Origin of the sequence: Micromonospora sp. NPDC050495 (assembly GCF_040655175.1) — a bacterium.
GTDB lineage: Bacteria > Actinomycetota > Actinomycetes > Mycobacteriales > Micromonosporaceae > Micromonospora.
Map to the genome: position 1 here is coordinate 57,672 of NZ_JBFAJK010000023.1, position 41,331 is coordinate 99,002.

General features: G+C 74.2%; 39 protein-coding genes (1 of these 39 cut by a window edge). 23 read left to right on the forward strand and 16 right to left on the reverse strand.

Annotation, left to right across the window (positions count from 1 at the left end; translation table 11 throughout):
• On the forward strand, positions 1-530 hold the final stretch of the coding sequence (locus AB0I11_RS21735; RefSeq protein WP_357323325.1) for an ABC transporter ATP-binding protein. Its footprint begins 1,456 nt before the window's first position; the window shows 530 of its 1,986 coding nt (coding positions 1,457-1,986); its start codon lies off the left edge, out of view; its stop codon occupies positions 528-530.
• A gap of 182 nt (positions 531-712) precedes the next feature.
• Here AB0I11_RS21735 and mug read toward each other — a convergent pair whose 3' ends face one another.
• From mug to AB0I11_RS21765, 6 genes are all read right to left on the reverse strand, one after another.
• The gene (gene mug / locus AB0I11_RS21740; RefSeq protein ID WP_357323212.1) at positions 713-1,309 is read right to left on the reverse strand and encodes a G/U mismatch-specific DNA glycosylase; all 597 of its coding nucleotides are present in this window, start codon (positions 1,307-1,309) and stop codon (positions 713-715) included.
• Between the two features lie 29 nt (positions 1,310-1,338).
• Positions 1,339-2,100 carry an SDR family oxidoreductase gene (locus AB0I11_RS21745; RefSeq protein ID WP_357323215.1) on the reverse strand — a complete coding sequence of 254 codons (762 nt, stop codon included), beginning with the start codon at positions 2,098-2,100 and terminating at the stop codon, positions 1,339-1,341.
• A gap of 42 nt (positions 2,101-2,142) precedes the next feature.
• On the reverse strand, positions 2,143-2,601 hold the full coding sequence (locus AB0I11_RS21750) for a hypothetical protein (protein ID WP_357323218.1): 459 nt from the start codon (positions 2,599-2,601) through the stop codon (positions 2,143-2,145).
• Positions 2,598-3,452 (reverse strand): DUF692 domain-containing protein, encoded by an 855-nt coding sequence (locus tag AB0I11_RS21755; protein ID WP_357323221.1) that lies wholly within the window; start codon positions 3,450-3,452, stop codon positions 2,598-2,600. Before AB0I11_RS21755 ends, AB0I11_RS21750 begins: the two co-directional genes overlap by 4 nt.
• On the reverse strand, positions 3,449-4,369 hold the full coding sequence (locus AB0I11_RS21760; protein WP_357323223.1) for a TIGR04222 domain-containing membrane protein: 921 nt from the start codon (positions 4,367-4,369) through the stop codon (positions 3,449-3,451). The genes AB0I11_RS21755 and AB0I11_RS21760 overlap by 4 nt, the downstream gene beginning before the upstream one ends.
• A 102-nt stretch (positions 4,370-4,471) precedes the next feature.
• On the reverse strand, positions 4,472-5,044 hold the full coding sequence (locus tag AB0I11_RS21765; protein WP_357323226.1) for a helix-turn-helix domain-containing protein: 573 nt from the start codon (positions 5,042-5,044) through the stop codon (positions 4,472-4,474).
• 106 nt (positions 5,045-5,150) lie between these two features.
• On the opposite strand from AB0I11_RS21765, the gene AB0I11_RS21770 reads away from it, so the two are divergent.
• The 3 genes from AB0I11_RS21770 (at position 5,151) to AB0I11_RS21780 (ending at position 7,960) form a co-directional block, all read left to right on the forward strand.
• A complete protein-coding gene (locus AB0I11_RS21770; RefSeq protein WP_357323229.1) occupies positions 5,151-6,005 on the forward strand; it encodes a carbon-nitrogen hydrolase family protein in 855 nt (284 codons plus the stop codon).
• A gap of 61 nt (positions 6,006-6,066) precedes the next feature.
• The gene (locus AB0I11_RS21775; protein WP_357323232.1) at positions 6,067-6,711 is read left to right on the forward strand and encodes an HAD-IA family hydrolase; all 645 of its coding nucleotides are present in this window, start codon (positions 6,067-6,069) and stop codon (positions 6,709-6,711) included.
• Between the two features lie 319 nt (positions 6,712-7,030).
• Complete coding sequence (locus AB0I11_RS21780) at positions 7,031-7,960, forward strand: RIO1 family regulatory kinase/ATPase (RefSeq protein WP_357323234.1); 930 nt, start codon at positions 7,031-7,033, stop codon at positions 7,958-7,960.
• A gap of 135 nt (positions 7,961-8,095) precedes the next feature.
• Here AB0I11_RS21780 and AB0I11_RS21785 read toward each other — a convergent pair whose 3' ends face one another.
• Entirely contained in the window at positions 8,096-8,344 is a 249-nt protein-coding gene (locus AB0I11_RS21785) for a DUF2630 family protein (protein ID WP_357323237.1), read from the reverse strand.
• Between the two features lie 521 nt (positions 8,345-8,865).
• Between AB0I11_RS21785 and AB0I11_RS21790 the strand changes: the two genes are divergently transcribed.
• From AB0I11_RS21790 to AB0I11_RS21825, 8 genes are all read left to right on the forward strand, one after another.
• Positions 8,866-10,254 carry a cytochrome P450 gene (locus tag AB0I11_RS21790; RefSeq protein ID WP_357323240.1) on the forward strand — a complete coding sequence of 463 codons (1,389 nt, stop codon included), beginning with the start codon at positions 8,866-8,868 and terminating at the stop codon, positions 10,252-10,254.
• Entirely contained in the window at positions 10,251-11,141 is an 891-nt protein-coding gene (locus AB0I11_RS21795) for a terpene synthase family protein (RefSeq protein WP_357323243.1), read from the forward strand. The genes AB0I11_RS21790 and AB0I11_RS21795 overlap by 4 nt, the downstream gene beginning before the upstream one ends.
• Positions 11,138-12,742 carry a prenyltransferase/squalene oxidase repeat-containing protein gene (locus AB0I11_RS21800; protein WP_357323246.1) on the forward strand — a complete coding sequence of 535 codons (1,605 nt, stop codon included), beginning with the start codon at positions 11,138-11,140 and terminating at the stop codon, positions 12,740-12,742. Before AB0I11_RS21795 ends, AB0I11_RS21800 begins: the two co-directional genes overlap by 4 nt.
• Positions 12,743-12,871: 129 nt before the next feature.
• Positions 12,872-15,361 carry a nitrate- and nitrite sensing domain-containing protein gene (locus AB0I11_RS21805; protein ID WP_357323249.1) on the forward strand — a complete coding sequence of 830 codons (2,490 nt, stop codon included), beginning with the start codon at positions 12,872-12,874 and terminating at the stop codon, positions 15,359-15,361.
• A gap of 67 nt (positions 15,362-15,428) precedes the next feature.
• Positions 15,429-15,854, forward strand: coding sequence for a roadblock/LC7 domain-containing protein (locus AB0I11_RS21810; protein ID WP_046563370.1), 426 nt, complete (start codon positions 15,429-15,431; stop codon positions 15,852-15,854).
• Positions 15,851-16,240, forward strand: a complete 390-nt coding sequence (locus AB0I11_RS21815; RefSeq protein WP_357323253.1) for a DUF742 domain-containing protein — start codon at positions 15,851-15,853, stop codon at positions 16,238-16,240. The genes AB0I11_RS21810 and AB0I11_RS21815 overlap by 4 nt, the downstream gene beginning before the upstream one ends.
• Positions 16,221-16,829, forward strand: coding sequence for an ATP/GTP-binding protein (locus tag AB0I11_RS21820; RefSeq protein WP_046563368.1), 609 nt, complete (start codon positions 16,221-16,223; stop codon positions 16,827-16,829). The genes AB0I11_RS21815 and AB0I11_RS21820 overlap by 20 nt, the downstream gene beginning before the upstream one ends.
• 57 nt (positions 16,830-16,886) lie before the next feature.
• Positions 16,887-17,369 carry a GNAT family N-acetyltransferase gene (locus tag AB0I11_RS21825; RefSeq protein WP_357323256.1) on the forward strand — a complete coding sequence of 161 codons (483 nt, stop codon included), beginning with the start codon at positions 16,887-16,889 and terminating at the stop codon, positions 17,367-17,369.
• Between the two features lie 9 nt (positions 17,370-17,378).
• Here AB0I11_RS21825 and AB0I11_RS21830 read toward each other — a convergent pair whose 3' ends face one another.
• On the reverse strand, positions 17,379-18,227 hold the full coding sequence (locus AB0I11_RS21830; RefSeq protein WP_357323259.1) for a LysR family transcriptional regulator: 849 nt from the start codon (positions 18,225-18,227) through the stop codon (positions 17,379-17,381).
• 93 nt (positions 18,228-18,320) lie between these two features.
• Between AB0I11_RS21830 and AB0I11_RS21835 the strand changes: the two genes are divergently transcribed.
• Positions 18,321-19,052, forward strand: coding sequence for an SDR family oxidoreductase (locus tag AB0I11_RS21835; protein ID WP_357323262.1), 732 nt, complete (start codon positions 18,321-18,323; stop codon positions 19,050-19,052).
• Positions 19,053-19,062: 10 nt separating this feature from the next.
• On the opposite strand, the gene AB0I11_RS21840 is transcribed toward AB0I11_RS21835, so the two are convergent.
• Complete coding sequence (locus AB0I11_RS21840; RefSeq protein WP_357323265.1) at positions 19,063-19,839, reverse strand: hypothetical protein; 777 nt, start codon at positions 19,837-19,839, stop codon at positions 19,063-19,065.
• A 97-nt stretch (positions 19,840-19,936) separates the two neighbouring features.
• Here AB0I11_RS21840 and AB0I11_RS21845 point away from each other — a divergent pair, with 97 nt between their 5' ends.
• Positions 19,937-20,341: an SRPBCC family protein gene (locus tag AB0I11_RS21845; protein WP_357323267.1), complete on the forward strand. Its 405-nt coding sequence runs from the start codon at positions 19,937-19,939 to the stop codon at positions 20,339-20,341.
• Between the two features lie 115 nt (positions 20,342-20,456).
• On the opposite strand, the gene AB0I11_RS21850 is transcribed toward AB0I11_RS21845, so the two are convergent.
• A complete protein-coding gene (locus AB0I11_RS21850; protein WP_357323270.1) occupies positions 20,457-20,642 on the reverse strand; it encodes a DUF397 domain-containing protein in 186 nt (61 codons plus the stop codon).
• On the reverse strand, positions 20,633-21,400 hold the full coding sequence (locus AB0I11_RS21855) for a DUF5753 domain-containing protein (RefSeq protein ID WP_357323273.1): 768 nt from the start codon (positions 21,398-21,400) through the stop codon (positions 20,633-20,635). The genes AB0I11_RS21850 and AB0I11_RS21855 overlap by 10 nt, the downstream gene beginning before the upstream one ends.
• A gap of 88 nt (positions 21,401-21,488) precedes the next feature.
• Between AB0I11_RS21855 and AB0I11_RS21860 the strand changes: the two genes are divergently transcribed.
• Positions 21,489-21,803, forward strand: coding sequence for a hypothetical protein (locus tag AB0I11_RS21860; RefSeq protein WP_357323276.1), 315 nt, complete (start codon positions 21,489-21,491; stop codon positions 21,801-21,803).
• 65 nt (positions 21,804-21,868) lie between these two features.
• Here the strand turns inward: AB0I11_RS21860 and AB0I11_RS21865 are convergent, their stop codons facing one another.
• Positions 21,869-24,724, reverse strand: coding sequence for an aconitate hydratase (locus AB0I11_RS21865; RefSeq protein ID WP_357323278.1), 2,856 nt, complete (start codon positions 24,722-24,724; stop codon positions 21,869-21,871).
• Between the two features lie 157 nt (positions 24,725-24,881).
• On the opposite strand from AB0I11_RS21865, the gene AB0I11_RS21870 reads away from it, so the two are divergent.
• Together AB0I11_RS21870 and AB0I11_RS21875 are read left to right on the forward strand one after the other, a co-directional pair.
• On the forward strand, positions 24,882-25,244 hold the full coding sequence (locus tag AB0I11_RS21870) for a VOC family protein (RefSeq protein ID WP_357323281.1): 363 nt from the start codon (positions 24,882-24,884) through the stop codon (positions 25,242-25,244).
• Between the two features lie 63 nt (positions 25,245-25,307).
• Positions 25,308-25,958: a DedA family protein gene (locus AB0I11_RS21875; RefSeq protein WP_357323284.1), complete on the forward strand. Its 651-nt coding sequence runs from the start codon at positions 25,308-25,310 to the stop codon at positions 25,956-25,958.
• Positions 25,959-26,076: 118 nt separating this feature from the next.
• Here the strand turns inward: AB0I11_RS21875 and AB0I11_RS21880 are convergent, their stop codons facing one another.
• Positions 26,077-26,727 carry a C39 family peptidase gene (locus tag AB0I11_RS21880; protein WP_357323287.1) on the reverse strand — a complete coding sequence of 217 codons (651 nt, stop codon included), beginning with the start codon at positions 26,725-26,727 and terminating at the stop codon, positions 26,077-26,079.
• Between the two features lie 1,255 nt (positions 26,728-27,982).
• Between AB0I11_RS21880 and AB0I11_RS21885 the strand changes: the two genes are divergently transcribed.
• On the forward strand, positions 27,983-28,351 hold the full coding sequence (locus AB0I11_RS21885) for an ArsC/Spx/MgsR family protein (RefSeq protein ID WP_357323291.1): 369 nt from the start codon (positions 27,983-27,985) through the stop codon (positions 28,349-28,351).
• Positions 28,352-28,390: 39 nt separating this feature from the next.
• Here AB0I11_RS21885 and AB0I11_RS21890 read toward each other — a convergent pair whose 3' ends face one another.
• Positions 28,391-28,570 carry a hypothetical protein gene (locus AB0I11_RS21890; protein ID WP_357323328.1) on the reverse strand — a complete coding sequence of 60 codons (180 nt, stop codon included), beginning with the start codon at positions 28,568-28,570 and terminating at the stop codon, positions 28,391-28,393.
• Between the two features lie 31 nt (positions 28,571-28,601).
• On the opposite strand from AB0I11_RS21890, the gene AB0I11_RS21895 reads away from it, so the two are divergent.
• Positions 28,602-29,300 carry a hypothetical protein gene (locus tag AB0I11_RS21895; protein ID WP_357323294.1) on the forward strand — a complete coding sequence of 233 codons (699 nt, stop codon included), beginning with the start codon at positions 28,602-28,604 and terminating at the stop codon, positions 29,298-29,300.
• A 40-nt stretch (positions 29,301-29,340) separates the two neighbouring features.
• Entirely contained in the window at positions 29,341-29,730 is a 390-nt protein-coding gene (locus tag AB0I11_RS21900; protein WP_357323297.1) for a hypothetical protein, read from the forward strand.
• A 6-nt stretch (positions 29,731-29,736) separates the two neighbouring features.
• Here AB0I11_RS21900 and AB0I11_RS21905 read toward each other — a convergent pair whose 3' ends face one another.
• Positions 29,737-30,966, reverse strand: a complete 1,230-nt coding sequence (locus tag AB0I11_RS21905) for a histidine decarboxylase (protein WP_357323300.1) — start codon at positions 30,964-30,966, stop codon at positions 29,737-29,739.
• 270 nt (positions 30,967-31,236) lie between these two features.
• Here AB0I11_RS21905 and AB0I11_RS21910 point away from each other — a divergent pair, with 270 nt between their 5' ends.
• On the forward strand, positions 31,237-32,805 hold the full coding sequence (locus AB0I11_RS21910; protein WP_357323303.1) for a hypothetical protein: 1,569 nt from the start codon (positions 31,237-31,239) through the stop codon (positions 32,803-32,805).
• Positions 32,806-32,860: 55 nt separating this feature from the next.
• On the opposite strand, the gene AB0I11_RS21915 is transcribed toward AB0I11_RS21910, so the two are convergent.
• Positions 32,861-34,321, reverse strand: coding sequence for an APC family permease (locus AB0I11_RS21915; protein ID WP_357323306.1), 1,461 nt, complete (start codon positions 34,319-34,321; stop codon positions 32,861-32,863).
• Positions 34,322-34,800: 479 nt separating this feature from the next.
• Here AB0I11_RS21915 and AB0I11_RS21920 point away from each other — a divergent pair, with 479 nt between their 5' ends.
• Entirely contained in the window at positions 34,801-35,499 is a 699-nt protein-coding gene (locus AB0I11_RS21920) for a cellulose binding domain-containing protein (RefSeq protein ID WP_357323309.1), read from the forward strand.
• Between the two features lie 161 nt (positions 35,500-35,660).
• Entirely contained in the window at positions 35,661-41,156 is a 5,496-nt protein-coding gene (gene pulA / locus AB0I11_RS21925) for a pullulanase-type alpha-1,6-glucosidase (protein WP_357323312.1), read from the forward strand.
• The last annotated feature ends 175 nt before the right edge of the window (positions 41,157-41,331 follow it).

Below are 41,331 nucleotides of genomic sequence, written 5' to 3' on the forward strand. Positions count from 1 at the left end.
CCACCGACGACGAGATCTGGGCCGCGCTGGCCGGCGCCCAGGTCGCCGACCTGGTCCGGGCCCTGCCCGACGGGCTGGACACCACGGTCGGCGAGCGGGGCTACCGCTTCTCCGGCGGCGAGAAGCAGCGCATCGCCATCGCCCGGCTGCTGCTCAAGGCCCCGTCGATCGTGATCCTCGACGAGGCGACCGCGCACCTGGACTCGGAGAGCGAGGCGGCGGTGCAGCGGGCGCTCGCCGTGGCGCTGACCGGGCGCACCGCCCTGGTGATCGCGCACCGGCTCTCCACGGTCCGGGACGCCGATCAGATCCTCGTGCTCGACGAGGGGCGGATCGTCGAGCGCGGCCGGCACGACGAACTGGTCGCCGTCGGCGGCCTGTACGCCGAGCTGTACCGCACCCAGTTCGCGGTCGCCGACTCGCCCGCCCCGTACGTCGAGCCCGACCAGCAGCCCGAGCCGGTGGTCACCACGGTGCCGCTCGGCACGTACGTGGCGCAGGAGGCGCTGCCGCCCGCGGCGGCCAACTGAGCGCGCCAGCCCGATCGCCGCCAGCGGACCGGCCAGCCCGTTGACGAGCCAGGCGGCGGGCCCGACCTCGGGCGGCGCCGCATCGGCGGCGGGGTCGGCGGGTGGGGGCAGGAGCGGGTGGAACGTCAACCAGATCGACACCGCCGTCATGAGGACGGCCAGCGCGGCCGAGGACTATTCCCTCAACCCGGGGCGGGGCCAGGCACCCAGCCGGCGGACGCCGCGCGTAGCTCGGCGAAGGCGGCGCCGAGCGTCTCCGGGGTGAAGTGCGCGTTCAACCCGCTGGGGTTGGGCAGCACCCAGAGCCGGGCCGGCCCGAGCGGCTCCGGCTGCGGGCCGAAGCCGGCCTTCGGCCGGGCGAAACCGATCCGGTACGCGGTCACCCCGACCACCGCCACCCAGCGCGGCCGGTACCGCTCGACCTTGCCGGCCAGCAGCGCGGCGCCGGCGACCAGCTCCTCGGCGGTCAGCTCGTCGGCCCGAGCGCTGGCCCGGGCCACCATGTTGGTGATCCCCAGCCCGAGGCGGGGCAGCTCGTCCTGCTCGCTGGGGTGCAGCCGGCGCGGGGTGAAGCGGCCCCGGTGCAGGGCGGGCCAGAACCGGTTGCCCGGTCGGGCGAAGTGCCAGCCGGTCGCCGCCGACCACAGCCCGGGGTTGATTCCGACGAAGAGCACGTCCAGCCCGGGCGCGATGACGTCGGGCAGCAGCTTGTCGGCCGCCGCCGCCAACTGCTCCTTCGTCGGTCGGGGATACCGCCGCGCGGCCGGTTCGGAGGGCACGTCCCCGCTCCGGCGGCGCCCGGCCGCCGTCACAGGCCGCGCAACGCGCCGCCGTCGACCGGCACGGTCACCCCGGTGACGTAGCCGGCGGCGGGGGAGAGCAGGAAGGCGGCCACCCGGCCGAACTCGGCCGGGTCGCCGATGCGGCGCAGCGGGATGGCCGCCTCCGCCTCCGCGCGGCCGCGTTCCGGGTCGCCGCCGGCGGCCAGGAGCTCCCGGTTCCGGTCGGTCATGATCCGGCCGGGCAGCAGGCTGACCACTCGTACCCCGCGCGGGCCGTACTCGTCGGCGACGTCCTTGGCCACGCCGGCCAGACCGGGCCGCAGCCCGTTGGAGATGCCGAGGCCGGGCAGCGGGCTGCGGGCCGAGGTGGAGAGGACCAGCGCGATCGCGCCGCCGTCGGTGAGCGCGGCGGCGACCGTCCGGACGGTACGGACGGTGCCCAGGAAGACCGTCTCGAAGGACTCCCGCCACTGCTCGTCGCTGACCTGGGCGGCGGTGCCCCGGGGCGGGCCGCCGACCGAGATGAGCGCCCCGTCGAGCCGGCCGAACCGGTCCCGGGCCGCCGCCACCAGCCGGTCCGGGGTGCCCGGGTCGGTCAGGTCGGCGGTCAGCCCGACCGCCCGCTCCGGCCCGCCGAGCGCCTCGACCGCCGCGGCGACGCGCTCCGGAGCGCGGGCCGAGAGCACCACCCGGGCGCCGTCGGCGACGAGCTGTTCGGCGGTGGCGAAGCCGAGGCCGCCGGAGGCGCCGGTCAGCACGTACACCCGGTCGGCGAGTCCGAGATCCATGACCCGATCCTGCCGTACCCGCCGCGGCCGTGCCAGCGATGTTCAGTGCTGCGCCGGGCGCAGCAGGCGTACCCGACCGGCGACCTGGACCGCGACGGCGCCGCCGGCCCGGGCGACGGCGGGCAGCCGGCGGGGCCGGGGCGCGCGCCGGCCGTCGTAGCGGGCGCCGGCCTCGCGCCCGGCCAGCTCCTCCGCGCCCAGCGGCGGCAGGGTGCCCGCCGCCCGCAGCTCCCGGGCCAGGTCCCAGCCGTCGCGCAGCGAGCCGTTGGTGGGCCGCCCGGCGGCCCACTCGACGAACCGGCCCGACCAGCCGGCGCCCAACCCGGCGGCGAGCAGCGGCCAGTGCCGCGCCACGTCGCCGGCGCGCTTGCGCAGCAGCGCCCGGCGGGCCGCCTCCACCGGCGCCGGGTCGAACCCGGGCGGTAGCGGGCCGCCGGCCACCAGCGCCGCGACGAGCTGCGCCTGCCGGGCGGCGAGGCCGGACGGGTCGCCGCCGCTCACGTGACCACCGGGTAACCGGACGCGGCCGCGAGCGCGTCCAGTTCGCCGCGCAGCTCGGCGGCGGGCGGGTACCGGCCGTCGCGTTCCAGCAGCAGCGCCGGGGGCCGGTGCCGGGCGCAGAGCGCACCGACCAGGTCGAGCACCTCGGCGGGGACCGGGTCGGTGTGCGTGTCGTGGTAGAACCCGCCCCGCTCGGCCCCGCCGGCCACGTGCACGTAGGCCACCCGCTCCAGCGGCAGCCGGTCCAGCAGCGCGAGCGGGTCGCCGTCCCGGTTGCGGGCGTTGGCGTGCACGTTGGCGACGTCGAGCAGCAGCAGGGCGCCGGTGGCGTCGAGGATCTCGGTGAGGAAGTCGGCCTCGTCCAGCTCGTCGTCCGGCCAGTCGAAGAGCGCGGCGATCGGTTCCAGCGCGAGCGGCACCGGCAGCTCGGCCTGGGTGCGCCGCACGTTGGCCACCACCGCGGCGACCGCCTCCCGGCTGCGCGGCAGCGGCAGCAGGTGGCCGGCCTCGACGCCGCCGGCCCGGACGAACGCGATGTGCTCGCTGACCAGCGAGGCGTCCAGCGCGGTGGCCACCCCGGCCAGGTGCGCCACCCGGGCCGGGTCGACCGGTTCGGCGCCACCGAGGGAGAGCTTCACCCCGTGCGGTACGACGGTGACGCCGCGACCGCGCAGCTCGGCGAGGCCGTCGGGCAGCGCCCCGGTCGGGGCGACCGTCTCGGCCACCACCTCGACGAAGCGCAGCCCGGGCAGGCCGGCCACGAACCCGGCGATCTCCGGCCGCCAGCCGATCCCGACGCCGTACGGCCCGGTGCCGGGCTGGTCCGCCGGAGCGGTCGGCCCGCCGGTCATCCGCCGCACCCGCCGCCGCCCCCGCACCCGCCGCCGCCCCCGCAGGAGCTGCCGCCGCCGCACGAGCTGCCGCCCCCGCACGAGCTGCTGCTGCCGCCGGACGAGATGCCGCTGGCGCCGAGCGCCTGCCGCTGGATCTCGGCCTGCTGGGCGAAGCCCGGATCCATCGCCCAGATGGTGGCGGTGCCGAACAGCGCCACGCCCAGCGCCGCCTCGGTCGGGCCGTAGGTCGCGTACGCCGGCGCGGCCGAGGGCCGCAGCCAGGTGTGCTGGCGGCGCAGCTCGCGCAGCGCCCGGTCCGCCGCCCGGGTGCGCCACGGCACCCGGTTGAGCAGCAGGAAGGCGATGAACAGCGGGATCATGGCGAAGATCAGGTAGCCGACGGGCCGGCCGTTCGAGATGCCGGCGAAGGCGCGGACCATGCCGAGCGCCAGCAGCGCGCCGATCAGGACCGCCCCGCGCCGCAGGGCCTTGCGGCGCGCCGGGTCGAGGGCCAGGCCGCGCCGTTCGAGGCCCTCGCGCAGCTGCTGGAGGGCGCGCAGCACCCATTCGTCGTGGCGCAGCTCGCGGGAGTGCACGCCGCGCACGGCGGCGTGGTGGATCGCCTGGTCGAGGGGGGTGACGCCGGCCGGCAGCGGACCGCCCGTGGTGAGCCGGCGGTCCGGCCGGACGCCCACCGCCCCGGCCCGGCGCAGCCCGCCCAGCGCCGTCCAGACGGCGAGCTGGTCGCCGCCGTTGAGGTAGGCCACCTGCTGCGGCCCGAGCTGCCCGTCCCCAGCGGCCTGATCGCCGGCCAGGGCCCGGATCCGGTACGCGATGGCGCCGACGACCAGCACGGCCGCCACGAGCAGGTACCAGCGGAGGAAGACGGGGCCCGGGATGCCCCAGGTGTCACCCGGTGCGGCGAGGACGGCCATGCTCTGCTCCTGTCGCGAGGGGTCGCGGCTCATTGTGGAGCAGCCCTGCCACCGGTGATCAAGCCCGCCGGCGCAGTTATCGGACCGAGACCGGGCGACCGGTCAGTGCCGGCGGACGGCCTCCTCGACGAGGTCGAGCACCCGGCCCAGGTCACCGGCCGGACGTCCCATCGCCAGGTGCAGCACCAAGCCGTCGTACGCCAGCTCCAGGAACTGGGCCAGCACGTCGATCGGCACGTCCTCGCGGAGCACGCCGGCCTCGCGCTGGCGGAGCAGGCGCTCGCGGGTGGCCTCGGCGATGGCCGCGGAGCGCTCCGCCCAGCGCTTGGCGAACGCCGGGTCGGTGCGCAACCGCCGGGAGACCTCCAGCTGGCTGCCGAGCCAGCCGGTGGTGTCCGGGGAGACGGCCCGGGCGAGCAGGTCCCGCATCACCTGGACCAGGCCGTTGCGGGCCACCGTCTCCACCATCACGGCGGCGTCGTCCTCGGCCACGGCGAGGAAGAGCGAGTCCTTGTCGCGGAAGTGGTGGAAGATCGCGCCCCGGGACAGCCCGGTGGCCTCCTCCAGCCGGCGGACGGTGGCGCCCTCGTAGCCGTGCCGGGCGAAACACGCCCGGGCGGCGCCGAGGATCTCCTGCCGGCGCGCGTCGAGCTGGTCCTGACTTACTCTGGGCACACACCGATCGTCGCAGCCGACGAGGCCCAATGCAAACCGTACGTACGGCTTGAAACGCGGTTTTCCATGATCCGCCCGCCGGCGCGGGCCGGTCTAGGATCGCCCGGTGACCCAGGCCGCACCCCTTCCCGCCCGCCCGCTGACCGTGGCCGCCGTGCAGGCCACGCCGGTCCCCGGCGACGTCGCCGGCAACGCCGCCCGCGCCGCCGGCCTCGTCGCGCGGGCCGGCGCCGCCCGCGTCGTCGTGCTGCCGGAGCTGTACCTGCCGGCGTACCACCTGCCGGCGCTGGCCGCCGACCCGACCGGCACCGACGTGCCGGCCGCCCCGGACGGCTCGGTCGCCGACCCGCGGCTGGACCCGCTGCGCGCGGTGGCCCGCGACCGCGGGACGACCGTGGTGGTCGGCGCGGCCGTGCGGCACCCCGACGGGCGGCGCACCATCTCCGCCCTGGTGGTCGACCCCACCGGGGCGGTCCACGCCGGGTACGACAAACAGCAGCTCTGGAGCGGCGAGCGCGAGCTGTTCGAGGCAGGCCGGCGGGGCGCCACGCTGCTGATCGACGACTGGCGGTTCGGCCTGGGCATCTGCTACGACGGCTGCTTCCCGGAGCACGGGCGGGCCGCCGCCGACGACGGGGCGCACGGCTACCTGTGCCCGAGCGGCTACCTGGCCGGGTCGGCGCACCGCCGCGACCTCTACTACGCCGCCCGCGCCCTGGACAACACCATGTTCGTCGTCTTCGCCAACTGCGTGGACGGCGCCGACCCGTGGCGGTTCAACGGCGGCGCCGCGATCTACGACCCCGAGGGGCGGCCGCTGGCCCGGGGCGCGGACACCGGCGAGGACGTGCTGGTGGCCATCCTCGACCCGGCCGCGCTGGCGGCCACCCGGGCCGCGCACACCATGCTCGGCGACCGTCTGCCCGACCAGGGGCTGCCCCGCGTGGTGCTGCGCGGCTGACGGCGGGGAAGGCGACCGCACACCCTGTCGGTCGCCCGCCTCGGTCCCGTAGGGTGCGCGAGTGCCGTTGCTCCTGCTCGACCTGGACAACACCCTGCTCGACCGCGCGGGGCCGTTCCGTGCCTGGGGAGAGCGGTTCCTGGACGGCATCGGCGCGCCGCCCACCGACATCGACTGGCTGCTCTCCATCGACGCGGACGGACTGACTGACCGGTGGGACGTCGCCGACGCGATCCGGGACCGGTACGGGCCGATCATGTCCGGGATCGACCTGGTCGAGGAGCTGCACGACGGGGTGGTGGCGTACACCCGGCTGGACCCGCTGGTCGCCTGCGCGCTGCGGATCGCCGACGACGCCGGCTGGGTCCCGGTGGTGGTCACCAACGGGGTGGTCCGCCAGCAGGAGGCGAAGATCCGGCGCACCGGCCTGGACCGGTACGTGGCCGACTGGGTGATCTCCGAGGAGGCCGGAGTCAGCAAGCCCAACCCCCGGATCTTCGCGCTCGCCGCCCACCGGGTCCGGATGCCGCTGCGCGGCGCCTGGATGATCGGGGACAGCCCGGAGGCGGACATCGGCGGGGCGACCGCGGTCGGCCTGCCCAGCGTCTGGCTGCACCGGGGACGGCGCTGGTCGGACACCCGGTTCGCGCCCACCCGCACCGAGGACGGGCTGATCGCGGCGGTGGCGGCCGTGCTGGCCGGCTGAGCGGTACGCCGCCGGTCGGGGTGCCGGCCACGGCTCCCGCGCCGGTCGGGATACCGGCCACGGCTCCCGCGCCGGTCGGGGCGCCGGTCGGGGCGCCGGCCGCGGTCCCTGGAGGCGTCGGGGCGCCGGCCGCGGCCCTCGCGCGCCCGGCGGTCCGGGCCCTAAATCGGTTGACCCGCATCGGCGGGCCGGTGAACATGGGGCCGCGCGTGGGCGCAGCCGGGCGGGGCCCGGTCGAGGAGAGGAGGTCGGTCATGGCCGTCTTTGCGGGGTCGTTCCACCTGCCTCCACCAGCCTCGATCGAAGGATCAACCCACCCGTGCGTGAACCAGACCTCCCGGCGCCGCAGCGCCGTGGCCGCGGCAAGAGCCGCTTCGACGACGACGAACCGTACTTCCTGAAGCGGGGCCGGCACGCCGAGCCGGTCCTGCCCGGACCCGACGACGAACCCGATCAGGAGGACCCCTGGTCCTCGTGGGACGCGGCCGTGCACGGGCCCGAACCCCATCCCGGCTGGCTGGTCACCGAGCTGGCGGCCCGGGACACCGAGCTCGGCGTGCTCAAGACCGGCAAGGAGGCGGACGTCCACCTGGTCCGCCGCGCGGTGCCGGGCACCGACCGCTCCTGCCTGCTGGCGGCCAAGCGGTACCGGGACGCCCAGCACCGGCTCTTCCACCGCGACGCCGGCTACCTCGAGGGGCGCCGGGTGCGCCGGTCCCGGGAGATGCGGGCGATGGCCGGGCGGACCGCGTTCGGCCGGCAGATGATCGCCGGGCAGTGGGCGGCCGCCGAGTTCGACGCGCTGGCCCGGCTCTGGGAGATCGGCGCCGCCTCCGGGCGGATCGCCGTGCCGTACCCGGTGCAGCTGCTCGGCACCGAGCTGATGCTGGAGTTCGTCGGCGACGCCGAGGAGGGGCAGGCCGCGCCGCGGCTGGCCCAGCTCCGACCGGAGCACGCCGAGCTGTGTGACCTGTGGGAGCAAATGGTCGACGCGCTGGTCGTGCTGGCCCGCGCCGGCTACGCCCACGGCGACCTGTCCCCGTACAACCTGCTGGTGCACCGGGGGCGGCTGGTGATGATCGACCTGCCCCAGGTGGTCGACGTGGTGGCCAACCCGCAGGGCCCGGAGTTCCTGGCCCGGGACGTCCGGGTGGTCGCCGGGTGGTTCGCCGCCCGGGGGCTGACCGCCGCGGCCGCCGACCCGGCCGACCTGACCGGGCTGCTGCTGGAGGAGGCGGGGCTCCGCTGAGCGCGACGCGTCCCGGGTGGGCTTCCGCCCGCCCGGGACGCCGCCGCCTGGTGCCGGCTGCCCGCCGTCGCCGCCTGCTACCGGCCGGCTGCCCGCGGGCGCCGTCGCCGCCTGGTGTCGGCCGGCGGCCGGGGTTCACTGGAGGTAGCGCTCGACCTCCGGCAGCGGGCGCTCGCCCTGGGCGTCCGGGTCGCCGTGCGCCTGGCGGGCGGCCCGCCGGCGGCGCAGCAGGTCCCAGCACTGGTCGAGGGACTCCTCGAGCGCGCGCAGCCGCTCGCGGGCCTCGTCGTCGGTGCCGGACTCGTGCTCCTGCGCGGCCGCGCGCAGCCGGTGCTCCTCGTCGACGAGTTCGGAGATCCGGTTCAGGATGGTCATGTCGTCCATGCCCCGAAGCTTGGCACAGGGGGCGGGGCCGTGCCCGCGTTCTGCGCCGGGTCGGGCTGGTCGAGGCCGGGCCGTCCGGTCCGACCGGGCGGCCGGCCGCCGGTCACCCTCGGTGACCGGACCGTGCCACCGGGACGCGGTCCCGGCCGCCGACGTGGTGCCGGTCGGCCGCCGCGGCCCTGGCCGGGCCCGTTGCCGGGCCCGAGGGCCGCCACCTGCGGAAGCCTTCCGGCCGCGCACGTCCCACGAGATCCATTGTCGACTGTGGGAAGGTTCACTGGTGAAATATTTTCCCTTCCCGTCTTCTCCTCTTCTCGTCCGGCTGGCATGCTCGGCGGCAAAGACGTCACGGGCCATCACCGCGTCGCGACTGTGAGTTGATCCGGAGCGAGCGTTCAGCGGACGTTCTCCGCCCGCCGGCTCCGGCCCGACCCGGAGTCGGCGAGCGCCGGTGACCATCATGGACCGTGCCGCCAGGTTCATGAGGCAGCGTCCGAAGGAGGATTCCGTGCAGGTGACCCATGGCTGAGGCGGCCGCGCCCCCGGACGGGGCCGGCCGACCGCACATCGCACCCCTGCGTCGTACGCTCCGCGGCCTGCTGCGGGACCCGCTCGGCACCCTGGTCGGACTCGCCGACGCGGCACCGGGCCAGGTCGTCCAGCTCAACCTCGGCACGATCCGCCCGTACCTGGTCGCCGAGCCCGCCCACGTCCAGCACGTGCTGCGGGACAACGCCGCCAACTACACCCGCGCCGGCAACAGCATGATGTGGAAGTCCGTCCGCAAGCTGGCCGGCGACGGCATCCTCTCCGAGGGTCCGGCCTGGGAGGACAGCCGCCGGCGGCTCCAGCCGCACTTCACCGCCAAGCGGATCGACGCCGTGGTCGACGACATGAGCCGGGCGATCAGCGAGGCCGTCGACGAACTGGCCGAGCCGGCCCGCACGGGCGTCCCGGTCGATGCCGCGACGGAGATCTCCCGGATCATCTGCCAGGCAGTCATCCGGGTCTTCTTCGGTAACAAGATCAGTGTCCCCGACGGCGTCCGGGTAGTGGCCGAGCAGGACACGGTGGCGACCTCGCTCCGGTTCCGGCTGCTCGCCCCGTTCCTGCCGGAGGCCGTGCCGGCCCCGGGGGACCGCGCCTTCCGCCGGGCGGTGCGCAACATCGACGACATCCTGCTGCCGTTGGTGCGCGCCGAGCGGGCCCACCCCGACGGCGGGGACGACATCCTGGCCGCCCTGGCCCGGGCCCGGGACGCGGACGGTCGGGAACTGACCGAGCAGCGGGTCCGCGACGACCTGGTGTCCATGTTCGCCACCACCACGGAAACCACGTACGTGGTGCTCACCTGGCTCTTCCCGCTGCTGGAGCAGCTGCCCGACATCGCCGACCGGCTCTACGCGGAGATCGACCGGGTGGTCGGCCCCGGCGAGGTGATCAGCCGCGAGCAGCTCGGCCAGCTCCAGTACACCCGGATGGTGCTCGACGAGCTGGTCCGGATGTACCCGTCGGGCTGGCTGGTGCCCCGCACCGCCATCGCCGACGACGTCATCGGCGACACCCGGATCCGCGCCGGCGGCACGGTGATCCTCAGCCCGTACGTCACCCAGCGGCTGGCCCGGTTCTGGGAGCGGCCGGACGTCTTCGACCCGGAGCGGTTCGCGCCCGACCGGCCGCGGCGGTCCCACCGGTACGCCTACTACCCGTTCGGCGGCGGCGCCCACCAGTGCATCGGCCAGTACCTGTTCCAACTGGAGGCCCCGCTGATCGTGGCGACGCTGCTGAGCCGGTTCCGCTACCGGCTGCGTACGCCCGGCATGCCGAACCCGCAGCTCGCCGCGTCGCTGCGGCCCCGGGAGCGGGTGCCGCTGCTGCTCACCCCGCACCGGCAACGGGTACCGGCGTGAGCGCACCGGCCCTCGCCGGGACCGACGAGCTGCGTGCGGCCGCCGAGCACGGGCGGGTCTGCGCCCTGGCCGCGCAGGGGCAGCGGGAGCTGCAGCGCGGCCTGGCGGCGCACCCTGACCTGTTCGGCGCCGGGCCGTTCGACGCCGCCCTGGCCAGCAGCATCGCCCTGGCGATGGCCTTCAGCGCGCCGTGGTGCACGGCCGCGCAGCTGCGCCTGAGCAACCGGGCGGTGCTCTGGGGCTTCGCGCTGGACTGGCAGGTGGACCACGAGACGACCGCCGCCGCCGACCTCGACCTGCTGGTACGCCGGCAGCGCGCGGTCGCCGGCGGCGGGCCGCCCGACCCGGCGGACCCGCTCGGCGTGTTCCTCGCCGAGCTGCGGGCGGAGCTGGCCGCCGGTCCCGGGTTCGCGGCGGCCAGCGAGGCCTGGCGGGACGCGGTGGACCGGACGCTGGCCGCGATGGCCCGGGAGTGGCACTGGCGCGCCGACGACCACCGCCCCACGCTGGCCGACTACCTCGCCAACGCCGACAACCTGGCCTGCACGGTGGTCAACGTGGCGCACTGGGCCGGCGTCGGCGGGCCGCGGGCGCACGCCCACCTCGATCGGCTGGTGGCCGCCAGCGACGCGGTGCAACGGGCGCTGCGGCTGGTCAACGACCTGGCCAGCTACGAGCGGGACCTGCGCTGGGGCGACCTGAACGCGCTGCTGCTGGTGCCGGACCGGGCGCTCGTCGAGCAGGAACTCGCCGACCAGGTGCGCCGGGCCACCGGCCTCATCGACGAACTGCGCCCGGACGTGCCGCGGGAGGCGACCTACCTGACCCGCCAGCTCGGCTACACCAGCGGGTTCTACCGCTCCACCGACTTCTGGGGCGTCCCGTGAGCGGCGCGGAGCCGGACGCCGACGCCGCACCGGCCGAGGCCGGGGCGGCCACCGCCGACGCCGTGTCCCGCCTGGTCGCCGACGTGCTCGCCCGGCCCGCGGGGCGCACCTGCGCGTCCCCGTACGAGACGGCCCGGCTGGTCGCCTCGGCGCCCTGGCTCGGCTACCACGCCGAACGGATCCGCTTCCTGCTGGCCGGCCAGCGTGCCGACGGCGGCTGGGGCGGACCGGAGGGATACGCCCTGGTGCCCACGCTGAGCGTCGTGGACGGGCTGCTGGCGACGCTGGACCGGGACGAGCCGGCCGGCTGGTCCCGGGACGGCGTGCGGCAGGCGATCGACCGGGGGCTGCGCCTGCTGCTGGACCGGTCGGCCGGCCCGGCCGCCTTCCCGCCACCCGACCTGCCAGCCGGGGACCTGATCGCGCCGGCGCTGGCGGAACGGATCGGCGCGCGCCTGGCCGACCCGCCCGCCGGGCTGGCCGACTGGCGGGGCGCCCGCCCGCCGCTGCCCGCCGGCATGGGACGCGGCCGGCTCGACGCGGTCCGGCGGCTCGTCCGCTCCGGTGCCCCGGTCCCGCAGAAACTGGTCCACGCCCTGGAGGTGCTCGGCCCCGCCGCGACGCGGCTGCGGTCCGTGGCGCCCACCCCGCACGGCGCCGTCGGCGCGTCACCGGCGGCGACCGTCGCCTGGCTCGGCACCCCGGACGGGGACACGAGCGCCGCCGTCGACTTCCTCGACCAGGTGGTGGCCGACTACCAGGGCCCGGTGCCGTGTGCCACGCCGATCACCGTCTTCGAACGGTCCTGGGTGCTCGGCGCCCTGGCCCGCGCCGGCGTGCCGGCGGCGGTGACGGCCCCGCTCGCCGCCGGCCTGCGGGAGGCCCTCGGTCCCGACGGCGCCGCGACCGGCCCCGGCCTGCCCGCCGACGCCGACACCACCGCGGCGACCCTGTACGCCCTGGCGGCGGCCGGTGCCCGGGCCGACCCGTCCTGCCTGTTCCGGTACGACCTGGGCACCCACTTCTGCACCTGGCAGGGGGAGGACGGGGCGTCGGTCAGCACCAACGCGCACGTGCTGGAGGCGCTCGGCCCGGCGGCGGGCGGGACCGACGCCCGCGCGGTGTCGGCGGCCCACCGGGTGACCCGCTGGCTCCTCGATCAGCAGCAGCCGGACGGCTCCTGGTCGGACCGCTGGCACGCCTCCCCCTACTACGCCACCGCCTCGGCCGTGGCGGCCCTGCGCGCGCAGGCCGCGCCCGAGGTGGCGCCGGCGCTGCGGCGGGCGGCCGACGGGGTGCTCGGCAGCCAGCACGCCGACGGCTCCTGGGGACGCTGGGGCGGCACGGCCGAGGAGACCGCGTACGCCGTGCAGGTGCTGCTGGCCGCGCCGGCCCGGCCGGAGGCGGACGCCGCCCTCGCCCGGGCGGTCGATCACCTGCGGGTGGGTGCGGCCATCCAGCACCCGCCACTGTGGCACGACAAGGATCTCTACCATCCGCCGCTGATCGTGCGGGCCGCCGTCCTGGCCGCGCAGAAGCTGGCGGTGGAGCGCCTGGGCCAGGTGGCGCAGCTGAGCCCGCCCGTTTCCGCCGTCTCTTGATCGACACTTCTTGAGCGAGGTTCCGGACACTGCTAGCGTGCGCCAGGGCCGGCTTCGAACGTTTCGGCCATCGGCGAACGTCGGTCAGGATCAGCCAGGGACGGTGTGATGGGCTCCCGCACTACACGGTTGCGCACCAAGGTCGTGGCCCTGCTGGTCTCGCTGGCCGCGCTCTGGGCGTTCGCGGCCTGGGTGACCCTCCAGGATGGACTCAACGTGCTCGGCGTGCAGACGCTGGACGCGCAGGTCGCCGAGCCCAGCGAATCGTTGCGTACGGCGTTGCAGGAGGAACGCCGGATGTCGGTGGCGTACCTGGGCCAGCCCTCGCCGAAGCAGGTCGAGCAGTTGCGCGAGCAGCGCCAGCGCAGCGAGGAACTGGCGACCGCCTTCGTGACCTCCGCCCGCTCCTGGCGGGCCCGCGCGGCGGCCAGCGACGAGCTGGTGCAGCGGGTCGACGAGGTGGCCGACCGGCTGGACTCCCTGGGCCCGGTGCGCGACGAGGTGGCGGCCCGCTCCATCGACCGGGGGGCCGCCGCGGCGGCGTACAGCGGCGTCCTGGACTCGCTCTTCCGGATGTACGCGGCCCTGGGCAAGCTCGACGACGAGAACATCGCCAAGGACACCTCGACCCTCACCCAACTGGTACGGGTACGCGAGCTGATGTCGCAGGAGGACGCCCTCTACGCCGGCGTGGCGGCGGCCGGCCGGATCACCGAGCAGGAATACATCCTCTTCGCCCGGCTGGTCGGGGCGCAGCGGTTCCTCGCCGGCGAGGCGATCGCCGAACTGCCCGCCGCCGACCGGGACCGGTACGCGCGGATGACGGCGAGCCCGTCCTTCACCCGGCTGCGGACGCTCGAGGACCGGCTCATGAAGGACGGGCGGCCGGACCGGCCGCTGCCGGTGGCGGCCACCGAGTGGCAGACGGCCATCACGCCGGCGCTGGACGAGCAGGAAGCCGCGGTGCTGGCCGCCGGCGACGCGCTGGTGGGCCGGGCCAAACCGGTGGCCGTCTGGGTGATCATCCGGATGGTGCTCGCCGCCGGCCTCGGCCTCATCGCCGTCATCGCGTCCATCGTGGTCTCGATCACCACGGCCCGGGCGCTGGTCCGGCAGCTGGAGCGGCTGCGCGACGCCGCGTTCCGGCTGGCGAACGAGCAGCTGCCGGGCGTGGTCGAACGGCTCGGCCGGGGCGACGAGGTGGACGTCGCCCGGGAGGCGCCCCCGTTGGAGTTCGGCGCCGACGAGATCGGTCAGGTGGGCCGGGCGTTCAACGTCGTGCAGGAGACCGCGATCCGGACCGCCGTCGAGCAGGCCGAGCTGCGCCGCAGCGTCCGCGAGGTCTTCCTCAGCCTGGCCCGACGGACCCAGGCCCTGGTGCACCGGCAGCTCACCCTCCTCGACGCCATGGAACGCCGGGAGCACGACGCCGAGGAGCTGGAGGACCTGTTCCGCGTCGACCACCTGGCGACCCGGATGCGGCGCAACGCGGAGAACCTGATCGTCCTCTCCGGCTCCACCCCGGGTCGGGCCTGGCGGCGCAACGTGCCCATGGTCGACGTGGTGCGCGGCGCGGTGGCCGAGGTCGAGGACTACACCCGGGTCAAGGTGCTGCCGCTCGGGCCGGTCTCGCTCGCCGGCCGGGCCGTCGGTGACGTCATCCACCTGCTGGCCGAGCTGATCGAGAACGGGCTCTCCTTCTCGCCCCCGCACACCACGGTCGAGGTGCGCGGCCAGCTCGTCGGCAACGGCTTCGCCATCGAGATCGAGGACCGCGGCCTCGGCATGGGCGAGGAGGAGTTGGCCGCCGCGAACCACCGCATCGTGGACCGGTCCGAGCTGAACCTCGCCGACGCCGCCCGGCTCGGCCTGTACGTGGTCAGCCGGCTCACCGAGCGGCACGGCGTGAAGGTGCAGCTCAAGGAGTCCGCGTACGGCGGCACCACGGCCGTCGTGCTGATCCCGCGCGAGCTGGTCACCGACAACGGGCCGGACGCGGAGACCTCGGGCGGCTTCCGGGCCGGTGCCGGGACCGGCGGGAGCGCCCCGGCGGCGCCGGGCGCCGAGGCCGGGGCCGGCACGGAGCCGGCGACCGTCACCGGAACCGCCGTCGAGACCGCCGCGGAAACCGGGTCGGACTCCGAGCCGGCGCCGGAGCCGGCCGAGGTGGCGACCGAGGCGCCCCGGCTCACCCCGTCCGGGCTGCCGGCGCGTGTCCGCCGGCGGCCGGCGCCGGCCGGACCGGCCGGTACGCCCGCGAGCCCGGCGGTGGTGCCGCACGCCGCCGAGCCGGCGGTGGTGCCCGGCGGGGCCGCCGAGCCGGCGGTGGTGCCCGGCGCCGCCGAGCCGGCGGCGGATGGTGACGCCGACGGGTCGACCGGCTCTGGCCTGCCCGTCCGGGTACGCCAGGCGAGTCTCGCGCCCGAACTGCGCGTCGACACGGCCACCGTGGCGGACGACCCGGACGAGGACACGGTGCGCCCGCCCGAGCAGGTGCGCCGGATGATGACCTCCTACCAGAGCGGCACCCGGCGCGGGCGCACCGATGCGGCGCGGCTGCTCGGCGGGGCGCACGGGGTCAACGGCGGGCCGGACCCGGGAGACGAACAGGCGACCTGACGGAGACGCCGCGGCGGCGAACCGCAGACGATTACGGCGACACCAACCGGGGAGAAGAGGACGACGAGTGGCGCAGAAGACGGCTTCGAGCGCGGATCTGACCTGGCTGCTGGATGACCTGGTGGGCCGGGTCAAGGCGGCGGAACACGCCGTGGCGCTCTCCACCGACGGCCTGCTGATGGCCTCGTCGCGAGGGCTCAGCCGGGACGACGGCGAGCACCTGGCGGCCATGGCGGCCGGCATCCAGAGCCTGGCCCGGGGCGCCGGCAAGCGCTTCGGCGGCGGCCAGGTGCAGCAGACCATCATCGAGATGCAGTCGTCGTTCCTCTTCGTCACCGCGGCCGGGCGCAACGCCTGCCTGGCCGTGCTGGCGGCCGAGGACGCCGACGTCGGCCTGATCGCCTACGAGATGGCGATGCTGGTCACCCGGGTCGGGCGGTTCGTCGCCTCACCGACCCGGGAACCGTCCGCCGGCGAGAATCCGGCGCGATGACCGGCGGGAGGGAGTCCGCGGCGGACGAGTGGGTGGACGACCACGCCGGTCCGGTGGTCCGCCCGTACGCGGTGACCGGTGGCCGGGCCCGCCCGGTGACCGGCACGTTCGACCTGATCTCCCTGGTCACGGCGACCCGGGCGGACGCGGGCGCGGAGTCCGGGCTGGGGCCCGAGCACGTCGCCATCGTCGCGCTCTGCCAGCGGATCCAGTCGGTGGCGGAGATCGCCGCCCACCTCGACCTGCCGGTGGGCACCGTCCGGGTGCTCCTCGGCGACCTGGTGGCCCGCAGCCTGGTGCAGGTCCGTGAGCCGCGCGCGACCTCCGCCGGCCTTCCCGATGAAAGTGTCTTCGAGGCGGTTATCAATGGACTACGGGCGCTCTGAGCGACCGGCGGGTGCGGCACCGCTGCCCACCGCGATCAAGATCCTGGTCGCCGGCGGCTTCGGCGTCGGCAAGACCACCCTGGTCGGCGCGGTCAGCGAGACCCGCCCGCTGCGGACCGAGGAGGTGCTGACCGAGACCGGCGTCGGCATCGACGACCTGTCCGGGGTGGAGGGCAAGTCGACCACCACGGTGGCGATGGACTTCGGCCGGATCACCATCAGCGACGACCTGGTGGTCTACCTGTTCGGCACGCCGGGCCAGGACCGGTTCTGGTTCGTCTGGGACGAGCTGGCGCTCGGCGCGATCGGCGCCGTGGTGCTCGCCGACACCCGCCGGCTGGCCGACTGCTTCCCGTCGATCGACTACTTCGAGGGGCGCGGCACCCCGTTCGTGGTCGCCGTGAACTGTTTCGAGGGCGCCCGGAACTACCGGCTCGACGAGGTGCAGGCGGCGCTCGACCTCGACCCGGGCGTACCGGTGGTGCTCTGTGACGCGCGGGAACGCGAGTCGGCCAAGGAGGTGCTGGTCACGCTGCTGGAGCACGCCATGAAGCTGCGCGAGGCGCGCCGCCGGGCCGCCGAGGACTGATCCGCGGCGCCGCCGGCGGGGCGGTGGCGGCCGGGCAACCATGGCAGGGTGTCCGGCATGACCGAGGTGAGCGTCCGGGCCGTGACCCCGGCGGAGTTCGACGTGTGGCAGGCCGAGCTCGCCGCCGGTTACGCCCAGGAGCACGTCTCGGCCGGCAACTGGCCGGCGGACGAGGCGCTCGACCGGGCCCGCCAGGCCATCGCCGTCCAACTGCCGGACGGGATGGCCACCCCCGGCGAGCTTCTCCTGATCGGCGTGCTGCCCGACGGCTCGCCGGTCGGCCGCATCTGGATCAGCCTCACGCACCCGCGCGGCCTCGCCCACTGCGCCTACCTGCAGGACATCGAGCTGGTCGCCGAGCGCCGCGGTCAGGGCCTGGGGCGGGCGTTGCTCGCGGCGGGGGAGCGGGCGGCGCGGGAGCGGGGCGCCCACGCCCTTGAGCTGAACGTGTTCGGCGCCAACGAGACGGCGCGGAACCTGTACGAGTCGTCGGGCTACCGGGTCGTCACCCAGCAGATGCGCAAGAACCTGCTGACGTAGGGGCAGGGCTCAGAGGCGGGTGGCGGTCCGGACCAGGTCGGCCAGCGCCCGGGACCGGCTGTGCGGCGGCCACGCGATCACGGTGGTCACCGCGGGCGCGTCCAGCACCGGCACGGCGGCCACGTCCGACCGGAGGAGGGACCGGCACGACTCCGGCAGCACCACCGAGGTACGCCCGAGCGCGACCAGTTGGAGCAGCTGGGCGTGGTCCCGGACCTCGGGGCCCGGACCGGGCGGATACGACCCGTCGGACCGGGGCCAACGCGGCATCGGCAGGTCGGGCAGCGCCGCCACCTCGGCCATCCGCAGGTGTGGCCGGTGGGCCAGCGGGTGCCCGGCCGGCAGGATCACCACCTGCTGCTCGGTGATCAGTTCCTCGGTGTCCAGCCCGGTGGTCGAGTCGAACGGCAGGTGCAGCAGCGCCACGTCGGCGCGCCCGTCGCGCAGCAGCCGCTCCTGCTCGCCGATGCCGCACAGCAGCACCTCGACGGGGACGGCGTCCGGCTCGGCGGCGTACGCGTCGAGCAGCTTCGGCAGCAGCTCGCTCGATGCCCCCGCCTTCGTCGCGAGCACCAGCCCCGTACCGCCGTTGGCGGCCTGACCGGCGCGGCGGGTACGGCGGTCGGCGGCCGCCACGGCGTCGAGGGCTGCCCGGCCCTCCCGCAGCAGCACCGACCCGGCCGGGGTCAGCGCGACGCTGCGGCTGTCCCGTTCCAGCAGGGTCACCCCGAGCCGCCGCTCGAGCTGCCGGATCGCCCGGGACAGCGGCGGCTGGGCGATGCCCAGCCGGCGCGCGGCGCGGCTGAAGTGCAGTTCCTCGGCCACCGCCACGAAGTAGCGCAACTCGCGGGTCTCCACCCGGCAACCCTACCCCCGGCGATACCGTCCGGGTATCGCACGCTACCGAAGCGGTGTTGGCGGCCGGTACGCCGCGCGGACAGCATCGACACCATGAGCGAACGGACGATCGCGCTGGTGACCGGCGCGAACAAGGGGATCGGATACGAGATCGCGGCCGGCCTGGGGGCGCTCGGCTGGCGGGTAGGTGTGGGCGCGCGGGACGAGCAGCGCCGGGAGGCGGCCGTGGCGAAGCTGCGCGCGGACGGCGTGGACGCGTTCGGCGTACCGCTGGACGTGACCGACGACGCGAGCGTGACCGCCGCCGCCCGGCTGCTGGAGACCGAGGCCGGCGGTCTCGACGTGCTCGTCAACAACGCGGGCGTGACCGGCGGCGGGCGGCAGCGCCCCGGTGACGTCGACCTGGCGACCGTGCGGACGGCCGTGGAGGTCAACGTGATCGGCGTGGTCCGGGTCACCGAGGCGATGCTGCCGCTGCTGCGCCGCTCGGCGTCGCCGCGGATCGTCAACATGTCCAGCGGCGTCGGCTCGCTGGCCCGGCAGAGCGCCTCGGAGGGCGAACACCAGACCGGGCCGCTGTCCGTGGCGTACTCGCCGTCGAAGTCCATGCTCAACGCGGTGACCATCCAGTACGCCCGGGCGCTTGCCGACACGAACATCCTGATCAACGCCGGCTGCCCGGGGTTCACCGCGACCGACCTGAACGGCTTCCGGGGCGTGCGGACCCCGCAGCAGGGTGCGGCGATCGCGATCCATCTGGCGACGCTGCCCGACGACGGGCCGACCGGCGGGTACTTCGAGGACGCGGGTGTGATCCCGTGGTGAGCGGGGCTGGTCAGCACCACCGCACCGGGTTGCCGGTGGCCACCGCCGCGGCGCACAGCCGGCGCAGCGGCTCCACGAGGTAGGCGAAGTCGTCGCCCGACCGGCTCCGGGTCCGTACCGCGAGCCGCTCGGGCGGCGGCTCGCCGTGCTCGCCCACTGTTCGCATCGTCAGGACCGTCCGTGCCCCGCCGACGGTGAACTCCACCCGGTCGCCGGGCAGCGGCCGCTGGGTGAACCGGCTGGCCCGGAACAGCGTGGCCGGCGGGTCGGCGCGGTCGAGGACGAAGAAGCCGTCCGGGTCGACGCCGGCCTGGAAGCCCGGGCCGAACATGAACACCCCGTGGTAGCTCTCGACGTACTGCATCAGCACCCGGCCGGTCGCCTCGTCGATCAGCTCCACCTCGTCCGCGATCCGGTCGGCGCGGGCGAACGCGTCCAGCTCGGCGAGCGCGACCGCCGCCCGGTCGGCCGGCAACGAGCCGCCGTTGACGCCCGGGAGCGCGGTGGCGAGCGTCGGGAAGCGCTCCGTGCCGGCGGTGCGCAACGCCTGCTGGAACAGCCGTACGCCGGCCCAGTTGGACACGTGCTCGGTCGCCTGCTCCATGGCCTGGTGCGGGCACGCGCCCTTCAGCCAGGCGTCGAACGTGGCGTGTGCGGCCTGGTTGCCCTTCCACGGCCGCAACAGCGCGAGCCAGCCGTCCTCGTCGTAGCCGACCGGGCCGACCGGGCACGGCGTGGCGAGGCCGTCCTGCCAGCACCGGCAGTACACGAACGCGTCGAGTCCCACGCCGGCACGCTACCGGCGCCCGCCTGGCACCGCGTACCGGTTTCCAGTAGCTCAGGTGCCGGCCAGCAGGTAGTGCAGCCCGTGCCATCATCGGCGGGTGGCCAGCGAATCCCGACACCTCAGCGTCCCCATCGACCGCCCGGTCGCGGAGGTCTACGCCTTCGCCGCCGACCCGGCGAACCTGTCCCGCTGGGCGCCCGGCCTCGGCGGCTCGGTGACCCGGGTCGACGGCCAGTGGTTCGTCGACACCCCCGAAGGGCGGGCGCGGCTGACGTTCGCGCCGGCCAACGAGTACGGCGTGCTCGACCACGAGGTGCTGACGCCCGCCGGCGAGCGGGTGTACGTGCCGTTGCGCGCCATCGCCGACGGCGACGCCACCGAGGTGGTGTTCAGCCTGCGGCGGATGCCCGGCATGAGCGACGCCGACTTCGACCGGGACACCGCGCTCGTCGAGGCCGACCTGGCCCGGCTCAAGGCCGTGCTGGAGTCGGCGGAGCGGTGACCGGTGGCTTCGGGCCGCGAGCGCGCGGTGGGGCCTGAACCGTCCGTCGTCGCGGGACGACGTGGGTCGCCCTGACTGCCCTGGTGAGCCGGCGTGCGTTGCGGCGGGTGCGGGCTCAGCGGCGGGCCAGCGTCAGGAACCGGGTCCACGCCGCCGGGGTGAAGGTCAGCACCGGCCCGGCCGGGTCCTTCGAGTCGCGTACGCCGACCACGCCGGGCAGGTTGGCGGCGACCTCGACGCAGTCGCCGCCGTTGCCGCCGCTGCGGGTGCTCTTGCGCCACCGGGCGCCGCTCAGCTCCATGCCGCCGCAACTTCCCTCAGCAGTTCCAGGGTCCGCGCGCGGGGCAGGGCCTCGCCCCGGATGCGTTCCCACCGACGCTCCAGGGTAGCAATCTCCGAGGGCTGCTCGATGATCTGCGCGCGGGCCTGGCTGTCCACATGCGCCACCCGGTTGCCGTCGCGCAGTTCGGCGATGACGAACGGCCCGTCCAGCCCGGGATAGCTGGGCGTGTCCAGGGGCACCACGTGGAGCTGCACGTTCGGCAGCTCGGCGCAGGCGACCAGATGGGTCACCTGCGCGGCCATCAGCGCCCGGTCACCGGCGGCGGCGCGGCGCAGCACCTGCTCGTCGAGCACCACGACGTACAGCGGCCCGCGCGCCCGGGTGAGAACGGCCTGCCGGTCCAGCCGGGCGGTGACCAGATCGGTGATCTCGTCGGGGGTGAGCGGCTGGCCGATGAACGTCGCCCGCGCGTACGCCTCGGTCTGCAACAGGCCCGGCACCCAGGCCAGTTGGAAGGCACGCAGCGCGACCGCCTCGCGCTCGATGTCGACCCACGGGCGGAACCACACCGGCTCGCGGCGGCGGATCGCGTCCGGCCAGAGCGCCTCGATCGGCTGGCCCAGCAGGTTCGCGACGGTCGCGCGGTGCCGGCTCTGCGGGATGTGCCCGGGGTTCGCCCACCGGGCCACCGTCTTCGGGTGCAGGCCGAGCCGTTCCGCCAGGCTCTCGGCGGTGAGGCCGGCGCCGGCCAGCGCGGTGACGAAGGCATGGTTCATGCCCGTTCCTCCCCGGAGCAAAAGAACCGTCCGAAGGAGATTACACAACGCTGTGTGATTGTACGGGCACCGTCGGCACGGTGGAGGCATGACCGATCCGACGCCGACATCGGCGTACCCCCGGGTGGTGCTGCCGCTGACCGGACACCGCGCGTGCGGTCCGGCCTGGCGCTGCGACCGCTGCGGCGAACCCTGGCCCTGCCCGACCCTGCGCGCCGCGCCCACCGACGCGGCCCGCCGCGCCACGATGATCCCCGAGTTCTCCCGGATCACCCGGCAGGCCATCCGTGACCTGCGCGGTCAGCCCGGCGGCCCGGACCCGATCGCGATCGTGCGGCGCTTCCTGTGGTTCCTGCCGCTCACCGACGCCGAGGCGCGCGCCGTCGCGCTCCGGCTGCGCTGACCGCGGTACGGCGAAGGCCGCCCCCCGCCGGAGCGGGAAGCGGCCTTCGACCAGTCCTACGCGATTCAGTTGGCGATCATGCGGCGCAGCACGTACTGCAGGATGCCGCCGTGCCGGTAGTAGTCCGCCTCACCGGGGGTGTCGATGCGGACCACGGCGTCGAACTCCACGCCGGTGTCGGTGGTGACCTTCACCGTGCGCGGGGTGTCGCCGTCGTTGAGCGCGGTGACGCCGCTGATCGAGAACGTCTCGGTGCCGGTCAGGCCCAGCGACTCGGCGGTGGTGTCGACCGGGAACTGCAACGGCAGGACGCCCATGCCGATCAGGTTCGAGCGGTGGATCCGCTCGTACGACTCGGCGATGACCGCCCTGACGCCGAGCAGCATGGTGCCCTTGGCCGCCCAGTCGCGCGACGAGCCGGAGCCGTACTCCTTGCCGGCCAGGATGACCAGCGGGACACCCGCCTCCTGGTAGGCCACCGAGGCGTCGTAGATCGAGGTCTGCTCGCCGGTCAGGTGGTTGACCGTGAAGCCGCCCTCCACACCCGGGACGAGCTGGTTGCGCAGCCGGATGTTGGCGAAGGTGCCGCGGATCATCACCTCGTGGTTGCCCCGGCGGGAGCCGTACGAGTTGAACTCGTGCCGGGCCACGCCGTGCTCGGCCAGGTACCTGCCGGCGGGGGAGTCCGCCTTGATCGAGCCGGCCGGGGAGATGTGGTCGGTGGTCACCGAGTCGCCCAGCTTGGCCAGCACCCGGGCGTCGGCGATGTCCTGCACCGGCTGCGGGTCCTTCGCCATGCCCTCGAAGTACGGGGGCTTGCGCACGTAGGTGGACTCGCCGTCCCAGGAGAACGTGTCGCCGGTCGGGGTCGGCAGCGACTGCCAGCGCTCGTCACCGGCGAACACGTCGGCGTACGCGGAGCTGAAGCCGGTGGCGCCGATCGCCGAGGCGATGACGTCCTGGATCTCGGCGCTGTTCGGCCAGATCTCCCGCAGGAACACCGGGTTGCCCTGGGCGTCCTCGCCGATCGGCTCGTTGGCCAGGTCGATGTCCATGGTGCCGGCGAGCGCGTACGCGACCACCAGCGGCGGGGACGCCAGGTAGTTCATCTTGACGTCCGGGTTGATCCGGCCCTCGAAGTTGCGGTTGCCGGAGAGCACCGAGACGACGGCCAGGTCGCCCTCGTTGACCGCGGCGGAGACCTCCTCGGGCAGCGGACCGGAGTTGCCGATGCAGGTGGTGCAGCCGTAGCCGACCAGGTTGAAGCCGAGCTTCTCCAGGTAGGGCGTGAGGCCGGCGCGGTCGTAGTAGTCCATGACGACCTTGGAGCCCGGCGCGAGGGTGGTCTTCACCCACGGCTTGCGGTTCAGGCCCTTCTCCACCGCGTTGCGGGCCAGCAGCGCGGCGCCGATCATGACCTGCGGGTTGGAGGTGTTGGTGCAGGAGGTGATCGCGGCGATCACCACGGCGCCGTGGTCCAGCTCGTACTCGACGCCGTCGGCGGCGGTCACCCGGACCGGGTTGCTGGCCCGGCCACCCGCGCCGACCGCGGCGGTCTCCAGGTCCCGCGGGGCGTCGGCCGGGTCGTTGATGCCGTTGGCCGGGGAGTCGCTGGCCGGGAAGGACTCGGCGGACGCCTCGTCGGCCGGGCCGTCGGCGCCGAAGGGCTTCTCCTGCTGCGGCACGCCGGGCTTGCGGCCCGGGTCGCCGCCGGTCTCGTCGGCGGCCACGTAGTCGGTCAGCGCCGAGCGGAACAGCGTCTTGGCCGAGCCCAGCGGCACCCGGTCCTGCGGGCGCTTCGGGCCGGCCAGGGACGGCTCGATGGTGCCGAGGTCCAGCTCCAGGCGCTCGGAGTACTCCGGCTCGTGGTCCGGGTCGTGCCAGAGGCCCTGCTCCTTGGCGTACGCCTCGACGAGCGCGACCTGCTGCGGGTCGCGACCGGTCAGCTGCAGGTAGCGGACGGTCTCGCTGTCGATCGGGAAGATCGCCACGGTCGAGCCGTACTCCGGCGACATGTTGCCGATGGTGGCCCGGTTGGCCAGCGGCACCGCGCTCACACCCGGGCCGTAGAACTCGACGAACTTGCCGACCACGCCGTGCTTGCGCAGCATCTCGGTGATGGTGAGCACCAGGTCGGTGGCGGTGGTGCCGGCCGGCATCTCACCGGAGAGCTTGAAGCCGACGACCCGGGGGATGAGCATGCTGACCGGCTGGCCGAGCATCGCGGCCTCGGCCTCGATGCCGCCGACGCCCCAGCCGAGCACGCCCAGGCCGTTGACCATGGTGGTGTGCGAGTCGGTGCCGACCACGGTGTCCGGGTACGCCTGGCCGTTGCGCTCCATCACCGTGCGGGCCAGGTACTCGATGTTGACCTGGTGCACGATGCCGGTGCCCGGCGGGACGACCTTGAACTCGTTGAACGCGGTCTGGCCCCAGCGCAGGAACTGGTAGCGCTCCTTGTTGCGCTGGTACTCCAGCTCGACGTTGCGCTCGAAGGCGTCCTCGCGACCGAACAGGTCGGCGATGACGGAGTGGTCGATGACCAGCTCGGCCGGGGCGAGCGGGTTCACCTTGGTGGCGTCGCCGCCGAGGTCGCGGACGGCCTCCCGCATGGTGGCCAGGTCCACGACGCAGGGCACGCCGGTGAAGTCCTGCATCAGCACCCGGGCCGGGGTGAACTGGATCTCCACGCTCGGGTCGGCGCTGGCGTCCCACGCGCCGAGCTGGCGGATGTGGTCGGCGGTAATGTTCGCGCCGTCCTCGGTCCGCAGCAGGTTCTCCAGCAGAATCTTCAAGCTGTAGGGCAGCCGGTCGTGGCCCTCCACCTTGCCGATCTTGAAAATCTCGTAGCTCGCGTCTCCGACGCGTAGCTGGGTCTTCGCACCGAAGGTGTCGAGGCTCGCCACGTCGTACTCCTTCACACCAGCGACCGTGAGTAGTCCTGAGCAGTCTGTCGCACCGACCGGGGCGCTGCCGCGCTTAGGCAACACTTACCCGGCGGTGCTTCCAACAAAACCGTACGTCCGTCTTGCTATTCACGCAACCTCGTGCCAGGGTTCGGGACGAGGAGGTGCCTCCATGATCCACCACGTCCTGCTCGCCTGCCCACGCGGCTCCGAGGAGCTGTCCCGCTCCTTCTACACCGGCCTGCTCGGCATGACCGAAAAGGCCAAACCACCGGCCCTCGCCGCCCGCGGTGGTTGCTGGTTCACCGGGTACGACGCCGAACTGCACCTGGGCGTCGAGGACGACTTCCGGCCCGCCCGGAAGGCGCATCCCGCGCTGCTCCGCCCCGACCTCGACGCGCTCGCCGCCCGGCTGACCGCCGCCGGCCACCCCGTCACCTGGGGTGACGAGGAGGTCCCCGGCATGCGGCGGTTCCACACCCACGACCCGCACGGCAACCGGCTGGAGTTCCTCGCCCCGGTGACCACCGGCTGACGAGGCGGTTCGGCCGCCCGCTCCCGGGTAGGGTTCGAGGTCGGACCGGAAGGGGTGGGTGTGGTGGACGTTCAACACCTGCTCGCCGCGCTTCCCCCGGGCGTCGCCTACCTGATCGTCGCCGCGGTGATCGGCGTGGAGAGCATGGGCGTGCCGCTGCCCGGCGAGATCGTGCTTGTCAGCTCCGCGCTGCTGGCCGCCACCGGGGTGATCGAACCCCACTGGGTGGCCACCGCCGCCGCGGCCGGCGCCATCGTCGGCGACTCCATCGGGTACGCCATCGGCCGACGCGGCGGGCGTCCCCTGCTGGTCCGGCTCGGCCGGCGCTTCCCGAAGCACCTCGGCCCGGCGCAGCTCGCCCGCGCCGAACAGAGCTTCGCCCGGCACGGCGTCTGGGCCGTCTTCTTCGGCCGCTTCGTGGCCCTGCTGCGGATCCTCGCCGGGCCCCTGGCCGGCGCCCTGCACGTGCCCTACCGCCGGTTCCTGCTGGCCAACGCGGCCGGCGGCCTGGTCTGGGCGTTCGGCACGACGTACCTGCTCTTCAGCGTGGGGCGGGCGGCCGAGCACTGGCTCAAGGATCTCTCCTGGGCCGGCCTGGCGCTGGCCGTGCTGGCCGGCGTGGTGAGCACCTGGTGGCTGCGCCGCCGGGCGCACCGGCCGGCGGCCGTGGAGGTGCCGGACGAGGCGGAGCGGGTACCGGCCGGCGACCGCTGACCGCCCCCGCGCGACGACTCCCCGCCGGACCGCGCCGAGTTGGACGACTCCGGCGGCTGACGTGCCGAAAGGGCCCGACCCCGTGCGGGGTCAGGCCCTTTCGCTGGTGCTCGGATCGTCAGGAGGCGCTGTAGCCGCGGGTGGCGATCCAGTCGGCGAGGTTGTCGACGCTGATGCGGTAGGAGGCGGTGTTGGGGTTGGCGCTGTCGGCGATGGTGACGGTGTGGCCGTTGTCGTGGTAGCCGACGACGCTGATGTAGTGGCCGCCTTCGAAGGAGTGGGTGTTGCCGTCGGTGTCGGTGGCGGTGCCGGCGATGTTGGCGACTACGGCGCGGCCGTCGTCGACGGTGCGCACGATGTCGGCGCGCAGGGTGTCGGTCTGCTTGTCGTCGGCCTTGCCGTCCTTGATCTCCACCGACCGGTAGTGCTTGCCGGTTTCCTTGTTCAGGACGGGGGTGATGTCGTTGATGCTGTTGGTGCCGTTCTCGGTGGTGCCCATTTCCTTGGCCATGGTGTCGACGTCGATGTTCTTGCCGAGCACGGACAGGGCGTTGCGGGTGGCGGCGGGGCCGCAGTAGTAGAAGTTGGGCTGGGCTTCGTAGCGGACGTCGAGTTCGCGCTCGCCGTGGCCCTTGCGGTCGGTGCTGACCTGCGCGGTCTTCTCGGCGGGGGCGGCGTGGGCGGCGATGGCGGGGCCGGCGATGCCACCAGCGGTGGCGGCGAAGCCGGCGGCGGTCAGAACGGTGTTACGCAGCAGAGTGGTACGCATGGTGAGTGCCTCTCTGATCGGGGGTGACGCGACAGCCACACGGGGGGTGTCTGCTGCCGCGCGCAAAGGGGGGGAAAGTCTTTGGGGGATGCCCAGCGGTCGGTGACCTGCTCGGGCGTGCCCGGGGGTGTAACCGTCGGTGGCGGGGAAGTGATTCCCTCGGCCTGCCGATATCCCGGGGGTGGGGTGGACCGGTGGTGCACGGTCCAGGGGGATGTAACGACCCGGGGCCGGGGATCATTCCCTCGGCTTGACCCGGGTGGACCGGGTGGTGCACGGTCCGGGGGATGTAACGGCCCGGGGCCGGGGATCGTTCCCCTCGGCTTGACCCGGGTGGACCGGGTGGTGCGCGGTCCGGGGGTATAACGACGGCCGGTGGCCGATCATTCCGGCCGGGCTCCACGCACCCCGGGGGTGGGGCTGCTCTACGGTCTGCCATGTTCAACGACCCCGACCCCGGCATGATTCCACCCTGCGGGTGGCCCCGACCACGGCACACCAGGCCCCAAACCACCCAACGGCCACCACCACCCACCAGCCGAATTCGGATGAGCCGACCATGCCCGTCGCCACGGCCCGGGATGGGGGTTCCGGACAGTACCGACCTCGATGGCGGAAACGACCCACAGCGGGGCACGGAAGGGATGATCCGCTCCGGTTGCGGCGATCTGGTGCTTCCTCGGCGTGCCGCATCCCGGCGTGGATCAGCCGCAATGACCGGCTGGCCGCCGTGGCCGCGAGTCGTTCAGGTCAACAGACCAGTAGCGAGGTGAAGGACACCGGCCCCGGGGTGCCGCGTCGGGCGGGAGGTTGGTCTGCCCGGGTTGCGGCGATCTGGTGCTTCCTCGGCGCCGGATGGCCCCGTTTGCCGCATCCCGTCGCGGATCAGCGGACTGTGGCGGTGAGTCGTTCACGTCATCAGATCAGTAGCGAGCGGAAGGGCACCGGCCCAGGCGACCAGGCCGAGCCGTCTGGTCGCCCAACGAACGGCTGCATGTCCGAATGCGGTGACGCGCCTGGGAGCCTGCATCCCATGCCCGGCTGTGCCCTATGCCCGGGTTGTGGGACGGTGAGGGTGGGACCAGCGCGGGTTTCAGGGCTGGTGATCGACTCCGGTTGCGGCACGTTGGTGCATCCCGGTTCGGGGATGGCACGGAATGCCGCATCTCGTGCGCGCTGCACTGCACCCGGGCGGCCGTCTCGGCCGGACGGGTGTCCAGGCCGGAGGGTCCGGGGGTCTGCCAGGATGTCGGGCATGGAGATCTGGCACAACCCGTCCTGCTCGAAGTGCGCTACCGCGCGCGCCACACTGGACGAGGCGCAGGTGCCCTACCGGCTGCGGGCGTACCTGACCGAGCCGCCGAGCGTGGCCGAGGTGACCGAGGTGCTGCGTCGGCTGGACGCCCGGGCGTGGGACATCTGCCGGACCGGCGAACCGGCCGCGGTGGCCCTCGGCATGGCCGACTGGGCGCGCGACGACGACACCGAGGCACGCTGGATCGCCGCCCTGGTCGCGCATCCGGAACTCATCCAGCGCCCGATCCTGCTGCTCGACGACGGCAGCGCGCTGGTCGGCCGTACCCCGGAGTCGCTGGACGAGGCAGTCCGCCGCAGCGACGGCTGACGCCGCCCTCGGCGCCGCGGTGCGGGGGCGTGCGGGCGGTCAGGGCCTGTCGTCGGCGGAGGTGGTGGACCCGGCCGCCTTGGCGTGCCGCTCGCGCAACCGCTCCCGGATCTCCTCCGGGGTGTACGCCCGCCGCCGCCGCTCGGCCCGGGCCACGACGACGCCGGTCGCCGCGACGCCGGCGAGACCGGCCAGTCCGAGCACCTTCCACCACCGCATCCGTTGCCGCATCGGCCTAGGGTAGTCCTTCATGAGCATCAGCCTGGACGAGGCCGTGGAGCTGACCCGCACCGGCGACCTGTGGGTGTTCCGGGGGCGCAGCATGCCCGACCGGGCCATCCAGTTCACCACCAACAGCCCGGTGAACCATGTGGGGATGGCGGTGGTGCTGGACGACATGCCGCCGCTGATGTGGCACGCGGAGCTGGGCCGGTCGCTGCCGGACATGTGGACCGGCAGCCACCAGCGCGGCGTGCAACTGCACGACCTGCGGGACGCGGTCTGCGTCTGGGCCAACCGGTACGGCCAGCGGGCCTGGCTGCGCCAGCTCGACCCGCCGGCCGGCCCGGCCATGGAGGAGGCCGTGCTGCGCACGGTGGCCCGCCTCGACGGCACCCCGTTCCCGTCCACCGCCCAGCTCGCCTGGCGCTGGGCCCGGGGCCGGGTGCCGGAGCTGCGCCGCCGGGGTCGGTCCAGTGCGGACCGTGGCGCGCCGGCCGAGGTGGATCGGTCGGGTGGGGACGGGGTGGTGCCGGTACGCGACCGGGCGTTGGAGACGGCCTACTGCGCCGAGGTGGTCGCCGTGACCTATGAGGCGATGGCGTTGCTGCCCGCCGGCCGGCGGCCCAACTGGTACGACCCGGGCCGGTTCTGGAGCGGCGACGACCTGGACCTGACCGGGGGCGCCCAGCTCGGCGCGGAGATCGAGGTACGGATCCCGCCGCGCTGACCAGGTTTGCCGGCACCGCCCACCGGTAAAGGTGAGCCTCGTGACGGCTTCGACGGACCTGGACGCGCTGACCGACTTCTTCGGCCGGTACGGGGTGGCGCTGACCACCGCCGACGTGCCCGCCATCGCCGGCTGCTACGCGCTGCCGGGGCTGGTGGTCGCGGACACGTACAGCTTCTCGTTCACCTCGCCGGCGGCCGTGGCGCTCAGTTTCGTCGGCGCGGCACCCGACTACCAGGAACGCGAGCTGATCGCGGCGCACGCGCAGATCGAGGACGTGCAGCAGCTTTCCGTGCTGCTCACCGAGGTGGCGGTGCGGTGGGAGTTCCTGGACAGCCAGGGCCGGACGGTGCCGGGGGAGCGCTACCGCTACCTGCTGCGCTCCACCGACGAGGGCCCGGTCATCTGCACGGTGATCCGGACCGCCTGAGGCGGATCAGCCCGGACAGGGCGCCGGGTGGACCGACCCGACCGGCCGGACCGGCGTGGGCGGGGAGGGCTGCGCCCGGCGTCGCGCCCGGCGCGGCGCCACCGCCGCGGCGAGGTCGGCGACGAACTCGTCGATCGTCTCCTTGCTCACCCCGGGCATGCAGATCAGGTGGCTGCGGCCGGCGCTGCTGGCGAGCACCCACTTCTCGGTGACCGTCGCGGGTGGGGTGGGGAAGACGACGGTGAACGCGTGCTCGTGCCGCCAGGCCGGCCAGTTCGCCTCGTTGAGCCGGTCGACCGCGTACGCGGCCAGCTCCCGGGCGCGGTCGGCGCGCTCCCGCAGGCCGTGCCGGCCGAGGCGGCGGATCGCGTACCAGAGCAGCAGGGCCGGATGGCCGCTGCGCGAGCCGCTGATGGTGGTGTCCACCGTGGCCGTGTAGTTGGGCGTCTGCCCGAGTTGCTGCTGGAGGGTGCGGCGGGTCAGCACCACGCCGCAGGGCACCGGTGTGCCGAGGAACTTGTATCCGGAGACGGAGATGCTGTCGGCCGTGCCGTCCAGTCGCAGCGCGGCCGGGCCGTCGGCCAGCGCCAGCGGCACGCCCGTGAGAGCCCCGTCGACGTGCAGGTGGTGCCGGACCGCAGCCCGGCCGAGCATGCGCCGGATGCGCGGCACGTCGTCCGCGGCCTCGGTCATCGTGGTGCCGCAGGTCGCCACGACGATCGCCGGACGGTCCCGGTGCTGCTCGATCATCCGGGCGAGGTCGTCGTAGTCGACCTCGCCGCGCTCGTCGGTGCGGATCGCCACCGCGTCCAGGTTGAGGATGTCGACGCACTTCGGCACCGAGTAGTGCGCGTCGGCGGAGTAGTAGACCAGGCCCTTCGGGAACCGGTGGCGGGCCAGGTAGAGGGCGTAGAGGTTGCCCTCGGTGCCGCCGGAGGTCAGATAGCCCCACCGGTCGTCGGCGGGCGCCTGGAACAGGTCGCCGAACCAGTCCAGCACCTCCCGCTCGTAGCGCTTGGTGTGGTTGGCGCCGGCCGGGTCGGTCCACGGGTCGCCGATGTTGTTCAACAGGGCGCCGAAGATCGGGGCGAGCGGGCTGTAGTCGATGTCGGTGGCGACCGGGAAGCCGACGTGGGTGCCCCGACCGGCGGCGACGGCCGCGCGCAGTGCCGCGATGTCGGCGAGGAGCTCCTCTGGATCGGTGGCGGACTCGTCGCGACGCGGGTCGGCTGGCAACGGGGCGCTCCTCATCACGGGTGCTCGGAGCAAAGAGTGGACCATGAGTCACGGAGAGCAGGCAAGCGTTACGAATTTGGCCACCAATTGTCCATAATTGCCGCCCCAGCCGGGCTGACCTGGGCACCGACCACTGTCGACGGCCGCGCTCCCTTCCTGAGCCGCGAGTCAGATCGCCGTGGCCTGGGCATTGTGTGCGTACGGTTGATAAGCCGGTGCGTACAGTGAGATCATCGGCCGGGCGAATCCCAGCTAGCCAGGAGCTACCACGTGTCGCAGGATCACCGGTCGCCGCTGCCGCGTCCGTCTTACGAGGACCCTCGGGACCACGGCGCGACCCGCGGGTCGACACACCGACCGGCGACACCCCCGGTTCCGCCGCCGGCCCGGTGGCTGCGGGACGGCGTCCAGCGCTTCCCCGCGACCGACGGCCCGGAGCGGGGCTACGGCGCCGCTCCGGCCGGGCCCGACCGGGACGCCCACGACCCCCGCGGCTACCGTGCGGCGTCGACCGGCCAGGCACCCGCCGGCCACCCCGGAGCGCCCGGCCCGGCCGGCGCGCCCGGGCCCCACTATGGCGCCCACGAGACCGCCGGCTATGCCGCCCAGGGGGCGGCGGGCTACGGCGCGCCGGGGGCGGCGGGCTACGGCGCGCAGCAGGCCGCCGGTTACGCCGCGCAGGAGACCGGCCGCTACGGAGCTCAGGAGACCGCCGGCTATCCGCCTCAGGAGGCCGCCGGGCACGCCGCCCCGACCGACCGGTCCCGCTACGGCGGCCCGGCGTCGGCAACCAGCCGGGGCGTGGCGACGGGTCCGGGGTACGCCCCGCCGCCGGCCTCCTTCGCCCCGGAGGCGGCCGGCTACCGCACCGGGGAAGTGCCGCGGCACCGGATGCCCGACCCCGGTTTCCGGCCACCGGCCGAGCCGACCGGTGACCCGGGCCGCCCGGCGAGCGGCTATCCGGCGCCCGCGGCCTGGTCGGCCACCCCCACCGGCCCCGGTGGGCCCGGCAGCCCCGGCGGTCCTGGTGGGTTCGGCGGTCCTGGCGGGTTCGGTGCTCCCGGTGGCCTCGGCGGCCTGGGCGGTCCCGGTGGCCCGGGCGGGGCGGAGCAGGTCGCCGACGGCTACTCCGGCCCGGCTGTGCAGAACCAGATCCGGCAGGCGCTGGTGCACCGCGTGCAGTACGCCAACGCGCTGCACGCCTCGCACTACTGGGACCTGCGCCGGACCAAGCCGGTCGGGCCGCACGCAATGGTCTTTCTCTACACCTGCCTGGATCCGGCCTTCTCCTCCGCGCGCCGTCCCTACTTCGAGATCAAGGCGGCGTCCCGGCTGTTCCGGGACGGCGACGACGTCCAGGATCTGCCTGCCCTGTTGCAGGAGCTCACCGAGATCGCCAAGGGTTACCTCGCCGACGGCGGGGTCTTCGACCCGGTGGCCCAGATGACCCAGACCGCGGAGCCGATGCCCGCCGGCGCCACCTACGTCGGCGTCGCCGTGTCCACCCTGCTCGGCGACGAGCGGGTGGCCGAGGAAGTGGTGGCGAGCGGCGGCGGTATGGGCATCCCCGGCCGGTGCCTGGTGGCGCTCGCCGACGGCAACCTGCTCGTGCTCGACCGGCCGGCCCGCTCCCACGAGCACGTCGAGGTCTACGCCAGCTTCCCGCACTTCACCAGCGGTGGGGTGGAATACCGCAGCTGGCGGCCGTTCACCGCCGAGCAGCAGGCGGATCCGGCCTGGCCCTGGCTGCGGCACCTCAACCAGCTGGCGATGCTCGGTCAGGAGCGCAAGGCGGCGGTCACCTCGGCCACCGTGGCCGGCGGTCGCCGCCGCCGCTGACCAGCACGAGGAACGGCCCGCCCCCGGGGTTCGAGGGCGGGCCGTGGTGTGCCGGTCAGAGGGAGCGACCGATCAGGTCCTGCTCGATCACGGCGAGCGGCCGTGGCTGCCCCTGTCCGACGTTCTCCAGCACCTCGGGGCGGGTGGCCCGCAGCACCGACGCCCAGCCGAGGCCGACCGCCACGGCCAGCGCGACCGCCCCGGGGACCAGCCACTTGGTGGTCGAGTCCGCCGGGGTGCCGAGCACGGCGGAGAGGTTGACCAGGGTGGTCAGCAGCGCCGCGCCGACCAGCACCGCGCCGATCAGCGGCGCGACCGTACGCTGCCAGGCGCTCTCCGTGGAACCGCCGCCCTTGCGGAAGAAGGCGACCGCGGCCAGCGAGGTGACCGCCATCATCAGCAGGACCGCGATGGCCGCGACGCCGGAGAGCCAGCTGAACATGATGGCCACCGGGTCGGCGCCGGTGAGCGCGAAGATCAGGATCACCGGCAGCGCGACGGCCGACTGGAGCACCGAGCCGGCCACCGGCGCGCCGCCCCGGCCGATCCGCTCGAACACCGCCGGCAGCACCCGCTCCCGGCCCAGGCTGAAGGCGTACCGGGCGATCGAGTTGTGGAAGCTGATCATGGCGGCGAAGACGCTGGTCACCACGAGGGCGGTCGCCACGCTGCCGAGCAGCGGGCTGGCGTGCGTCTCCAGGATCGAGAAGGGCAGCCCGGAGGCCGGGTCGCGGGACTCGTCGACCACCCGGTCCGGCCCGACCGCCACGGCCAGCGCCCACGCCGCGAGGGCGTAGAGCACGCCGAGCAGGATCAGCGCCGAGTAGGCGGCCCGGGAGACCGCCTGCGGCGACCGCGACTCCTCGGAGTAGACGGCGGCGGACTCGTAGCCGACGAAGGACGCCGCGCAGAAGGCGACCACGCCACCGATGCCGGGCACCAGCAGGTTGCCCGGGCTCAGTGGCGCGAAGCTGACCGTGCCGCCGGCCGGGTTGGCGAACGAGACCAGGATGAACAGCAGGATGACGGCGACCTCCACGGCCAGCACCGCGCCGAGCAGGCCGACGCTGATCCGGGACTTCAACACGCCGATCAGCGCGACGGCGGCCCAGGCGACGAGCGCCCAGAGCCACCAGGCGCCGCCGAGGCTGCCGCTGGCCACCGCGCCGAGCAGGCCGTACAGGCAGATCTGGATGGCGTTGTAGCCCAGCAGCACGACGGGGGCCGCGACCACGCCCCAGAAGCGTCCGAAGCCGGCGGCGAGGGCCGCGTAGAAGACCCCGGCGCTGGAGACGTAGCGGGCCATCGCGAGGTAACCCACGGAGAAGAAGAGCAACGCGGCCGCCATCACGAGGAAGCCGAGCGGTGTGCCGGTGACGCCGGTCGAGGCGTACGTGGCGACGATCGCACCGGCGAGCACGGCCATGGGGGAGGAGGCGGTCGCACTGAACACCAACAGGGCGCTGGTCCCGAGGGACTTGCGGATCAGCCCGGTTGGCGCGCTGGCAATCTGCATGGGGGGTGCTCCGAGTCGGGGTGAGGGATGGGTTGTCGGGATGGGACGGGTGGGCCGGCGGTCGGGCGTGGCCCCGGTCGCGGCCGGTGGTGCGGGGGTGGGCCCGCCGACTGGTCATCCACAGTGGACTAACGATCCGAGCTTGCGCGACCTTGCCCGGAATCGAGCCATTTATGGATCTCCAATCGATGAGCCCGGACAGCGTAGCCGACAACGCGCTGCGGTCCATCGGATGCGCGGCGTGTCGGCGCATCCCCGATTCGCCGCTCCGGTCGAGGTGCCGTCCGGCTGTCCGGCACCGGCCGGATCCCCGGGCGCCCGGGCCGAACCGCCGCGCACCGGTCATCCGTTCTCCGGCTCGCGTCGACCGGACGGGCGGATCGCCCCGGCCCGGCTGGGAACGGCCGTTGTCCCTGGCTACGCTGGCGCCGCGACGAGGCAGCGGGGGGTACGCTCACCCCCGGAACAGGGGGAGGATCATGTCCCGCACGCGGCGTGCCCGCCCGTCGGCCGGCGCCGCCATCGCGTCGTCGCCCTGGATCGTGGTCTCGATCGGCGTGCTCGTCATGGTGGTGCTGCTGCTCGTCGCGCTGGGCGCGACCCGGAGCCGGCGTCCGTACGCCGATGCGCCGCTGCCGCCGGACGGGCGGATGACGCTGCCCGCCCTGGCGACCACCACGGCGGCGCCGCCGACCTCCGCCGCGGCTCCGGTGGCGCCCCGGGTGTCACCCCGGTCGACGGTGCTCTCCGACCGGCCGACTCCGAGCGCGTCGGCCACCCGGACTCCCGGCGGCGGCCGGCCGGTCCCGCCGAGGTCCGCCACCCCACCGCCGGCCTCGGCGGCCTCGCCGGCCGTGTCCTCCCCGGTGACCGGCCGGTACGGGGTGGTGAGCAGCTTCGACGGTGGCTTCATCGGCCAGGTGCGGCTCACCAACACCGCCGGCGCCGCCCGGGGCTGGACGGTGCGGCTGTCCTTCCCGCGCGGGCGGGTCGTCACGTCCTGGATGGAGGGCGCCGAGCAGGGGACCGCCACGGTCGTCGACGGCGTCTTCACCTATCGCAGCGGCGTGGACCTGAAGCCGGGCGAGGTGGTGCGGCTGCGTTTCCACGCCGAGAACACCGGCACCACCCGGCCGGCCAGTTGCACGGTCGACGGGTCGCCCTGCATCGCCGGCTGACGCATCGACCGCCGTCGGCGGGACGGCGGTAGGTCCGCGGGTCGCTCATGCTGCGCTTTCGCAAGGTTGCTGCTTTGTTGCGACCTGGTTTGCAAGGTATTGCAGAATGTTTCGGCAAGGGCTAGCGTGCGGGCGAATCAGCGACCAGAGAAAGGCCGTCGATGAAACCCCCGCCGATATCTCGCAAGGCCCTGCTGGCCTTGGTCTCCTCCCTGGTGCTCACCCTCGTCGGCGTGCCGGTGGCCATCCACCAACTGGGTGCCGACGGCGGCGTACCCGCCACCCCCGACGTGCTGGCCGCCGCCGGAGCGCCCCAGTGGCGCACCGAGCCGTCCGCCGAGACACTGCTCAAGGCCGGCAACGACGACGCGCAGGCCGAGCAGTTCTACTTCGTCCTGCCGGACCGGTTCGCCAACGGTGACCGGCGCAACGACACCGGTGGCCTGAGCGGCGGCCGGCTCGCCACCGGTCTGGATCCGACGGACAAGGGCTTCTACCACGGCGGCGACCTCAACGGCGTCATCGACAAGCTGGACTACATCCAGGGCCTGGGCACCACGGCCATCTGGCTCGCCCCGATCTTCAAGAACCGGCCCGTGCAGGGCGCCGGCGCCGACGTCTCGGCCGGCTACCACGGTTACTGGATCACCGACTTCACCCAGGTCGACCCGCACTTCGGCACGAACGCCGAGCTGAAGAAGCTGGTCGACCTCGCGCACCGGCGCGGCATCAAGGTCTACCTCGACATCATCGCCAACCACACCGCCGACGTGATCCGGTACGCCGAGGACAAGTACGGCTACGTGGACAAGAAGACCGCGCCGTACACCGACGCGCAGGGCCGGGCCTTCGAGGACCGCAACTACGCCGACGGCACCCGCGCCTTCCCGCGGGTCGGCACCGGGTCGTTCCCGTACACCCCGACCTTCGCCAGCCCGGCCGACGCGAAGGCCAAGGTCCCGGCCTGGCTCAACGACCCGACCATGTACCACAACCGCGGCGACTCCACCTTCGCCGGGGAGAACAGCGAGTACGGCGACTTCTACGGGCTGGACGACCTCTGGACCGAGCGCCCCGAGGTGGTCCGCGGCATGACCGACATCTATGCGCAGTGGATCGGCCGGGCCGGCGTGGACGGCTTCCGGCTGGACACCGTCAAGCACACCAACCTCGACTTCTGGCCGCAGTTCACCCGCGGCATCAACGCGGCCGCCGCCCGGGCCGGCAAGCCGGACTTCTTCATGTTCGGCGAGGTCTACAGCGCCGACCAGGAGATCGAGTCGACGTACGTGCGCCGCGGCGGGCTGCCGGCCACCCTGGACTTCTCCTTCCAGGAGGCCGCCCGCGGCTACGCCGCCGCCGACGGCTCCGCCAAGGCGCTCGCCGACGTGTACGCGAGGGACGACCTGTACGCCGCGCGGAACACCGACGCCAACCGGCTCACCACCTTCCTCGGCAACCACGACATGGGCCGGATCGGCTCCTTCATCGCGGCGACCGGCGGGGACGACGCCGCCCAGCTCAACCGGGACCAGCTCGCCCACCAGCTGATGTTCCTCACCCGCGGTCAGCCCGTCGTCTACTCCGGCGACGAGCAGGGCTTTACCGGCCCGGGCGGCGACAAGGACGCCCGGCAGGACATGTTCGCCTCGAAGACCGCGGACTACCTCGACGACGACCTGATCGGCACCACCCGCACCCACGCCGCCGACCAGTACGACACCGGCCACCCGCTGTACCGGACCATCGCGGAGCTGGGCCGGCTGCGGCAGGCCCACCCGGCGCTGCGCGACGGCATCCAGGTCACCCGGTACGCCGCCGACGGCCCCGGCGTCTTCGCCTTCTCCCGGATCCAGCCGGCGCAGCGCACCGAGTACGTGGTCGCCGTGAACAACGCCGCCACCGCGCAGACTGTCACCGTGGACACCTGGTCGGCCGGCGCCACCTTCACCGGCGTCTACGGCGGCGCGGCGAACGCGACCGCCGGCGCCGACGGCAAGCTGGCCCTGACCGTGCCGGCGATGTCGGCCGTGGTGCTCCGCGCCGACCGGGCCGTCCCGCCGGCCGGCTCGGCCCCGACGATCACCCTCACCGCGCCGGGCGACGCCCCGGTCGCCACCACCGCCACCGTGACCGCGCAGGTCACCGGCGACCCGCTCGCGACGGTCACCTTCGCCGCCCGGGTGCCCGGCGGGAAGTGGACGCTGCTGGGCAGCGCGCACCGGGCCCCGTACACCGTCCACCACGACCTGACCGGTCTGGCCGGCGGGACGAAGGTCGAGTACAAGGCCGTGGTCCGTGACGGCCGGGGCCGCCTCGCCACCACCCGGTCCACCGGCGTGGTCGGCACCCCGGCGCAGGGCGCGTCGCGGGACTGGGCCGTCGTGCACTACCAGCGCCCGGCCGGCGGGTACGCCGACTGGGGCCTCTACAGCTGGGGCGACATCGACCCGGCCTACCAGACCGACTGGCCGAAGGGGCAGCCGTTCGCCGGTGAGGACTCCTACGGCCGGTTCGCCTGGGTCAAGCTGAAGCCGGGCGCCACGTCGGTCGGCTTCCTGGTGGTCGACTCCGACGGGACCAAGGACGTCGCGGACGATCGCACCATCGACGTGACACAGACCGGCGAGGTCTGGGTCAAGCAGGGCGACCCGACGCTCTACCCGACCCGGCAGGCCGCCACCGGCGAGCCCGACCCGCCGGCCGACCCGAGCACCGCGGTCATCCACTGGCGCAAGGCCGACGGCGACTACGCCGGCTGGGGCCTGCACCTCTGGGACGGCGCGGCCACCCCGACCGACTGGGGCAGCCCGCTCATGCCGGAGAAGATCGACGCGTACGGGGCGGTGTTCCGGGTGCCCCTCGCGGCCGGCGCCACCGGGCTGAGCTACATCGTGCACCGCGGCGACACCAAGGACCAGCCGGACGACCAGCGGCTCGACCTCGCCACCGCCGGGCCCGAGGTCTGGCTGCTGGCCGGGGTCAAGGGCCGGCTGCTCCCGCCGACCACCGCCGGCGTCGCCAAGGATCTCGACCTCACCAAGCAGAAGGCGCAGTGGATCGACCGCGCCACGATCGCCTGGTCGACCGGCCCCACCGACGGCAAGCGGTACGCCCTGGTGGCGGCACCGACCGGCGGGCTGGGCATCGCCGACGGCGAGCTGACCGGGACGTACACCACCCTGCCGCTGGCCGCGCAGCGCAACGGGCTCACCGAGGCCCAGCGGCAGGCGTACCCCCAGCTCTGGGCCTACCGCGCGTTCACCCTGGACCGGGCCGACCTGGCCAAGGTCCCGGCGGCGCTGCGCGGGCAGCTCGTGGTGACCGAGCGGGACGCCGAGGGGCGCCTGCTCGGCGCCACCGGGGTGCAGATCCCCGGCGTGCTCGACGACGTCTACCGGGGCGCGACCGACGCGCGGCTCGGGCCGACCTTCACCGGCGGGGTGCCGACCCTGGCCGTCTGGGCGCCCACCGCCCGCGCGGTGTCGCTCCAGCTCTACGACTCGCCCACCGCGCCGGCGAAGACGGTGGCGATGCGCCGCGACGACGGCACCGGCGTCTGGTCGGTGCGCGGCAGCCGGGCCTGGACCGGCAAGTACTACCGCTACCAGGTCGAGGCCTGGCAGCCGGCGGCACAGAAGATGATCACCGCGTCGGTGACCGACCCGTACTCGGTGGCGCTGGCGCCGGATTCCACACACAGCCAGATCGTCGACCTGAACGACCGGGCGTTGGCCCCGGCCGGCTGGGCCGACCTGCGCAAACCGGCGGCGGTGCCACCCGCGAAGGCGCAGATCCAGGAGCTGTCGGTCCGCGACTTCTCCATCGCCGACGACACCGTTCCGGCCGAACGGCGCGGGACCTACCTGGCCTTCACGGAGCCGGACACGGCCGGCATGAAGCACCTGAAGGCGCTCGGCGACGCCGGCGTGACCCACCTGCACCTGCTGCCGGCCTTCGACTTCGCCACCATCCCGGAGCGGCGGGCCGACCAGGCCCGGCCGGCCTGCGACCTGGCCGCGTTGCCACCCGACTCCGACCAGCAGCAGAAGTGCGTGGCGGCGGTCGCCGACGCCGACGGCTACAACTGGGGGTACGACCCGCTGCACTACACCGTGCCGGAGGGCGGCTACGCCGTCGACCCGGCCGGGGCGAAGCGGACCACCGAGTTCCGGCAGATGGTCGCCGGCGTCAACCGGGCCGGCCTGCGCGTGGTGATGGACGTGGTCTACAACCACACCTCGGCGGCGGGGACCGACCCGAAGTCGGTGCTCGACCAGATCGTGCCGGGCTACTACCAGCGGTTGCTGGAGGACGGCAGCGTCGCCAACTCGACCTGCTGCGCCAACACCGCCCCCGAGCACGCCATGATGGGCAAGCTCGTGGTGGACTCCCTGGTCACCTGGGCGAAGCAGTACAAGGTGGACGGCTTCCGGTTCGACCTGATGGGCCACCACCCGAAGGCCAACATCCTGGCCGTCCGGGCCGCGCTGGACCGGCTCACCGTCGCCCGCGACGGGGTGGACGGGAAGAAGATCCTGCTCTACGGCGAGGGCTGGAACTTCGGCGAGGTCGCCGACGACGCCCGGTTCGTGCAGGCCACCCAGGCCAACATGGCCGGCACCGGGATCGGCACGTTCAACGACCGGCTCCGCGACGCGGTGCGCGGCGGCGGGCCGTTCGACGGCAACCCGCGGCTGCAGGGCTTCGCGTCCGGGCTGTTCACCGACCCGAACGGGGACGACGTCAACGGCTCGGCCGCCGAGCAGCGGGCGCGGCTGCTGCACCAGCAGGATCTGATCAAGGTGGGGCTGACCGGCAACCTGCGGGACTACCGGTTCACCGACTCCTCGGGTCGGCGGGTCACCGGCGCCCAGGTCGACTACAACGGCTCGCCGGCCGGCTACACGGCGGCGCCCGGGGAGGCGGTCACCTACGTCGACGCGCACGACAACGAGATCCTGTACGACGCGCTGGCGTACAAGCTGCCACAGGCCACCTCGGCCCGGGATCGGGCCCGGATGCAGGTGCTCGCGCTGGGCACGGTGGTGCTGGGGCAGGGCACCGGGTTCGTCACGGCCGGCTCGGAGCGGTTGCGCTCCAAGTCGCTGGACCGCAACTCCTACAACTCCGGGGACTGGTTCAACCAGATCCGGTGGGACTGCGCCGAGGGCAACGGCTTCGGCGCCGGTCTCCCGCCGGAGCAGGACAACAAGGACAAGTGGCCGTACGCGAAGCCGCTGCTGGCCGACCCGGCACTGGTGCCCGACTGCGCGGCGATCGACCTGGCCGACGCCCGGTACGCCGAGCTGCTGGAGATCCGCCGGTCCTCGCCGGTGTTCGGGCTGGCCACCGCCGGCCAGGTGCAGCAGCGGGTCGACTTCCCGCTCTCCGGTGACCGGGAGACCCCGGGCGTGCTCACCATGACCCTGGACGCCCGCGGGCTGGGCGGGTCGTGGCAGTCGGTGACCGTGGTCTTCAACGCCACCCCGGCGACGGCGAAGCAGACGGTGACCGGCCTGCGCGGCGCGAACGTGGCGCTGCATCCGGTGCTGCGCGAGTCCGCCGACCCGGCGCTGCGGACCGCCTCGTTCGACCGGGCCGACGGCACGTTCACCGTGCCGCCGCGCAGCGTGGCGGTCTTCGTGCGGAGCTGACGCCGAACGGGGTCCGGCCCCCTGCCACCGTCAGGTGGCAGGGGGCCGGACCGTTGCGCGGTCGCGCCGCGGTACGTCCGTCAGTTGAAGCAGTCCTTGACGGTGCCGGCGCAGTTGGTGGGGTCGTTGTTGGTGATGGTGGATTCGTCGTCGAGGCGGACCTTGCCCTCGTTGT

What these genes read in the sequence shown, in the direction of transcription:
- AB0I11_RS21850 (WP_357323270.1), bottom strand. Translation starts at nt 20,642, where the DNA reads ATGGAGCTGAGCGGCGCCCGGTGGCGCAAGAGCACCCGCAGCGGCGGC.
- AB0I11_RS21815 (WP_357323253.1), top strand. Translation starts at nt 15,851, where the DNA reads ATGACCGGCGGGAGGGAGTCCGCGGCGGACGAGTGGGTGGACGACCAC.
- pulA (WP_357323312.1), top strand. Translation starts at nt 35,661, where the DNA reads ATGAAACCCCCGCCGATATCTCGCAAGGCCCTGCTGGCCTTGGTCTCC.
- AB0I11_RS21760 (WP_357323223.1), bottom strand. Translation starts at nt 4,369, where the DNA reads ATGGCCGTCCTCGCCGCACCGGGTGACACCTGGGGCATCCCGGGCCCC.
- AB0I11_RS21895 (WP_357323294.1), top strand. Translation starts at nt 28,602, where the DNA reads ATGAGCATCAGCCTGGACGAGGCCGTGGAGCTGACCCGCACCGGCGAC.
- AB0I11_RS21755 (WP_357323221.1), bottom strand. Translation starts at nt 3,452, where the DNA reads ATGACCGGCGGGCCGACCGCTCCGGCGGACCAGCCCGGCACCGGGCCG.
- AB0I11_RS21855 (WP_357323273.1), bottom strand. Translation starts at nt 21,400, where the DNA reads ATGAACCATGCCTTCGTCACCGCGCTGGCCGGCGCCGGCCTCACCGCC.
- AB0I11_RS21890 (WP_357323328.1), bottom strand. Translation starts at nt 28,570, where the DNA reads ATGCGGTGGTGGAAGGTGCTCGGACTGGCCGGTCTCGCCGGCGTCGCG.
- AB0I11_RS21885 (WP_357323291.1), top strand. Translation starts at nt 27,983, where the DNA reads ATGGAGATCTGGCACAACCCGTCCTGCTCGAAGTGCGCTACCGCGCGC.
- AB0I11_RS21745 (WP_357323215.1), bottom strand. Translation starts at nt 2,100, where the DNA reads ATGGATCTCGGACTCGCCGACCGGGTGTACGTGCTGACCGGCGCCTCC.
- AB0I11_RS21870 (WP_357323281.1), top strand. Translation starts at nt 24,882, where the DNA reads ATGATCCACCACGTCCTGCTCGCCTGCCCACGCGGCTCCGAGGAGCTG.
- AB0I11_RS21880 (WP_357323287.1), bottom strand. Translation starts at nt 26,727, where the DNA reads ATGCGTACCACTCTGCTGCGTAACACCGTTCTGACCGCCGCCGGCTTC.
- AB0I11_RS21915 (WP_357323306.1), bottom strand. Translation starts at nt 34,321, where the DNA reads ATGCAGATTGCCAGCGCGCCAACCGGGCTGATCCGCAAGTCCCTCGGG.
- AB0I11_RS21825 (WP_357323256.1), top strand. Translation starts at nt 16,887, where the DNA reads ATGACCGAGGTGAGCGTCCGGGCCGTGACCCCGGCGGAGTTCGACGTG.
- AB0I11_RS21835 (WP_357323262.1), top strand. Translation starts at nt 18,321, where the DNA reads ATGAGCGAACGGACGATCGCGCTGGTGACCGGCGCGAACAAGGGGATC.
- AB0I11_RS21790 (WP_357323240.1), top strand. Translation starts at nt 8,866, where the DNA reads ATGGCTGAGGCGGCCGCGCCCCCGGACGGGGCCGGCCGACCGCACATC.
- AB0I11_RS21785 (WP_357323237.1), bottom strand. Translation starts at nt 8,344, where the DNA reads ATGGACGACATGACCATCCTGAACCGGATCTCCGAACTCGTCGACGAG.
- AB0I11_RS21860 (WP_357323276.1), top strand. Translation starts at nt 21,489, where the DNA reads ATGACCGATCCGACGCCGACATCGGCGTACCCCCGGGTGGTGCTGCCG.
- AB0I11_RS21920 (WP_357323309.1), top strand. Translation starts at nt 34,801, where the DNA reads ATGTCCCGCACGCGGCGTGCCCGCCCGTCGGCCGGCGCCGCCATCGCG.
- AB0I11_RS21820 (WP_046563368.1), top strand. Translation starts at nt 16,221, where the DNA reads ATGGACTACGGGCGCTCTGAGCGACCGGCGGGTGCGGCACCGCTGCCC.